Below are 55,777 nucleotides of genomic sequence, written 5' to 3'. Positions count from 1 at the left end.
GGTACTGCAGGGGGGACCCTGTGGGAGAGTAGGACGCCGCCGAACAAAATGTGAGGGAAACCCCCGTGCTTTTCAGCACGGGGGTTTTCTGCGTTCAAGAAGCCTCCGAAGAGGCTCCTCTCCCTCTGTTCCCTCCATCGCTCAGAGACGGCCCGCCGCCTTCAACGCCAGGTAGGCGTCCGCCACTGCCGGTGCCAGATCGTCCGGTGCCGCGTCCACGACCGTGACGCCGTGCCGGCGGAGCTGTTCCGCCGTGCGGGTGCGCTCCGCCCGGGCCCGAGCCGCCGCGGCGGCCTCGTATACCGCGTCTATGTCTCCGCGCGCCGTCGCCATACGGGCGACATGCGGATCGGCGACCGAGGCGAGCAGTACCGTGTGGCGCCGGGTGAGACGGGAGAGAACGGGCAGCAGCCCCTCCTCCACGGGCGCCGTTTCGAGGGTGGTCAGCAGGACGATCAAGGAGCGGCGCGGTGCCGTGCGGAGCGCGGTCGCCGTCAGCCCCCGGGCGTCCGTTTCGATGAGTTCCGGCTCCACCGTCGCCATGGCGTTGACCAGGGCCGGCAGGACCTCACGGGCGGCGCGGCCCTGGACCAGGGCGCGCACTCGACGGTCGTAGGCGAGCAGGTCCACCCGGTCACCGGCCCGCGAGGCCAGGGCGGCCAAGAGCAGTGCCGCGTCCATGGCGGCGTCCAGGCGTGGCGCGTCGCCGACCCGCCCGGCGGAAGTCCGTCCCGTGTCCAGGACCAGGAGGATGTGGCGGTCGCGTTCGGGCCGCCAGGTGCGCACGGCGACCGTGGACTGACGGGCCGTCGCGCGCCAGTCGATGGAGCGGGTGTCGTCGCCGGGCACGTAGTCGCGCAGACTGTCGAACTCCGTGCCCTCGCCGCGGGTCAACACGCTGGTCCGGCCGTCCAGTTCGCGGAGGCGGGCCAGCTTGGAGGGAAGGTGCTTGCGGCTGGCGAAGGGAGGCAGGACCCGCACCGTCCAGGGGACCTTGTGCGTGCCCTGGCGGGAGAAGAGTCCGAGGGGGCCGTAGGAGCGGATGGTGACGCGGTCGGCGTGACGGTCGCCCCGGCGGGTGGGCGTGAGACGGGTCGTGACCCGGCGGCGTTCCCCCCGAGGGACCATCAGACGGTGGCGGGAGGCGGCCACTTCGGTGCCCGGCTGCCAGCTGCTGGGCGGCCAGGCGTCACGGAGGTGGGCGCGCAGCGGCCGGCCGGACGGGTTGGTGACGGTGAGCGTCACGTCGGCCGCCTCGCCCAGGCGGACGGAGGTGTCGCCGGACCGGGCCAGGCGGAGTCGGCGCACGGGCGCCGCCAGTGCGAAGTCGCAGGCGCAGGCCAGGGCGAGTGAGCCGTTGACGGCGAGGACACCCGTCCAGTCGGGTGCCCAGATGCCGACCGGGAGGGTGCCGAGTGCCGCGAGGAGCGCGGCTCGTCCGGTGAGTGCCATCAGCGGGGCACGGGGACGTGGGTGAGGATGGCGTTGATGACCGAGTCCGCGGTCACGCCTTCCATCTCCGCCTCCGGGCGGAGCTGGACCCGGTGACGGAGCGTCGGGAGGGCCAGGGCCTTCACATCGTCGGGGGTGACATAGTCACGGCCCGTCAGCCAGGCCCAGGCGCGGGAAGTGGCGAGGAGCGCCGTCGCCCCACGGGGCGACACCCCGAGGGTGAGTGACGGAGATTCACGGGTGGCGCGGCAGATGTCCACCACGTAGGCGGTGATCTCGGGAGACACCGTCGTCTTGGCGACCGCGGCGCGTGCCGCCTCGAGGTCGGCGCCGTTCGCCACCGGGCGTACGCCGGCGGCGCGCAGATCGCGCGGGTTGAAGCCGGCCGCGTGGCGGGCGAGGACGTCGATCTCGTCCTGGCGGGACGGGAGAGGGATCGTCAGTTTGAGCAGGAAGCGGTCCAGTTGGGCCTCCGGGAGGGGGTAGGTGCCCTCGTACTCGACCGGGTTCTGGGTCGCGGCGACCAGGAAAGGATCGGGGAGCGGACGCGCGGTGCCGTCGACCGTGACCTGACGCTCCTCCATGGCTTCGAGGAGGGCCGACTGCGTCTTCGGCGGGGTTCGGTTGATCTCGTCCGCGAGCAGCAGGTTGGTGAAGACCGGTCCTGGCTGGAAGGAGAACTCGGCGGTGCGAGCGTCGTAGACGAGGGAGCCCGTGATGTCGCTCGGCATCAGGTCCGGTGTGAACTGCACGCGCTTGGTGTCGAGTTCGAGGGCCGCGGAAAGGGCGCGGACGAGCAGGGTCTTGGCGACCCCGGGGACTCCTTCGAGGAGGACATGGCCGCGGCACAGAAGGGCGACGACGAGGCCGGTGACTGCGGGGTCCTGGCCGACCACGGCTTTGGCGATCTCGGCGCGCAGGGCCTCCAGGGAGGCCCGGACGGTGTCCGCGTCCCCGGCTTTCCCGGCGTTGTCAGTGGTCGGGTCCATCATGGACGGCGTACCTCTCTTTCGAGGGCGTCGAGTTGGTCGGCGAGTGCGATCAGGGCCGCGTCGTCACCGGGCGGCGGGCCGAAGAGGAGGGGGTGCAGGGACTGTCCGTCGTTGTGCAGATGGGCGGACAGTGCGGGAAGCAGGGCCTCGGGCGCGTGCGCCTGGGCGAGGGGGACGCCTACGAGGGGGGCGAGGCGGGTGCGGGTGGTGGAGCGCAGAGCGGAGGCCGCGCGGTCGCGCGCACGCGCCTTGCGGTAGAGGCGGGCGCGTCCTTCGACGGTTTCGGAGGCGCGGATCGCGACGGGGAGTTTCTCGGGGACGAGCGGGCCCAGCCTGCGTGCCCGCCAGAGGGCGGCCACTCCTGCGGCGATGAAGAGCTGCAGTGTGCCCCACAGCCAGCCCGGGGGGAGCAGGTCGAAGAAGCTGCGGCTGCCCGATGCGGTGGCCGAGGTGTCGGAGAGCGAGGGGAGGTACCAGACCACATGGGAGCGGGAACCGAGGAGTTGGAGGGCGAGGGAGGCGTTGCCCTGCTCGTCGAGCTGCTGGTTGTAGAGGATGTCCGGCGCGCCGAGGACGACGGTGTCGCCGCTTCCGGACGCGGCCGGGAGCCGCAGCAGGGTGGGCAGGCCGTCGCTGGGGTAGCAGTGGTCGGCGTGGGATGCGACCGTGACGTAGCGGATCCCGCCCGTGTCGGCGGTGCCCGCGCGCCGGGCGGCGGGCAGTGCGCAGCCGGGTTCCAGCAGCGACTCGAAGCCGGGTGTGGGGTCCTCCGCCGAGACTCCCGGGAGGAGGCCCTCGAGGGAGGTCCGGGGCGCGATCAGTACCGTCCGGCCACCGGAGTGCTGTGTCGCCTGGCGAAGGCGGTCCTGTTGACGGCGCGTCAGCAGATCCGGTGCGGCGAGCAGAAGCGTGGTGTCGGGGGCGGCGGCGGTGCGTGCCTCGTCGAGGGTGGTGACGACCCGGGTGGAGACACCCCGTTCGGCGAGGAGCGCGGCGACGGCGTGGCTGCCGTAGGGGTCGGCCGAGCGCGGGTCGAGGCGGCCGTGATGAGCGCTGGAGCGGACCACGGCGATCACGACGCCACCGACCAGGAGAAGCACGACGGCGAGCAGCACACCGCGCGACCGGGTCCACAGCTGGCGGGCGGTGGGCGAGGCGGAGGTGGTGGGGAGCGTGGCCTCGGAGGTCATCCGGCGGCTCCGTGGTGGGCGTGGGGGGCCGTGGGGGAGGCCGTGGTGGGGGCGCTGTCGCCGAGCTGGGGCTTGCTGCGCTCCAGGTCGTCGTCGAGGGCGGCGAGGCGCCGGTACGTTCCTTCGCCCGCGGCCCGGCCGCCGTATGTGACGTCGTCGAAGTCCCGGGCGGCGATGCGGAGTCCGTGCGCGTGGTCGGGGAGGGCGCGGCCGGCCTCGGTGGCGGCCTCGTCGGCGGTGCGGCCGGGGCGCGGGTCGAGCAGGGCGCGTTCCTCCAGGGAGCGGACGACGGCGCGCATGCGTTCCTGGACGGCCTGGCTCCAGTGGCCCTGGGCGGCATGCGCCTCGGCGGCGGCACGGTGCTCGGCGGCGCTCTTGGGGCGGTCCTCGAAGAGGGCGGCGGACGAGGTGGGCAGGCGGCGCGGGGTGCCCAGGCGCCACCACAGGGCCCCGACGAGCGCCACGACCGCCAGCACGATGACGAGCAGGCCCACAGAGCCGCCCGGCGCCGCGGCGGACGCGGTGTCCAGCAGTCCGTTGACCCAGTTCCAGAACGCGTTCAGGGCGCGCTGGAGCAGGCTGGGGTCGTTCTCGTGGTACATCCGCTTGGTCAGCTCACGCCGGGCCGCCTCGCGCGCCGGGTCGCGCGGGATCGTGACCGGTGGATGGTCGCCCGAGCGCCACAGCACCGGCGCGACGGCCAGGACTACCCCCGTCGGACTCACCCTCTCAGCTCCCCGGGGTGGCGCTGGTGTCGGCGCCGTAGCCCTGGACGCCGGCGGCACGGGCCAGGTCGAGATCGAGGGCCTCGCGGCGGATGCGCTGGTCGATGTAGAGCAGCACGGTCACGCCGGCACTGATCGGGAAGGTGAGCGTGCGGCCGATCACCGCGCCGACGCCGGCGATGACCAGGAATGTCCAGCCGGGGCCGGCACCGCCGCCGCCCATGAAGCTGCCGATGCCGTCACCGCTGAGGATCGCGGCGAGGATGGCGAAGGGGATCACGACGAGCGACCCCACCATGCTCGCGATGATCTGTGCGAGCACCTGAATGCTGGAGACCCGCCACCAGGAGCCACGCACCAGCTTGGCGGAGCGGCTCATCGACGTGCGGATGCTCTGCTTCTCGAGCATCAGCGCGGGCGAGGCGAGCGAGAAGCACATCATGATCCATATGGCGACCACCATGGCGCCGAGGCCGCCGAGGACGGCCAGCGTGACGCCCACGGCGGTCGCGCCGGCCACCGCGATGAGGATGCCGGGCACCGTGCCGACGGCGAGGATCGCGAGGGCCATGAGCGGCAGCAGGAGGGTCAGGCCGGCCAGCTTCGGCAGCTGCGGGCGGGCGTCGCGCCAGGCCTCCGTGATGGTCACCGGCCTGCCGAGCACAGCCCGGCTGGTGACGGTGGTGAGCAGGGCGGTCGCGATGATGGTGCCGATCAGGGTCACCAGGAAGACCGCGCCGGAGCTCAGCAGCACCTCGCCCATGGCGCGGCCGACCTCGCTCGCGGAGGAACGGGGGTCGCCGAGGGTGCCGCTGGTGGCCTGGTCGTCCAGGACGAGCTTCTGGAACAGGATGGTGACGATCTCCGTCAGGACGGAGACGCCGAGCGAGATACCGAGGACCGCGCGCCAGTGGGTGCGCATGGTGGAGACCGCGCCGTCGAGGATCTCGCCGACCCCGAGCGGGCGCAGCGGGATCACACCGGGCTTGGCCGCGGCGGGCGGCCCCCAGGGACCGCCCCGCCCTCCGGGACCGCCCCAGCCGCCGGCAGGGGCCCCGTAACCGCCGGGACCGCCGGCGGGAGCCCCGTAGCCGGGGCCGGCAGGCGGGGCCCCGCCCCAGGCCGCCCCGGGCGACGGCGGGGCCTGGCCCGGGACCTGAGAGTGCGGAGCGCTCCACTGCCCGGCCGGGGGCTGCTCCTTGGACCATTGCACCGGAGGCTGCGGCTGGTCGCCACGGCTCTGGTCCGAGGGCTGCTCCGCGGGCTGCGCGCCGGTGGCGTCCGGCTGCTCCCCGTCGGAGGGGGCGGATCCGGGCGATGCCCAGCCCGGAGTGTCGTTCATCGTCGCTCCTTCACGGTGCCCGCTCCGCGGTCGCGGCGGCGAGTTGGCAGACATCGTGCCACGCTGGCTCCGGCGAGGGACCGGGGGTGGTGTGGGCTGTACACCTTCAATTGTCGGCCGGATACGGGGCAGACTGACCGCATGGCTGATCAGTACGCGCGACCAGGCGAGGACAACCAGTCGACGGAGATACCCGTGATCCGTTGGGACGAGCCGCCGGAAGGGCCCGTCCTGGTCCTTCTCGACCAGCGGAGACTGCCGGCCGAGGAGGTCGAGCTCGTGTGCACGGATCCGTCCGCGCTGGTGGACGCGATCCGTACGCTCGCCGTGCGCGGCGCGCCGCTGCTCGGGATCGCCGGGGCGTACGGGGTGGCGCTCGCCGCCGCGCGCGGCTTCGACGTGGACGAGGCCGCCACCGCGCTGGCGGGGGCCCGGCCCACCGCGGTGAACCTCGGCGTCGGCGTGCGCAGGGCCCAGTCCGCCTACCGGACCGCGCTCGCCGGCGACGGGGATCTGCGGCGGGCCGCTGAGGCGACGCTCGCCGCGGCGCGCGCCCTGCACCAGGAGGACGCCGAGGCCAGCGCGCGAATGGCGCGGCACGGACTTGCCCTGCTGGACGAGTTGCTGCCGGGCGGCGGGCACCGGGTGCTCACCCACTGCAACTCGGGGACGCTGGTGTCCGGCGGCGAGGGCACGGCGTTCGCGGTGGCGCTCGCGGCGCACCGGGCGGGACGGTTGCGCAGGCTGTGGGTGGACGAGACGCGTCCGTTGCTGCAAGGTGCTCGTTTGACGGCGTACGAGGCGGCCCGCAACGGGATGGCGTACACCTTGCTCACGGACAACGCGGCCGGTTCCCTGTTCGCGGCGGGCGAGGTGGACGCCGTACTGGTCGGTGCGGACAGGATCGCGGCCGACGGTTCGGTGGCGAACAAGGTGGGGAGCTATCCGCTCGCTGTTCTGGCCCGGTACCACCATGTGCCGTTCATCGCGGTGGCGCCGGTGACGACGGTGGATCCGGGCACGCCCGACGGGGCGTCCATCGAGGTGGAGCAGCGGCCCGGACACGAGGTGACGGAGGTCATCGCCCCCCGGGTGCCGGTGGCGGGAGCGGAAGCGGGAGGCGGGATACCGGTGGCACCTCTGGGGACCCAGGCGTACAACCCGGCGTTCGACGTGACGCCGCCCGAGCTGGTGACGGCGATCGTCACCGAGGAGGGCGTCGTCTCCCCTGTGACGGCCGATGCACTCGCTGCGCTGTGTGACAGGTCACGCCAGGTAACAATTTAGATAATGGGATGATGTGGTCCATGAAGGGACGAGTCCTTGTCGTCGACGACGACACCGCACTGGCCGAGATGCTCGGCATTGTGCTGCGTGGTGAAGGTTTTGAGCCGTCTTTCGTAGCGGACGGCGACAAGGCGCTGGCCGCTTTCCGCGACGCCAAGCCCGACCTGGTGCTCCTCGACCTGATGCTGCCCGGGCGGGACGGCATCGAGGTGTGCCGCCTGATCAGGGCGGAGTCCGGCGTGCCGATCGTGATGCTGACCGCCAAGAGCGACACCGTCGATGTGGTGGTCGGCCTCGAGTCGGGTGCGGATGACTACATCGTCAAGCCGTTCAAGCCGAAGGAGCTGGTGGCCCGTATCCGGGCGCGGCTGCGCAGGTCCGAGGAGCCGGCCCCCGAGCAGCTCGCGATCGGTGACCTCGTCATCGACGTGGCCGGTCACTCGGTGAAGCGGGCCGGGCAGTCCATCGCGCTGACGCCGCTGGAGTTCGACCTGCTGGTTGCGCTGGCGCGCAAGCCGTGGCAGGTGTTCACCCGCGAGGTCCTGCTCGAGCAGGTCTGGGGGTACCGCCATGCGGCGGACACCCGCCTCGTCAATGTTCACGTCCAGCGGCTGCGCTCCAAGGTCGAGAAGGATCCGGAGCGACCGGAAATCGTGGTGACGGTCCGTGGCGTCGGTTACAAGGCAGGACCTAACTGACGTGCCGGGGGACAGTGCCGCTTCGGCCCCCGGCCGGCCGGGGGCCCACCCGGAGCGGCCTGTCGCACGGCGCACGGCGGGCTCCGGATGGGAACGGTTCATGGAGGGCGGGCTGCTCCAGGGCGGAGTCCAGGGCAGCCCGATCCTCCGGCTCGTCATGCGCTGGGTGCGCCGTCCCCTGCTGCCCGTGATGCGGCTGTGGCGGCGCAACATCCAGCTCAAGATCGTCGTCACGACGCTGCTGATGTCCCTGGGCGTCGTGCTGCTGCTGGGCTTCGTCGTCATCGGACAGGTGCGCAACGGTCTGCTCGACGCCAAGGTGAAGGCGTCCCAGAGCCAGGCGGTCGGCGGCTTCACGGTCGCCGGGCAGAAGGCCGACAGCGCGGTCAGCGCCAGCGGCGGCGACGAAAACCCGGGCACCGGCACCTACCCGGTGCAGAACGTCAGCGGGTGGATGAGCGACCTCGTCGAGTCGCTCTCCAGCGGCGGCCAGGGCGCCTTCGACGTGGTCACGCTGAGCACCACCGCCGTGGACAGCGGCGACAACCGCGGACTCGGTCCGCGCGCGTCGGGTGACGTGGACCCCAGCCAGAGCGTGCCGGAGGCCCTGCGCCGGCGCGTCGGTGCCGGCATGGGCGTGGCCCAGAGCTACACCCGCATCGTCTACACCGACAGCGACCGCGATCCGCAGCCGGCGCTGATCATCGGCAAGCAGATCAACGACCCGAACGGACACCCGTACCAGCTGTACTACCTCTTCCCGCTCACCCAGGAGGAGAAGTCGCTCAGCCTGGTCAAGGGGACGCTGGCGACCGCCGGGTTGTTCGTCGTGGTACTTCTCGGGGCCATCGCCTGGCTCGTGGTGCGTCAGGTCGTCACCCCCGTGCGGATGGCGGCGGGCATCGCCGAACGGCTGTCCGCCGGGCGTCTTCAGGAACGTATGAAGGTCACCGGCGAGGACGACATCGCGCGCCTGGGCGAGGCCTTCAACAAGATGGCGCAGAACCTCCAGTTGAAGATCCAGCAGCTGGAGGACCTGTCGAGGATGCAGCGGCGGTTCGTGTCGGACGTGTCGCACGAGCTGCGTACGCCGCTGACGACCGTGCGGATGGCGGCCGATGTCATCCATGAGGCGCGCGTCGACTTCGACCCGGTGACCGGGCGGTCGGCGGAGCTGCTCGCGGACCAGCTGGACCGTTTCGAGTCGCTGCTCGCGGACCTGCTGGAGATCAGCCGCTTCGACGCGGGCGCGGCGGCCCTGGAGGCCGAGCCGATCGACCTGCGCGAGGTCGTGCGACGGGTGGTCAGCGGGGCGGAGCCGCTCGCCGAGCGCAAGGGGACGCAGATACGGGTCGTCGGTGACCAGCAGCCCGTGGTCGCGGAGGCCGACGCCCGGCGGGTGGAGCGGGTGCTGCGCAATCTCGTCGTCAACGCGGTCGAGCACGGCGAGGGCAAGGACGTCATCGTCAAGCTCGCCGCGGCGGGCGGCGCGGTCGCCATCGCGGTGCGGGACTACGGCGTGGGACTCAAGCCGGGCGAGGCGACCCGGGTGTTCAGCCGGTTCTGGCGGGCGGACCCGGCACGCGCGCGTACCACGGGTGGTACGGGTCTGGGGCTGTCGATCGCCCTGGAGGACGCCCGGCTGCACGGCGGCTGGCTTCAGGCGTGGGGCGAGCCGGGAGGCGGTTCGCAGTTCCGGCTGACGCTGCCGCGGACCGCGGACGAGCCGCTGCGGGGCTCCCCGATACCGCTGGAGCCGATGGACTCGCGGCGCAACCGCGGGCTGAGCGAGGCGGGGCTGCCCCAGGGCGGCTCGGGCAAGCTCGCCACGGTGCCCGCACAGTCCACGGGCGAGCGGGCCTCGATCCCGCCGAGACTGGCCGCCGTGACGCCCACGGCCGACCCGACCGCGCTGCCGGGCAACGGCGCGCGGGTGGTGCCGCGGCCCACCGGGGCGGTTCGGCACCGGGAGGACAGCACACAGGACCCGTCGCGGGGCGACGGACCGCACGAGTGAGTGAGCAAGGGGAGGCAGTTCGTGGGCGCTGAGGGGGGCGTGCGGTGGCGTGCGCCGCGCACCGGCGTAGTCGTCGGCTGCGGTGCCGTCCTGCTGGCCGGGTGTGCCTCGATGCCGGACAGCGGGGATCTGCGCGGGGTCGAGTCGACGCCCCGGCAGGACGCCCAGGTCCGGGTGTTCGCGATGCCGCCGCGGGAGGACGCCGGGCCCGCTGAGATCGTGCAGGGTTTCCTGGAGGCGCTGACCAGTGACGACCCGCAGTACGAGACGGCCCGTGAGTATCTGACCGCCGGCGCGTCGCGCACATGGCGCCCGGACCAGTCCACCACGGTACTGTCCGACGGGCCGAACCCCGTGTCCGAGCACAGCAGGATCCGGGAGGCGGACGACGACTACTCGTACACGCTGACGGGCAGCAGGTTCGCCGTCGTGGACGCCCAGCACGCGTACACGCCGGACTCGGGGACCTACAGCAGGACGGTGCACCTCACGCTGGAGAAGAAGACCGGCCAGTGGCGCATCGACTCGCTGCCGCAGGGCGTGGTCATGGGCAGGTCCGACTTCCAGCGCAACTATGTGTCGGTCAACAAGTACTACTACGCCTCGAACGTGCCCGCCGCGGAGGGCGGACAGCTGAGCACCGTCGCCGACCCGGTGTACGTACGCAGCAAGGTGGACGCCGTCACGTCCACGGTCCGTGCGCTGCTGAAGGGCCCCACGCGCTGGCTGGACCCGGTCGCGACCTCGAGCTTCCCCTCGGGGACGGCGCTCGGGAAGGACGTCACCTCGCTGTCGCCCGACGACCAGAACAAGCTGACGGTGCCGCTCAACGACAGGGCCGACCGGGTCGGGCGGACCCAGTGCTCGCGCATGGCGGCGCAGCTGCTGTTCACGCTCCAGGACCTGACACCGACGGGTGTGAACCAGGTCGAGCTGGAGCGCTCCGACGGCAGGAAGCTGTGCGAGCTGAACGAGACCCAGGCCGAGATCATCGCCTCGCACGGCACGGGCGATCGGCCCGAGTACGAGTACTTCATCGACGGCAGGCAGCGGCTGGTCCGGCTGCCGAGCGGGAGCGGTTCCAACCAGTTCGACCCGGTGCCGGGGGCCCTGGGCGAGGGGGACAGAAAGCTGCGCGCGGCCGCCGTCTCGCGCGACGAGGAGCGGGCGGCCGGGGTCTCGGCCGACGGCCGGTACCTGTACGTGGACTCGCTGGTGTCGGGCGTCCCCCTCGGGAACCCCGTGCTGACCAGCCAGGGCCTGTCGGAGGACGACCGGCTGACGACGCCGAGCTGGGACGGCGGGGGCGACCTGTGGGTGGCCGACCGCGATCCGCAGCACCCTCGGCTCGTGGTGCTGGGGAAGGGCGCCGGCCGGCCGATCGTGGTGAGCACGCCGGGACTCGACGGACGCATCGAGGCGGTGCGGGTGGCGGCCGACGGGGTGCGGATCGCGCTGATCGTGAAGAAGGACGGCAAGACCTCCCTCCAGATCGGGCGGGTCGAGCGGGAGCACGGGACCGACGGCCGGCCTTCCGCGTCGATCCTCGAACTGCGGTCCGTCACCCCGCAGTTGGAGGAGGTCACGGCCATGTCCTGGGCCGGGGACAGCCGGCTCGTGGTGGTAGGACGCGAGTCGGGCGGGGTGCAGCAGATGCGCTACGTGCAGGTCGACGGCTCCGTGCCGTCGGGCAACGCGCCGCCCTCGCTGACCGGGGTCAAGCAGATCGCGGCGTCCGAGGACGAGCGGCTGCCGCTGGTGGCCTACTCGGAGGACGGGATCGTGCGGCTGTCGGCCGGCGCGCAGTGGCAGAAGGTGGTCAAGGCGGGGACGGCTCCGGTCTATCCGGGGTGAACCGCCGAGCCACTGCCGGTACGGGGGAGCCACGGCCGACAGGGGCCCCGGTTGTCCACAGGGAGATTTCCACAGGCCTGGCAGGCCTCATGCCGCCTTGGCACAGTGGTGGCCATGCGGGGGTGGTGGCAGGACCTCACCGATCTGGTGCTGCCCGCCGAGTGCGGAGGCTGTGGGAGGCCGCGTACGGTGCTCTGCCCGGAGTGCCGAGCGGCGCTGCACGGGAGCGCACCGCGGCGGGTGCGACCGGTGCCGGAGCCGGCGGGACTGCCCGTGGTGCACGCGGCCGGTCCCTATGAGGGCGCGGTGCGCGCCATGCTGCTGGCCCACAAGGAGCGGGGCGTCCTGACGCTCGCCAGGCCGCTCGGTGAAGCGCTGGCGGGATCCGTACGGGCGGGGCTGGGCGAGGCGGGGGAGCGGGCCGGTGGCGCACGGCCGCCCGTGCTGCTGGTGCCCGTGCCCTCCTCGCGCCGGACGGTGCGGGCGAGGGGACACGACCCGGCGCGGCGGATCGCGCTGGCCGCGGCGGGGGAACTGCGCCGGACGGGGACGGCGGCCCGGGTGGCGGCCGTGCTGCGGCAGCGGCGGGCGGTGGCCGACCAGTCGGGGCTCGGTTCCCGGCAGCGGCTGGTCAACCTCGCCGGCGCGCTGGAGGTGGCTGACGGGGGCGTAGGGCTGCTGGCCGACGCGCCGGTGGTGCTCGTCGACGATCTGATGACGACGGGAGCGTCACTGGCGGAGGCGGCGCGCGCGGTACGGGCGGTGATCGGGCACCCTCGAATGAGGGACACGGAGGTGTATGCGCGCGTGGCAGGGGAAGCAAGGGGGGAACGAAGCGCACGGGAGGCGACGGGAGTGGCGGCCCGGGCGCGGTCGTCATCGACAAAGAGCGCCGGTCACGGCGCAGCGAACGGGATCCGCGCGGCCGTGATCGCTGCACCGCGGGATTCTTTCGAATTCAACCGGAACTGACTGAGAACTTGCATCGTCGCAGGTAATGAGCAGGTCATTTCACCGAAATGGAGGTACGCGGCAGTAGAGGGTGACGACATCCGTCCGGGCGAGATATGTTCGGTTGTGAGAGAAAGGCGCAGGCCATCCCTCGCTTATCCGAATGCGTGCTGCGGGCATTCTGCAATCACCCGCAGCCCTGGGATGGGAATCTCGCCCACGGGGGAGGAGGAGGTGGAAGTCACCGAGTCCGCGGCTCCGGAGTTCGCCGGAGCCTGGTGCACAAGGGAGATGCTCCGCCGGCAATGCGGAGCAATCCGGGAACGGAGTTCTGCGTGGACATCGTCGTCAAGGGCCGCAAGACCGAGGTGCCCGAGCGGTTCCGGAAGCACGTGGCCGAGAAGCTGAAGCTGGACAAGATCCAGAAGCTGGATGCCAAGGTGATCAGCCTGGACGTCGAGGTGTCCAAGGAGCCCAATCCCCGACAGGCCGACCGTTCCGACCGAGTGGAGATCACCCTCCGCTCCCGCGGTCCGGTGATCAGGGCGGAGGCGGCGGCCAGCGATCCGTATGCGGCACTCGACCTGGCGTCGGAGAAGCTCGAGGCGCGGCTGCGCAAGGAGCACGACAAGCGCCACACCCGCCGCGGAGTCCGCAGGCTCACGGCGGCCGAGGTGCCCGACCACGTCCCGGGCGCCGCGACCCTCAACGGCAACGGCATCGTCGTGTCGGAGGACGACACGGACGGCGTGCCGACCAAGAAGATCGGATCGCTCGAGGTAAAGGGTGAAGGCCCCCTCATCGTCCGTGAGAAGACACATGTCGCGTCCCCGATGTCGCTCGACCAGGCCCTCTACGAGATGGAGCTGGTCGGGCACGACTTCTATCTGTTCGTCGACTCCGAGACCAAGCAACCCAGCGTCGTCTACCGCCGGCACGCCTATGACTACGGCGTCATCCACCTGAGCTCCGATCAGATGGTGACTCAGACGCAGGCGGCCGAGGCGGGGGGAGTGGTCGGCGGCTGATTTCCGCCGGGTGATGGTTGTACCCGTGTGCCCCTGGGAGAGCCCGTGCGCCCCCAGGGGCACCGGTGTGCGGCTCTTTCTGGCCGCGCTCTGTCACCTGGCGGCCGTCCGGACATGGAATCATGGCCGCAACGGCTCAACCGGTGGGCCGTTACCTTGGGTTGGCGATGGCACAGGACCACAGGCCACAGCCTTCAGGGGGAGGAACGATGGCGGACAGCTTCCGACCGATGCATGACGAGGATGCTGACGACGGCGTCGTCGGCATGGGCCCGGAGGCGGGCTCCTCAGGCGGCGAGCCCATCCGCGTCCTCGTCGTGGACGACCACGCGCTCTTCCGCCGCGGCCTGGAGATCGTGCTGGCCGCGGAGGAGGACATCCAGGTCGTCGGCGAGGCGGGAGACGGCGCGGAGGCGGTCGACAAGGCGGCCGATCTGCTGCCCGACATCGTGCTCATGGACGTGCGCATGCCCAAGCGGGGCGGCATCGAGGCCTGCACCTCCATCAAGGAGGTGGCTCCCAGCGCCAAGATCATCATGTTGACGATCAGCGACGAGGAAGCCGATCTCTACGACGCGATCAAGGCGGGCGCGACCGGGTACCTCCTCAAGGAGATCTCCACGGACGAGGTCGCCACGGCCATTCGCGCGGTCGCCGACGGCCAGTCGCAGATCAGCCCTTCCATGGCCTCGAAACTCCTCACCGAGTTCAAGTCCATGATCCAGCGGACCGACGAGCGCCGGCTGGTCCCGGCGCCGCGGCTCACCGACCGCGAGCTGGAGGTCCTCAAGCTCGTCGCCACCGGAATGAACAACCGGGACATCGCCAAGGAACTGTTCATCTCCGAGAACACCGTCAAGAACCACGTGCGCAACATCCTGGAGAAGCTCCAGCTGCACTCCAGGATGGAGGCCGTGGTCTACGCGATGCGGGAGAAGATCCTCGAGATCCGCTAGCCGCAGGGACCAGCGGGCGGGACACCCCGGCAGCGGGCTGCCGGGAGTCACTCCCGGGCGTGGTTCAGTCCAGGGCGCGGGCCAGCTCGCGGATCAGCGGCTCACGCAGGGCCGGAGCGTCCACCCGCTCCACGCGTACGTTGGTGCAGTCGACCCATGACGCCGCCTCCAGCAGGGCCTGGGCCACTGCCGGGACCGCCCGGGGATCCTCCAGCGTGACCTGCTTCGCGACCAGGGTGCCGCCTTCGCGCGCCGGGTCCACCCGGCCGACCAGCCGGCCGCCGGCGAGCACCGGCATCGCGAAGTAGCCGTGGACCCGCTTCGGCTTGGGGACGTAGGCCTCCAGGCGGTGCGTGAAGCCGAAGATGCGCTCCGTGCGCGCTCGCTCCCAGATCAGGGAGTCGAAGGGCGACAGCAGCGTCGTACGGTGGCGGCCGCGGGGCGGGGTCGCGAGCGCCGCCGGATCCGCCCATGCCGGTCTCCCCCAGCCCTCGACCGCCACCGGGACCAGTCCCGAATCCGCGATCACCGCATCGACCTGCTCGCCCTTGAGGCGGTGGTAGTCCGCGATGTCCGCGCGCGTGCCGACGCCGAGGGACCGGCCGGCGAGACGCACCAGCCGGCGCAGGCACTCGGCATCGTCCAGCTCGTCGTGGAGCAGGGCCTGGGGGACGGCGCGCTCGGCGAGGTCGTACACACGCTTCCAGCCGCGGCGCTCGACACACACCACCTCTCCGTACATCAGCGCGCGCTCCACCGCGACCTTCGTGCCGGACCAGTCCCACCACTCGCTGGTCCTCTTCGCACCGCCCAGATCCGTGGCGGTGAGCGGGCCCTCGGCGCGCAGCTGCTTGATGACCTGGTCGTAGACACCGTCCGGCAGCTCGTGGTTCCAGTGCGGGCGGGAGCGGTAGGCGCGGCGGCGGAAGGCGAAGTGGGGCCACTCCTCGATGGGGAGGATGCAGGCGGCGTGCGACCAGTACTCGAAGGCGTGGGGGTGGGGCACGGCCGGGCCGGCCGGCGACGGCGTCCAGTACCCCGCGTCGACCGATCTGCGGCCTATCGCGCCGAGGCGGGCATAGGCGATCAGCTCGTGGGAGCGGGCGAGGACCGAGATGGTGTCGAGCTGGACCGCGCCGAGGTGGCGCAGGACCCCGCGGACGCCGGCCCTGCGGTCGGGGGCCCCGAGGAAGCCCTGGGCCCGCAGGGCGATACGGCGGGCTTCGTCGGCGGTCAGTTCGGCGGCGGGACGCGGAAGGCTCGGCATGCTGACACCGTAGGGCCTGCCACTGACAACGCCGGATGGGCCGGGAACCGGCCTCGCGTCCCCGCCCGCGCCTACGCCGGCCGGGACGGTGCCGGCAGATACGGCGCCGACGACGGCAGGCCCAGGTCGCAGGGCAGCAGCGAGCCCACCCAGCAGTCCCGGCGGACCCCCTTGTTGTTGATCGCGGAGCGCAGGACGCCCTCGATGGTGAAACCCGCGCGTTCCGCGACCGCGCGTGAACCGGCGTTGCCCACCTCGGCCCGCCACTCCAGGCGGTCGATCGACAGCCGGGTGAAGGCCCAGCGCGCCGCGGTGAGCGTGGCCTCCGTGATGTAGCCGTTGCCCCGGTGTTCCTTCGCCGTCCAGAAGCCCACCTCGGCGACGCCCAGGGAGCGCATCGTCAGACCGAGCATGCTCACCAGCTCCCCGGAGTGCAGAAAGACGCCGAAGGTGAACATCGAGCCGTCGGCCCAGCCGTCGGGAGCCATCTGGCCGACGAACCCCTCCGCGTGCTCACGCAGATACGGCGAGGGGATCGTGGTCCAGCGCTGGATCTCGGGGTCCTGGGCGGCCGCGAACACCGCGTCGGCGTCCTGCGGGTCCACGGCGCGCAACAGCAGACGGTCGGTGGTCAGAGTGACGGGGTCCATCGCCCGATTCTCCTAGGGTCCCCGCCCGGTCGTCACGCCATTTCCCGCCGCCCCGCCCGCGCCCCGCCGGACGGGGGCGCGTCCGCCACGCCGTCGCGTCTCCTCCTCCGCCATGCCGTGAGGGTCCGGTTACTTTTCGTGGCACGGACGCGGCACCTTCCGTCGCGCCCGTCCGTTGTCCTAGTGGCTGTCGGAGACAGACCTCCCGGCGTGGCGGGGTCCTCGCTTACGATGGCCGTTGCTCAAGCTGTCATAGACAACCGACCGTCCCAGGCCCGACCGGCAAGGAGACAAACCCCCGTGTCCGTCCTCTCGAAGATCATGCGTGCAGGCGAAGGCAAGATCCTGCGCAAGCTGCACCGCATCGCGGACCAGGTCAACTCCATCGAAGAGGACTTCGTCGACCTCTCCGACGCCGAGCTGCGGGCCCTCACCGATGAGTACAAGCAGCGGTACGCCGACGGCGAGAGTCTCGACGACCTGCTGCCCGAGGCGTTCGCCACCGTGCGCGAGGCCGCCAAGCGCGTCCTCGGCCAGCGGCACTACGACGTGCAGCTGATGGGTGGCGCCGCGCTCCACCTCGGCTATGTCGCCGAGATGAAGACCGGTGAGGGCAAGACCCTGGTCGGCACGCTGCCCGCTTACCTCAACGCCCTCTCCGGGGACGGCGTCCACATCGTCACGGTCAACGACTACCTGGCCGAGCGTGACTCCGAGATGATGGGCCGCGTCCACCGGTTCCTGGGTCTGAGCGTCGGCTGCATCCTGGCGAACATGACCCCGGCCCAGCGGCGCGAGCAGTACGCGTGCGACATCACCTACGGCACGAACAACGAATTCGGCTTCGACTACCTCCGCGACAACATGGCGTGGTCGCAGGACGAGCTGGTCCAGCGCGGCCACAACTTCGCGGTCGTCGACGAGGTCGACTCCATCCTCATCGACGAGGCCCGTACGCCGCTGATCATCTCCGGCCCGGCCGACCAGGCCACCAAGTGGTACGGCGACTTCGCCAAGCTGGTCACGCGCCTCAAGCGCGGCGAGGCGGGCAACCCGCTGAAGGGCATCGAGGAGACCGGCGACTACGACGTCGACGAGAAGAAGCGCACGGTAGCCATCCACGAGTCCGGCGTCACCAAGGTCGAGGACTGGCTGGGCATCGACAACCTCTACGAGTCGGTGAACACTCCGCTGGTGGGCTACCTGAACAACGCCATCAAGGCCAAGGAGCTCTTCAAGCGCGACAAGGACTACGTCGTCATCGACGGCGAGGTCATGATCGTCGACGAGCACACCGGCCGTATCCTCGCCGGCCGTCGCTACAACGAGGGCATGCACCAGGCGATCGAGGCGAAGGAAGGGGTGGACATCAAGGACGAGAACCAGACCCTCGCCACGATCACCCTGCAGAACTTCTTCCGCCTCTACAAAAAGCTCTCCGGCATGACCGGTACGGCGATGACCGAGGCCGCCGAGTTCCACCAGATCTACAAGCTCGGCGTGGTCCCCATCCCGACCAACAGGCCGATGGTCCGCAAGGACCAGTCGGACCTGATCTACCGCACCGAGGTCGCGAAGTTCGAGGCGGTCGTCGACGACATCGCCGAGAAGCACGAGAAGGGCCAGCCGATCCTGGTCGGCACCACCTCGGTCGAGAAGTCCGAGTACCTCTCGCAGCAGCTCAGCAAGCGCGGCATCCAGCACGAGGTGCTGAACGCCAAGCACCACGAGCGCGAGGCGGCGATCGTCGCCCAGGCCGGCCGCAAGGGCGCCGTGACCGTGGCCACCAACATGGCCGGCCGTGGTACGGACATCAAGCTCGGCGGCAACCCCGAGGACCTCGCCGATGCCGAGCTGCGCCAGCGCGGGCTCGACCCCGAGGAGCACATCGAGGAGTGGGCGCAGGCCCTGCCCGCCGCCCTGGAGCGCGCCGAGCACGCGGTCAAGGCCGAGAAGGAAGAGGTCGAGGAGCTCGGCGGCCTGTATGTGCTGGGCACCGAGCGCCACGAGTCCCGCCGCATCGACAACCAGCTGCGCGGTCGTAGCGGCCGTCAGGGCGACCCCGGCGAGTCCCGCTTCTACCTCTCGCTGGGCGACGACCTGATGCGGCTGTTCAAGGCCCAGATGGTCGAGCGCGTGATGTCGATGGCCAACGTCCCGGACGATGTGCCGATCGAGAACAAGATGGTCACGCGCGCGATCGCGTCCGCCCAGTCGCAGGTCGAGACGCAGAACTTCGAGACCCGGAAGAACGTCCTCAAGTACGACGAGGTCCTCAACCGGCAGCGCGAGGTCATCTACGGGGAGCGGCGCCGCGTCCTGGAGGGCGAGGACCTGCACGAGCAGATCCAGCACTTCATGGACGACACGATCGACGCCTACGTCGCCGCCGAGACCGCCGACGGCTTCGCCGAGGAATGGGACCTGGACCGGCTGTGGGGCGCCTTCAAGCAGCTCTACCCGGTGAAGGTCACCATCGAGGAACTGGAGGAGGCCGCGGGCGACCGTGCCGGGCTGACCGCCGAGTTCATCGCCGAGTCCATCAAGGACGACATCCACGAGCAGTACCAGCAGCGTGAGGAGCAGCTCGGCTCCGAGATCATGCGTGAGCTGGAGCGCCGGGTCGTGCTGTCGGTCCTGGACCGCAAGTGGCGCGAGCACCTCTACGAGATGGACTACCTCCAGGAGGGCATCGGCCTGCGCGCGATGGCGCAGAAGGACCCGCTGGTCGAGTACCAGCGCGAGGGCTTCGACATGTTCACCGCCATGATGGAGGGCATCAAGGAGGAGTCCGTCGGCTATCTGTTCAACCTGGAGGTCCAGGTCGAGCAGCAGGTCGAGGAGGTCCCCGTCGAGGCCGCCCAGCCCTCCCTGGAGAAGGAGGAGGCGGTCGCGGCCCAGGCGGCCCGCCCGGAGATCCGCGCCAAGGGCCTGGAGGCCCCGCAGCGCCGCGAGCGGCTGCACTTCTCCGCGCCGACCGTGGACGGTGAGGGCGGCATCGTCGAGGGCGACTTCGCCGGCGAGGACGGCGAGCCCGTGCGCTCGGAGGCGGACGGCCTCACCCGGGCGGAGCGCCGCAAGCAGGCGAAGGGCGGACGCCGCCGCAAGAAGTGACGCCGCCGCCGGCGGTGGGGCCGCGCCCCACCGCCGGCGTGACGACGGACGTCGGCGCCATGCGCGTCGCCGCCGGCCGGCGGCAGCAGCGAGGCCATGAGGGGCCGGGCACCCGACTTGGGTTCCCGGCCCCTCATGTCGTCGCCGTCGGCCGTCGTGCGCCCGGCTGTCGGCCGTCGGGCTGTCGGTCGGGCGGGTCGGCTGTCAGCCGTGGGGCCGTCGGCTGCGAGCATCGGGCCGCCAGCCGCCAGCCGCCAGCCGCCAGCCGCCAGCCGCCAGCCGCCAGCCGCCAGCCGCCAGCCGCCAGCCGCCAGCCGCCAGCCGCCAGCCGCGTCAGCGGTCAGCCGCCAGCCGCGTCAGCGGTCAGCGGTTATGGGCCAGCGGTCAGCGGTCAGCGGTTTGGGGCCGGGGGCCAGCCGTCAGCCGTCAGCCGTCAGCCGTCAGCCGTCAGCCGTCAGCGGTCAGTCGTCGTCCCTCCGTGGTGGCCGGGGTCCGCCCAGCTCCACCGCCGTGCAGCGCCAGCGGTGGTCGGGGCCGCACTCCAGGCGGAACGCCATGGCGCGGAGCTGGTCGCCCGCGCCGATCCGGGCGAAGGCCTCGATGGCACCCGGGCGCGGCACGTAATAGCCGATGTCCCGGACCACCGGACGGGTGCCTCGGGCGCGCAGCGGGCCGTGTGCGGCGAGCCGGGCCAGGTCGTCGTACGCGCGGTCGGCGGTGTGGCGGAGCATGCTGTGCACCGGGCGCTGGCCGCTCAGCACCGACAGCAGACGGTCGGCGAAGAGATCCGTCGGGCGGGGCTGGGGGACGGTCGCCGCCCGGCCCGGAGCGCCGGGTGGGGCGATTCCCGGAGCACCCTGCGCCGGTGCGGTGGCCGGTCGGCGGGAGGCCGGTGCCGCGCTGCCGGTCCTGCCCGGGCCGGGGGCCGTACGGCGAGGTGTGCCGCCCGGGCGGCGGGTGTCGTGGCGGACCGGCGGGCGCCCGCCCCGCCGGGACTTCGTCGGGGGCGTTGTGCTGTTCCTGGTCATCACCTTGTTCATGCGGGATCCCCGTTTCGCGGGACCGGCGGATACCGGTCGGTAACTTCTCGGTGGGGATCCTCTACGAGACGGACGGGGCTCGCGACGGGGCCGACGCGGTGCGCGGGCGGCAGGAGGGTTCACCCATCAGGATGTGGCTGCGGGCGGGAGCCCATGGCGCGCCCGGGATGGACCGGGTGATTCACGGGTGTCCTGGTTGACGACGTGGAACGGTGCCGACGGGACCCGAAGGGGGACGCCCGCACGTATCCTGGGGTGACTCGCCGGAGGCGCGGAACGATCTTCGCGGTGTCCCTCCCGGGCCAGTCCGGCGCCCCTGACCGACTACGAAAGCGGCTCGTCATGCGCGTCTACGTCCCTTTGACCCTCTCCGGTCTCGCCGAGGCGTACAAGACGGGCGAGCTGGGCGCGGGACCGGTCGTCGCGTACGCCGTCACGCCCGCCCTGCGCGAGTGGTACCTCTCCGACGACATCGAGGAGCTGGAGTACGCGGCGCTGAGCCGGTCAGCGCTGGCCTCCCTGCGGCTGCTGGCGGCGGATCCGGGGGCGCCCAGGCGCCGGGTCGTCGTCGCGGTCGACGTGCCGGACGGCACGGCGGCGGCCGACCCTGATCGCGGTCTGGATCCGACCGCGCTCGGCGAGGTGCGGATCTCGGGGGCCGTGCCGCTGGCCAAGGTGGCCGCGGTGCACGTCGACGCGGCCGAGGCGGAGGCGGACGTGACCGAGGCGGCCCGAGCGCTCCCCGCGGCGGAGGACGGGGACGACGACGCGCAGTTCGTCGTGGACGGGGCCGAGGACCACGAACTGCTCTGGTACGCGACGCAGGAGATTCCGAATCTCCTTGGGATCGGCCGCTGACCTGGCCTTTTCCGGTTCTCTCGGTCGGGACGGCGGTGATTGTCCGTGGCACCGGGTACGTTTTCCGGCATGGGGACGCAGGGAAACGCGCACATTGTCTGGGACTGGAACGGGACGCTGTTCCACGACAATGACGCGATCATCGGGGCGACGAACGCGGCCTTCGCGGAGCTGGGCCTGGAGCCGATCACGCTGGAGCGGTACCGGGCGCTGTACTGCGTGCCGGTGCCGAAGTTCTACGAGCGGCTGATGGGGCGGCTGCCCACCGACACCGAGTGGGAGGTCATGGACGAGATCTTCCACCGCTACTACGCGGAGCACCGGATCCGGTGCGGGCTCACCGAGGGCGCGGTGGAGCTGCTCGCCGGATGGCGGTCGGCGGGCCGCAGCCAGTCCCTCCTGAGCATGTACGTCCACGAGGAACTCGTGCCGCTCGTGCGGGGATTCGGGATCGAGGCGCACTTCATCCGGGTCGAGGGGCGGATCGGTCCCTCCGGGGGCAGCAAGGCCGGGCACATGGTCCGCCATATACGGGCGCTCGGCGGCGTCGATCCCTCGCGCACGGTGGTGATCGGGGACGCCGCCGACGACGCGCTCGCCGCCCGGCACGTCGGAGCACAGGCCGTTCTGTACACCGGGGGCTCGCACGGCCGCGCCAGCCTGGAGGAGGCCGGTGTGCCCGTGGTCGACTCGCTGGAGGAGGCGGTCGCGGAGGCCGAGCGCCTGGCGGCATGAGAGGACGCGGCGCCCAGCCGATCCTCGTACCGCGGCGCCCGCCCGGGTCTCCGGGCCTCGCACCGCGGCGCCCGCCCGGGTCTCCGGGCCTCGCACCGCGCCACCCGCCGGGGCGCCGCGCCGGCACCGGCCCCGACTCAGCTCACCGGAGCCTTCGCCCGCAGGACCGTCAGGAACTCACGCATCCAGCCGGAGTGGTCCGGCCAGGCACGGGACGAGACGAGGGTGCCGTCGACGACCGCCTCGGCGTCCTGGAAGGTGGCACCGGCCGCCTGCATGTCCGGCTCCAGCGCCGGATAGGACGTGACGCGCCGCCCCCGCAGGGCGTCGACCGCGGCGGTGAGCAGGGGCCCGTGGCAGATCTGCGCGACCGGCTTGTCGGTGTCGAAGAACGACTTGACGATCTTGCGTAGTTCGGGATCGTTGCGGAGGTACTCCGGGGCACGCCCGCCGGGGATGACCAGGGCGACGTAGTCCCCGGGGTCGACATCGGAGAAGGCGAGGTCGGCGGGCCAGGTGTAGCCGGGCTTCTCGGTGTACGTGTCGAAACCGGGTTCGAAGTCGTGGACGACGAAACGGAGGGTCTTCTGGGTGGGTGCGGCGATATGGACCTCGTAGCCCTCCTCGCGAAGGCGCTGATAGGGGTACAGGACCTCCAGTGATTCCGCCGCGTCGCCGGTGACGATCAGGATCTTCTGCGTCATGTCCGCTGTGCTCCCCTCGTTCGTGCGGACGGCCCGTCCGTGCCTTCGGGCAACGTGCCTCAAGCCGGGGGCGCTGCCAAGGGGGCCCGTACGGTTCGTACCGCCATGCTCGCACCGCAGGCCCCGTGCGGCCGCTACCGAAAGCCCCCTATGGCCTGGATAGGGCTTGCGTCGGGGGCCCTGCACGGCGGCGCCCCCTTCGCCCCTGTGCAGAACGTCAAACTTAGCCCCCCTCTTTTGTACACATACGGCTCATGACGTGCCCCCCGTGAGGAGCGATAGCCTGGTGGCGTGATCAGCGCGATACCTCGCGGGGACGTCGTCGTCCCTGCCTTGCGCCCGGTGAGCACGGACGGTGTCCGTGACCGGGCGGCGGTCGCTGGTCTTCGCACGCGGGGCCGGTCGGGCAGGGCGCCGCAGGCGCCCGGCACGGCAACCGGGGCGCCGGGGACGCGAGGGGTGCGGAACGCGCCGAGAGCAGCGTCACAGTCGCCGAGGGTGCCGGAAATGGCCGATAACCCCCCGCCCATCTCTCCATGCGGCATAGCGTCGAACCAGACCGGACACCCCGCGTCACGGCGTTACGTCGGAGAAGAGACCGTACTTCCTTCTACGTCACGCAACGGCGCGCGACAGGAGCCAGAGGACAATGCAGACCAAGCTGGACGAAGCCAAGGCCGAGCTGCTCGAGAGGGCCGCCCGGGTAGCTGAGAACAGCCCGGTCGGGGGGCACCTACCGACTGGGACGACGGGCGCGGGAACCCCGGACCGGGACACCGTGCTCGCGTTCCTCCAGCGCTACTACCTGCACACCGCCCCGGAGGACCTGGCCGACCGTGACCCGGTCGACGTCCTGGGAGCCGCGTTCTCGCACTACAGACTGGCCGAAACGCGTCCACAGGGCACGGCGAACGTGCGGGTCCACACCCCCACCGTCGAGGAGAACGGCTGGACGTGCAGCCACTCCGTGGTGGAGGTCGTGACCGACGACATGCCGTTCCTGGTGGACTCCGTGACCAACGAGCTGTCCCGGCAGGGCCGGGGGATCCACGCCGTGATCCACCCGCAGTTCGTCGTCCGCCGTGACCTGACCGGCAAGCTGCTGGAGGTGCTGCCCGAGGCGCCCGGTGCCGAGCTGCCGCACGACGCGCATGTCGAGTCCTGGATCCATGTCGAGATCGACCGGGAGACCGACCGCGCCGACCTGAAGCAGATCACGGCCGATCTGCTGCGTGTCCTGTCCGACGTCCGCGAGGCCGTCGAGGACTGGGAGAAGATGCGCGAGTGCGCGCTGCGCGTCGCCGAGCAGCTCCAGAAGGAGCCCGTGCCCGGGGACCTGCCCGAGGCCGAACTCGAGGAGGCCGGCGAGCTGCTGCGCTGGCTGGCCGCCGACCACTTCACCTTCCTCGGCTACCGCGAGTACGAACTGCGCGAGGACGACTCGCTGGCCGCCGTGCCCGGCACCGGACTCGGCATACTGCGATCGGACCCGCACCACTCGGGTGACGAGAGCCACCCGGTGAGCCCCTCCTTCGAGCGGCTGCCCGCCGACGCCCGTGCCAAGGCCCGTGAGCACAAGCTGCTGATCCTCACCAAGGCCAACAGCCGCGCCACCGTGCACCGGCCGTCGTACCTCGACTACGTCGGTGTGAAGAAGTTCGACGAGAACGGCAACGTGGTCGGCGAGCGCCGCTTCCTCGGCCTGTTCTCCTCCGCCGCCTACACCGAGTCCGTGCGCCGCGTGCCCGTCGTCCGGCGCAAGGTCGACCAGGTCCTCAAGGGTGCCGGGTTCTCGCCCCACAGCCACGACGGCCGCGACCTGCTCCAGATCCTGGAGACCTACCCGCGCGACGAGCTGTTCCAGACGCCGGCCGACGAGCTGCGCTCCATCGTCACCTCCGTCCTCTACCTCCAGGAACGCCGCCGGCTGCGGCTCTACCTGCGCCAGGACGAGTACGGGCGCTACTACTCGGCCCTCGTCTACCTGCCCCGCGACCGCTACACCACGGGCGTCCGGCTGCGGATCATCGACATCCTCAAGGAGGAACTCGGCGGCATCAGCGTCGACTTCACGGCCTGGAACACCGAGTCGATCCTCTCCCGGCTGCACTTCGTCGTGCGCGTCCCCCAGGGCACCGAGCTGCCGCAGCTGTCCGACGCCGACAAGGAGCGCATCGAGGCGCGCCTGGTGGAGGCCGCCCGCTCCTGGGCCGACGGCTTCGCCGAGGCGCTGAACGCCGAGTGCGGTGAGGAGCACGCCGCCGAGCTGATGCGCCGCTACGCGGGCGCCTTCCCCGAGGGCTACAAGGCCGACCACAGCCCCCGGGCCGCGGTCGCCGACCTGGTCCACCTCGAGCAGCTCAGCACCGAGGAGGGCGGCCGGAACTTCGCGCTCAGCCTGTACGAGCCGGTGGGCGTCGGCCCCGGCGAGCGCCGCTTCAAGATCTACCGCAAGGGCGAGTCCGTCTCCCTGTCCGCCGTGCTGCCGGTGCTCCAGCGGCTTGGCGTCGAGGTCACCGACGAGCGCCCGTACGAGCTGCGCTGCGCGGACCGTACGACCGCGTGGATCTACGACTTCGGTCTGCGCCTGCCGAAGTCCCTGGTCGGCAACGGTGACCACCTCGGCGACGACGCCCGTGAGCGGTTCCAGGAGACCTTCGCCGCGACCTGGACCGGGCAGGCGGAGAACGACGGCTTCAACGCCCTGGTGCTGAGCGCCGGGCTCACATGGCGGCAGGCCATGGTGCTGCGCGCGTACGCCAAGTACCTGCGCCAGGCGGGTTCCACCTTCAGCCAGGACTACATGGAGGACACCCTCCGCAACAATGTCCACACCACCCGGCTGCTGGTGTCGCTGTTCGAGGCGCGGATGTCGCCGGAGCGGCAGCGGGCCGGCCTGGAGCTGACCGACGCCCTGCTGGAGGAGCTGGACGCCGCGCTCGACCAGGTCGCCTCCCTGGACGAGGACCGCATCCTGCGCTCCTTCCTCACCCTGATCAAGGCGACCCTGCGCACCAACTTCTTCCAGGACGGGCGCGACGGCAAGCCGCACGACTACATCTCCGTGAAGTTCGACCCGCAGGCCATCCCGGACCTGCCGGCGCCGCGCCCGGCGTACGAGATCTGGGTGTACTCGCCGAAGGTCGAGGGCGTGCACCTGCGCTTCGGCAAGGTCGCGCGCGGTGGTCTGCGCTGGTCCGACCGGCGTGAGGACTTCCGCACCGAGATCCTCGGTCTGGTCAAGGCGCAGATGGTGAAGAACACCGTCATCGTGCCGGTGGGCGCCAAGGGCGGTTTCGTCGCCAAGCAGCTGCCGGACCCGGCCGCGGACCGTGACGCCTGGCTCGCGGAGGGCATCCGCAGCTATCGCACCTTCATCTCGGCGCTGCTCGACATCACCGACAACCTGGTAGCCGGCGAGGTCGTGCCGCCCGCGGACGTGGTCCGGCACGACTCGGACGACACCTACCTCGTGGTCGCCGCCGACAAGGGCACGGCGACGTTCTCGGACATCGCCAACGAGGTCGCCGAGAGCTATGGCTTCTGGCTCGGTGACGCCTTCGCCTCCGGCGGCTCGGCGGGCTACGACCACAAGAAGATGGGCATCACCGCCCGAGGCGCCTGGGAGTCGGTCAAGCGGCACTTCCGGGAGCTGGGCGTCGACACCCAGACCGAGGACTTCACCGTGGTGGGCATCGGTGACATGTCCGGTGACGTGTTCGGCAACGGCATGCTGCTGTCCGAGCACATCCGCCTGGTCGCGGCCTTCGACCACCGGCACATCTTCATCGACCCGAACCCGGACGCGGCGACCTCGTACGCGGAGCGCCGCCGTCTGTTCGAGCTGCCGCGCTCGTCGTGGGCCGACTACAACACCGAACTGCTGTCGGCGGGCGGCGGTGTGTTCCCACGGTCGGCGAAGTCGATCCCGGTCAACGCGCACATCCGCGAGGCGCTCGGCATCGAGGGCTCGGTCACCAAGATGACCCCGGCCGACCTGATGAAGACGATCCTCGCGTCGCCGGTCGACCTGCTGTGGAACGGCGGCATCGGCACGTACGTCAAGTCCTCGGCGGAGTCGAACGCGGACGTCGGCGACAAGGCGAACGACGCCATCCGCGTGGACGGCAAGGACCTACGGGTCAAGGTCGTGGGCGAGGGCGGCAACCTGGGTCTGACCCAGCTCGGCCGGATCGAGTTCGCCCAGCAGGGCGGCAAGATCAACACGGATGCCATCGACAACAGCGCGGGCGTGGACACCTCCGACCACGAGGTGAACATCAAGATCCTGCTCAACGCCGTCGTGGCCAATGGTGACCTGACGGTCAAGCAGCGCAACCAGCTGCTCGCCGAGATGACCGACGAGGTCGGCGCCCTGGTGCTGCGCAACAACTACGCGCAGAACGTGGCGATCGCCAACGCCCTGTACCAGTCCAAGGACATGCTGCACGCACAGCAGCGGTTCCTGCGCCACCTGGTGCGCGAGGGCCACCTCGACCGGGCGCTGGAGTTCCTGCCCACCGACCGGCAGATCCGCGAGCGGCTGAACGCCGGACAGGGCCTGACCGGCCCGGAGACGGCCGTGCTGCTGGCGTACACCAAGATCACGGTGTCCCGGGAGCTGCTGGAGACTCCGCTGCCCGACGACCCGTATCTGCGCCGTCTGCTGCACGCCTACTTCCCGACGGCGCTGCGCGACCGGTTCCCCGAGCAGATCGACAGCCACGCGCTGCGCCGGGAGATCGTGACGACCCTGCTGGTCAACGACACGGTCAACACGGGTGGCACGAGCTTTCTGCACCGTCTGCGCGAGGAGACGGGCGCCTCGCTGGAGGAGATCGTCCGGGCGCAGACCGCGTCCCGCGCGATCTTCCACGCCGGCGCGGTGTGGGACGCGGTCGAGGACCTGGACAACAAGGTCGAGGCCGAGGTCCAGACCCGTATCCGGCTGCACTGCCGCCGGCTGGTCGAGCGCGGCACGCGCTGGCTGCTCAACAACCGGCCGCAGCCGCTGGAGCTCAGCGAGACCATCGCGTTCTTCGGTGAGCGCGTCGAGCAGGTGTGGAGCGGGCTGCCCAAGCTGCTGCGCGGCGCGGACCTCGAGTGGTGGCAGAAGATCTACGACGAGCTGACGGGCGCCGGCGTCCCGGACGAACTCGCCACGCGCGTGGCCGGGTTCTCCTCCGCCTTCCCGGCGCTCGACATCGTCTCGGTGGCCGACCGCACCGGCAAGGACCCGATGGACGTCGCCGAGGTCTACTACGACCTCGCCGACCGCCTCAACATCACGCAGCTGATGGACCGCATCATCGAACTGCCGCGCGCGGACCGGTGGCACTCGATGGCCCGGGCGGCGATCCGCGAGGATCTGTACGCGGCCCACGCGGGTCTGACGGCCGAGGTCCTGGCCGTGGGCAACGGCTCCTCCACGCCGGAGCAGCGGTTCGAGGCCTGGCAGGAGAAGAACGGGGCGATCCTGGGCCGGGCCCGGACGACCCTGGACGAGATCGCGGGCTCCGACTCGTTCGACCTCGCGAACCTCTCGGTGGCGATGCGCACGATGCGGACGCTGCTGCGGTCGCACAGCTAGCGGGACACGGCCGGTCCGGTAGGCACCGGACCGGCGCGGCCGGTGCGACGGCGGGGGTGCTCCCGGAAGGGGGCGCCCCCGTGGGCGTAGCCGTGGAGCATTCCCACCAGGGCCCGTCCCGTACCGCTTTCTTGCCAAGAGCTTGGGGAATTCAGGCGGTCACTTTACTCTCGCTCGCTAAACACGACATTTGGACTAGGTTCGGCGTGATCCGACGACTGTGGAGGACCCCTACCCGTGACTGTGAACCTCTCCGAGCAGCGGCCCCAGGTCGCTCGCCCGGTTGCCGAGACCGTCGTCCCCGCACCCGTCCCCGTACGTGTCCCGGCACTCGCCCGGGCCCGGCGGATCGCGGTCGAGGTGGCCAAGTTCGGGGTCGTCGGCGGCAGCGGTGTCGCGGTCAACTTCCTCGTGTTCAACGCCCTGTTGCACGGTCTGAAGTGGGCCCCCATGACGGCGACCGTGCTCGCCAGCGTCATCGCCATGGGCACCAACTACCTCGGCTTCCGCTTCTTCGCCTACCGTGACCGGGCCTCGCGCACCCGGCAGCAGATGGTGCTGTTCTTCGTCTTCAGCGGGATCGGTGTGGTGATGGAGAGCGTGCTGTTCTACGCGGGCTACCACGTCCTCGGCATGAGCGGGCCCTTCGGCTCCAACGTGGCGAAGGCGCTGTCGATCGTGCTGGCGTCGGCGTTCCGCTTCCTCGTGTACCGCACCTGGGTCTTCCAGCACGAGGCGAAGCAGGGCCACGGCGCACGATGAGCGTGACCGCGGAGGACACCGGCGGGGCACGGGGAGCCGGACGGCGGCCCGGGGGCCCAGGAGGACCGTTCGCGGCCCCCGGGACGCCGCGTGGCGCCGTGGGCATCACCCTGTGGGCGGCCATGGCGCTGTTCGTCGTCCTGATGCTGCTCGTGATCGTGCGGCTGCCGTGGGCGGGCGATCTCGGGATGCACGCGGCGACCGTGGAACGGCTGCGGCACCGGCTGCTGGATCCCGGCAATCCCCTGGTCGACGAGAACACACCGAGCCCGTACTACTCGCCGTGGACCGTCCTCCTCGGCGTGATCGCCCGCCTCACGGGACTGTCCGTGTGGGTCGTGCTGCGCATCGGCGCGCTGATCAGTCTGACGCTGCTGGTGACGGGCGTGTGGCGGTACGTCCGTGCGCTGACCGCCCACCGTCTCGCGCCGCCGCTCGCCCTGCTGTGCGTGGTGCTCCTGTGGGGCACCGAGGTGTTCAACTGGAGCGGCTTCCTCGGACTCAACTCCCTGGCGCTGACGGTGGCCTACCCCAGCGTGCTCGCGCTGGGGCTCGCCTTCCACTTCTGGGCCCTGCTGATACGGGCGCTGAAGGGCGAGCCCGCGGGGTGGACCGCCTTCCTCGGGCTCGGTGCGCTGTGGGCGGTGATCCTGCTCAGCCACCAGTTCACCGGTGTGGTGGCGACGCTGGGCGCGCTCGCGACGGTGGTCGGTGCGCGCGCCGGCCGCCGGGCCTGGCTGCGGCTCGGGGCGGGAGTCCTGCTCGGCGTGGTGATCCTCGCGCTCTGGCCCTACTACGACTTCTTCGCGCTGTTCCGGGTGGGCGGTCTGGAGGCGATCCACCGGCCGCTGTACCAGCATCTCTTCGCCCGGTTCTCCCTGGTGCTGGTCGGGGTGGCGGCGCTGGGCCTGAGGGCGCGACGTGACCTGCGGGACCCGCTGGTGGTGTTCTTCCTGCTCGGCGCGCTGATGTTCGCGGCAGGCGGGCTCACCGGGCACTACTCCTGGGGCCGGACACTGCCGGCCGTGCTGATCCCGGCGCAGATCGCGGCGGCCGTGGAGGTGGCCGGCGCGGCGCGCGGCACCCTGCGGAACGTGGGGGCGTGGGTGCTGGCGGCGGCCCTCGGGATCGGCGCGTGGACACAGGCGCAGACCGTCGGATACGTGGTGGGGCGCGGCGCCCTGCCCGCGGCGGTCGCCGCGAAGTACCGGACGCCGTGGGTGGGGTACCACTGGATCACGCCGTGGGTGCGGTACGGGGACGTGGTGATGACGCCGACGTTCACCGCGCGGCAGATTCCGGCGTACGGGGCGTACACCGTGGCACCCGGGTATCCCGACTTCTTCCTGCCGGACGAGGCCAGGCGGGAGACCGCGGTGCGGACGTACTTCGCGAAGGGCTCGTCGCGCGGCGCTCGGCTCGGCGCCCTGCGATCGTACGGCGTGCGGTGGGTGGTGCAGCGGCCGTCGGACGGCGGACTGCGGCCCGGGGACGCGGCGCTGCGGCGCGTGGCCTCGGGACCGGGCGGCCAGGTCCTGTACCAGGTGGTGCGCTGACGGACCCGAAGGAGCGAAGGTGTGGGGCGGACTGCTCGGTCCGCCCCACCGTCGTTATCGCAGGACGCTGCGGACCAGCCGTGCCGCCTCGCGCACCCGCGGTCCCGCCACCCGGCGGACCACCGGGCCCACCCGGGCGGTGAGTCCCACCGGGCGCCAGCGGATCTGGAGGCGGCCCGCCCCACGGCCCTCGGGCTCCACCGTCATCTCGTGCGGCAGCGTGCCCACCTGGGTCGCCGTCAGGGCCGGGAAGGACAGCGGGGCCAGCAGGACGCCCGAGTTGGACAGGCCCTGCTGGTTCAGCCGCAGCATCGGGTGGCGGACGCCGTCGAAGCCCTGCACGGGCAGCTGCGCCGCCCCGAGGTCCACGCGGACCTGCCCCTCGAAGACGCCGGGGCGGACCGGGTCCAGACGGAATGCCGTCACCAGCTGGCGCCGGCCGGGTGTGACCACGATGCTCGCCCGCTGCGGTCCCACGGGCAGCCGCAGACCGGGGTCGTAGGTCCGGACCGACAGATCCACCGAGGCGCCCGGTCCCGGCGTCACGGACGTGATCTCGTGGCGGAACTGCGCGCTGGAGAAGGGACGGTACTCCAGCTCGAGATCGGTGATGTCGAGTTCCCGGCGCGCCCAGGACGAGGACGGGAGCACCGCGCCCCAGTAGGTGGCGCCCGAGGCGTCCGTCACCGTCTCCCGGGGGGCGACCCCGTGGCCCAGTCCCCGTGCCGCCGACTGGGCCTCCTCCAGTCGACGGTCGCGCACGAGCTGGATCACCACCCGCTCCAGGCGCGGCAGCCGCGCGTACGCGGCGGGAGCCAGCGTCTCCAGATACGGCGTCACCAGGTCCGCGAAACCGGCCAGCCACTCCTCGTCGCGGTACGGCAGGTCACCCGCGTACATCCGGAAGTCGTGCTTGAGGAACTTGTAGTCCTTGTCCGCCCGGAGTGCCTCATGGCCGCTCTCGGTCAGGAACGCGTCGATCAGCGTCTGCACATGGATGCGGTCGCGGACGTTGGACAGCTTGTGCCGCTGGTTGGAGATCGACGCCGCCTCCGCCGCCACGTAGGGGGCTATGTACCAGCGGTAGACCGTCTGCGGGATGATCGTGAAGGCGCGTGCCAGGCAGTACGACTGCGCCGAGAACAGCTGGTCCTCGTAGTGGATGCCCTCGGGGAAGCGCAGCTCGTGCCGGTCCAGGAACTCCCGCCGGTACATCTTGCTCGTCGACAGGTGCTCGAAGAGCAGGCCGGGTTCGGACTCGATGCCCTCGACCGTGCGCCGCTCGGCGACCAGGTGCGGCATCCAGGCCGAGCGCTGACCGGTGTCGACGCGGACGCGCTCCACCGCGCCCATGGCGAAGTCGATGTCACGCTCGCGGTGTGCGTTCAGCAGCAACTCGACGGCGTTGTCGGCCAGTTCGTCGTCGCTGTCCAGGAACATCAGGAACGGCGCCCGGGCGATGTCGATGGCCCGGTTGCGCGGGGCGCTGCAGCCGCCGCTGTTCTCGGGCAGGCGCAGATAGCGCACCCGCTCGTCCTGGGCCTCGAGGCGGCGGGCCACCGACGGGGTCTCGTCCGTCGAGTGGTCGTCGCTGATGATCACCTCGATGTTCGTGTACGTCTGCCGCAGCAGCGAGGCCACGGCGCGCGGCAGGCGCTCCGCGTCGTTGTAGACGATGACCGTGATCGTCACATCGGGGGTACGGGTCGTCGTCACGCCGTCGCCTCCTCGGGGGTCGGGGCCGGGGTCCGTTCGTCCACCGGGACCACGGGCGGCAGCGACTCCTCGCTCTCGCCCAGGAAGACCCGGCGCACCACGCGCTCGGCCGCCCGGCCGTCGTCGAACTCGCAGAACCTGCGCCGGAAGGCGGCCAGCGCCTTGTGTGCGGCCTCGTCCCGCCACGCGTCCGTCTCGAAGACGGCCGCCAGCTCCTCCTGGGTGCGGGCCACCTGGCCCGGCGCCTCGGCCATCAGGTCGAAGTAGACGCCGCGGGTCTTCGCGTACGTCTCCCAGTCGTCGGCGTAGATCACGATCGGACGGTTCAGGTTGGCGTAGTCGAACATTATCGACGAGTAGTCCGTGACCAGGGCGTCCGCCGCCAGGGAGAGGTCCTCGACCGGGTCGTACGACGAGACGTCGATCACCCGGCCCGAGCGGCGCAGACCGGCCAGCGGGGAGGCCGCGCCGCCGTAGAAGTAGTGGCCGCGGACCAGCAGGACCGTGTCCTCGCCCAGCCGGTCGGCGAGGGAGGCGAGGTCCAGGCGCGGCGTCCAGCCCGCCTCGTAGTCGCGGTGCGTGGGGGCGTACAGGATGGCCCGGCGGCCCGGGGCTATGCCCAGGCGCTCGCGTATCGCGCGGACGTCCTCGGCCGTGGCCGAGTAGAAGACGTCGTTGCGGGGATAGCCGTAGTCCAGCGAGGTGTAGCGCGAGGGGTAGGCGCGCTCCCACATCCGGGTGGAGTGGCTGTTCGCGGAGACGCTGTAGTCCCACTTGTCTATGCGGGCCAGCAGGGCGTCGAAGTCCAGCCCCTTGGAGGCGGCAGGGAAGTCCACCTGGTCCAGGCCCATGCGCTTGAGCGGGGTGCCGTGGTGGGTCTGCACATGGACGGCGTCCGGGCGCTTCACCACCGCGTTGGGGAAGTTGACGTTGTTTACCAGGTACCCGGCCCTCGCCATCACGTCCCAGTAGCGGCGCGTGCCGGGGATGATGTGGTCGGTGCCCGGCGGCAGCAGCGCCGCCTTGCTCCGGGAGACCACCCACACCGGGCGGATGTGGGGGGCGAGTTCGGCGAGCTTCGCGGCTATGGCGGCCGGGTTGCAGGCCACGCCCCGGTCCCAGTACGCCGAGAACACGGCCAGGTGGGGGTCGACGGGCTCGCTCAGGGCGCGGCGGTAGCGGTGGTCGCGCAGTTTCGCGCCGACCTGCCGCTTGCCCGACACGACCACCGACCGCACCTCGCGGCGCTTCTGGTTGGCGGCCTGGAAGACGCGGTACTTCGTGTACGCGTTCTCCTCCAGGAAGGCGTGGCGGACCCCCTCGAAGCCGGCCGGGCGCTGGTGGTGCTCCGGCCGCCACCGCACGGCGGCCTGGGAGGCACGGGCGAAGAACTCCCGCGCCTCGGCCTCCGGCATCCCGCTGCGGCTGAACACGCGCAGCAGATCGCGGACCATCAGGTCGTACAGGACCGCCCGGGGCCCCTCGGGCGCACCGCGCCCGGCGAGCAGGCGGTGCAGCCGCTCGTACCGCTCCAGGGTCTGGTAGCGCCGTGCGGTGGTCACCGGCGGCAGGCTCTGTTCGCGCAGCTCCCGTACCTCGTAGGCCACCTCGTCGAGCGCGGCGACCTCCTGGGCGTGCAGGAGCGCGGCGAGGGCCGTGTAGGTCTCGTCGTCGCCGAACTCGGGATCGGCCAGGTCGTCACGGACGGCCCGGGAACGCCAGAAGTCCGCGCGGATCAGCCGGTTGCCCAGGATCGGGGCCAGCCAGAGCAGCTGCGGGAAGTCGGCGAGCGGGGCGGCGTGGCGGCCGGTGCGGGCCAGGAACCGGCCGTCCCCGCTGGCCGCGGCGGTGGTCTGCCAGGTGGAGCGGACGTGGTTGACGACCAGGACGTCCGCCGAGTCCGCCAGTTCGGCGGTGCGGTCGGCGAGCGCCCGCAGGGCGCCGGCGGGCAGCCCGTCCTTGGCGTGCACGAAGTGCAGCCAGCGGCCGGTGGCCCGGTCGGCGCCCGCCGCCCGGGCGGCGCCGTCGCTCGTGCCTTCCGGCAGCGGCAGCACCACCATCCTGGGGTCGTCGGCCGCGCGCTGCTCGGCCTGCTGTCTGGCCCAGTCGCCCACGGTCGCGATGATCACCTCGGCCCCGGCGAAGGGCTGCGCGGTGAGGGAGTCCAGGAGTTCTCCCAGATGACCTTGGGGATCGGGACCGTGGACGATGACGCTCAGCCCTGGTTGCACGTGGTCTCCTCGCTCTTCAGGCGCCCACGGCGGCCCTGCTGCTGGTGGAACAACATGTATAAGGCGTATACGAGTCAGGTAAGAGGCATGTACGAGACATGAACAACCGCTGTCGTGTGCGCCTCATTGAGGGAAGATGCTACTGGGCGGCCGCCGGTTCCTTCCGCCGGGGCTTCGGCGCCGGGACGTCCTTCTGCTGGTCGCCGCCGCCCGTGAACGCCTCGTAGGCCTCCAGGACCTCCTCGGTCGGGCCGTCCATGCGCAGCACGCCGCGCTCCAGCCACAGCACCCGGTCGCAGGTGTCACGGATCGACTTGTTGTTGTGGCTGACCAGGAAGACGGTACCCGCGTGCTGGCGCAGCTCGCGGATGCGCTCCTCGGACCGTTTCTGGAAGGAGCGGTCACCGGTGGCGAGGGCCTCGTCGATGAGGAGCACGTCGTGGTCCTTGGCGGCGGCGATGGAGAAGCGCAGCCGGGCGGCCATGCCGGAGGAGTAGGTCCGCATGGGCAGGGTGATGAAGTCGCCCTTCTCGTTGATGCCGGAGAAGTCGACGATCTCCTGGTAGCGCTCCTTGACCTGCTCCCGGGACATGCCCATGGCGAGGCCGCCGAGGTGGACGTTCCGCTCGCCGGTGAGGTCGTTCATCAGGGCCGCGTTCACGCCGAGGAGGGAGGGCTGGCCGTTGGTGTAGATCCTGCCGTTCTCTACGGGCAGCAGTCCGGCGACGGCCTTGAGCAGCGTCGACTTGCCGGAACCGTTGGTGCCGATCAGGCCGATCGCCTCGCCCTTGTACGCGGTGAAGGACACGTTCTTGACGGCGTGCACCCGGCGCACGCCCGCCGCCTTCTCCACCTGCTTGCGGCGCACGATGCGGTTGAGCGCGGCGGTCGCGGTGCCGCGGCCGGCCCCCGTGCCGTTGACGCGGTAGACGATGTCGACGCCGTCGCAGATGACGGTCGGGATGAGCTGGTCGCTGATCGGGTTAGCCACGGCCGTACGTCTCCTCAGCCTTCCAGAAGTAGATGAAGCCTCCGACACCGGCGACCAGGGCCCAGCCCGTCGCCACCGCCCACACATGCGGGGGCAGCTGGTGCGCGTGGAAGCTGTCGATCAGCGCGTAGCGCATGAGGTCGATGTAGACGGCGGCCGGATTGGTCTCCAGGGCGCTCGTCACCACATGGGGCAGGTGGTCCTTCTTGGTGAGCTTGTCGATGCTCCACATGACGCCCGACACGTACATCCAGGTCCGCAGGATGAACGGCATCAGCTGCGCGATGTCCGGTGTCTTGGCGCCCATTCGGGCCATGATCATCGACACGCCGGCGTTGAACATGAACTGCAGCACCAGCGCCGGGATCGCCAGCAGCCAGGAGGCGGCGACCGGCACGCCGAAGCAGAGCAGGATGACGACCAGGGCGGCCATCGAGAACAGCAGCTGCTGGAGCTGCTGGAGGCAGAAGGAGATGGGCAGCGCGGCGCGCGGGAAGTGCAGGGCGCGGACGAGCCCCAGGTTCCCGGAGATAGCGCGGGTGCCCGCCATGATCGAGCTCTGCGTGAACGTCCAGATGAACACGCCCGTGACCAGGAACGGGATGTAGTCCGGGACGCCGTGCTTGGTGCCCAGCAGGACACCGAAGATGAAGTAGTAGACCGCCGCGTTCAGCAGCGGCGTCATGACCTGCCAGACCTGGCCCAGCTTCGCCTCGCTGTACTGCGAGGTGAGCTTGGCCGTGGCGAAGGCCGTGATGAAGTGGCGGCGCGCCCACAGCTGGCGGACGTACTCGGGCAGGGAGGGACGGGCACCGCTGACCGAGAGGCCGTACCGGGCGGCCAGCTGCGCCGGGGTCTCGGCCGCTTCGGCTGCCGTGGGGGGCGGTGTGTGGAGGACCTGGCTCACATCCGCTGCTTTCGCTCGGGGGTCGGTTGCGCGAACCGGTCCGCAGTCTTCCGCCGCCTTGCCCCGTTTGGTACCACTGCCCGGCTTTTCTCACTTTTCTTGCCGGGGTCTTGCTCTGCCCTTAGGGCTCTTTTGCTTGTCTTGGGGGTTTGGACTACTGCTCTTTGCGTCGGGACGGGACCGTATCGTCGCAACGTGAGAGTAAGCCGTTTCGACGTCGGAACGCAACCGTTTCGTCGTCACGCCCTATGCTGGTCCGCATGACCACGAACGCCGACACTCCCCAGGTGAACCGGCGCCGCAGGGCGCCCGCGGGTGCGGCCGTGCTGCGCGAGGACGTGACGGAGGCCATCCGCCTGGCCGTCTTCGAGGAGCTCGCGGCCGTCGGCTACGCCCGGATGTCCATCGAGGGCATCGCGCGCCGGGCCGGTGTCGGCAAGACGGCGGTGTACCGCCGGTGGCGCTCCAAGCTGCACCTGGTCCTCGACCTGGTCTCGGCGGTCGCCGTCCAGGGCCTGCCGGCCCCCGACACCGGATCCCTGGAGGGAGACCTGCGTCTGCTGTACGAGGTGACGTCACGCGCCCTGCGCCATCCCGTGGCCGGGCAGATCATCCCGGACCTCCAGGCGGAGGCGGCCCGCAATCCCGAGATCGCGGACGCCATGCAGAAGGCGCTGCGGGAAGGCCAGCAGAGCGTGGCGAGCGGCATCGTCGCGTCGGCCGCCGCCCGCGGCGAGATCAGCGAGGGCATCGACCAGGATCTGGCCCTGGACCTGATCTCGGGACCGCTGTACTGGCGCGCGGTGGTGGTACGGGGCCCGAAGCTGCCGAAGGGCTATCTGGCGGGGCTGGCCCGGGCCACCGCGGGGGCGTTGAAGGCGCTGTGAGCGGGGGCCGCCCGTCACCTGGAAGTGCGGCGGCGCGGCGCGGTCCCAGGGGTCGCCGCTGGTGAGATCGCCCGCCGGGTGGGGCTCGGATGCCTCATCCGCTCTTTAGGGGCCCGGATGCCTCATCCGCTCTTCACCGGAGCGCAGCCGCGCAGCATGTACGCCACCAGCTCGTCCAGGCCGCCGGCGCGTACCTCCGGCGGCGGGAGCTGACCCGTGTCGTCTTCCCGCCGCTGCCGGACCGCACGAGCACGGCGGCGTGACGCGCGGGCGACGGCCCGACGTGGCCGCCCGCGCCGCGCGGGCCCTTGTCCGGCGCAGGCCCTACGCCCGCGCCGCCCCCGGATGCCGGCGGACCCAGCCCTCCCAGGCGGAGGTGATCATGTCCTCCACGTCGTGTTTCGCCGCCCAGCCGAGCTGCCCGGCGATGCGGTCGGCCGAGGCGACGACGCGGGCGGGGTCGCCGGGGCGCCGAGCGGTGACCGTCGGCGGGGTGTCGTAGCCCGTGATCGCGTTGATGCGGTCGACCATCTCGCGCACCGACACGCCTTCCCCGCGGCCGATGTTGAGGGTGAGGTCCGTGCCGGGGGTGGCCCGGAGCGCGCGGGCCGCCGCCACATGGGCCTCCGCGAGGTCGACCACATGGATGTAGTCGCGAATGCACGTGCCGTCGGGGGTCGCGTAGTCGTCGCCGAAGATGCGCGGTGCCGCGTTCTGCGTCAGCCGCTCGAAGACCATGGGGATGAGGTTGAAGACGCCGACGTCGGCCAGCTCGGGGGCCGCCGCGCCCGCCACGTTGAAGTAGCGCAGGGACGCCGTCGCCAGGCCCGTGGCGCGGTTCGTCGCGCGGACCAGCCACTCGCCGGCCAGCTTGGTCTCGCCGTACGGCGACATCGGGACGCACGGCGTGTCCTCCGTCACCAGATCGACGTCCGGCATGCCGTACACCGCGGCGGAGGAGGAGAACACGAAAGAGCGAACGCCGAACTCCGTCACCGCCTCCAGCAGGATCCTCAGACCCTCCACGTTCTCGCGGTAGTAGTGCAGCGGCAGCTCGACCGACTCGCCCACCTGCTTCTTCGCCGCCAGGTGCACCACCCCGCTCACCGCGTGCTCCGCCAGCGTGCGGCGCAGCAGTTCGCCGTCCAGCGTGGAGCCCACCACCAGCGGTACCCCGGCGGGCACGCGCTCGGCGATGCCCGTGGACAGGTCGTCGTACACCACGGCACGTTCGCCCGCCTCGGTCATCGCGCGGACGACGTGCGCCCCGATGTAACCGGCGCCGCCGGTGATCAGCCAAGTCATATGCGGCCGTCCCTCGTCAGTTTGGCTCAGCGTCTGTCTGCGGTCATGCCCAGTGAAGCAGGCGTTTGAGCCGGCGGCCCACGACCGATGTCACTCCTTGTACGCCCGGCGCCACCCGCAGGGCCAGTGCCCCGGAGTGTGTCGCGTACGGCTGCACCAGCAGCACCCCGTGCCGCAGGCTCGGCACCACGCGACGGCCCAGCAGACCGGGGCCGTCCAGGGCGTGGGCCGTGGTGTCGCGGCTCGTTCCGTCATCGAAGCGAAGCGTCAGGTTCAGGTCCCAGGTCCCGGCGCCGAGCGCCCCTAGGTCCACCGGTGCCTCGGCCGTCCAGCCGCCGTGCTCCCCCTCCCGCCGGAGGGCCGCCGTGGCGGTGAGGCCCACCCGGGTCTCGTCCTCCCGCCGTACGAACTCCACGTCCACCCGGTGCGGGCGCGCGTTCTCCACCCGCCCGTACAGCTCGTGCAGGCGCAGCCGCAGCCGGGCGCCACGCGCGCGTGGACGCAGATCCGCGTCGACGGCGACCGGAAGGTGCCGCATGGGGCGGTGCAGCAGGTACTCCAGCCGGACCTGCGGCAGATCCTCCGACCAGACGGGAGAGCCGTCCTCGGTCCGTGCGTAGGGCGGGGTCAGCCGGGCCGGGCGGGCCGCCAGCTCCTTGATCCGGTGCAGATCGCGGGGCTGCCCGGAGGCGAGCACCACCTGCGCCACGACCCGTCCCGGCACGGACGCCTGCGCGAGGTCGGCGGCGTCGAAGTCCGACAGGTACGCGCGCGTGAGCGTCCACCACTCGCCGCGGTACCCGGCTTCACGCAGCGGGAGTTCCCGCGCGTACATGCGCACCCCGCGGTCCAGGAAGGCGGCGCGCGCCGCCCGCGCGAGCCGCTTCTCGCCGGCGCCCAGCAGGATCTCGTACGCCTGCCGGTTGGCCTCCATGCGTGCCTTCCAGTTGTCGACGTCGGCGCGGTCGAGGGAGATCGACAGCCGCCGCGCCGAGCGGCGCACATGCCAGACGTAGACGGTGTCCGGCACCAGGGCGATGCTCGGTCCGGCGGCCAGCACGCGCGCGGTGAACACGAAGTCCTCGTAGGGGAACCGGCCCTCGGGGAAGCGGATGCCGTGCTCGCGCAGGAAGTCGGTGCGGTAGAGCTTGTTGACGCACAGCGTGTCGTGCGCCAGGCGGGGGCGCAGGGAGGGGTGGGAGACCAGCGCGGGCCGCTCGTACAGTTCCGGCTGCCAGGGGACCTCGCGGCCCGACGGCAGCTCGCGGCGCACGCACAGGCCCGCGGCGACGGGGGTCCCGTGCGCGACGGCCGCGATGAGCAGCGCGTCCACCGCGCCGGGCGGCAGCACGTCGTCGCTGTCCAGGAACATCAGATACGGGGCGGTCGCCGCGTCGATCCCGTCGTTGCGCGGGGTGCCGCAGCCGCCGCTGTTGGTGGTCCTGCGCACCACTCTCACCCGCGGGTCCTCGGCCGCGAGGGCGTCCAGCAGTTCGGGGCTGCCGTCCGTCGAGCAGTCGTCGACCGCGATCACCTCGCGGACGATGCTGCCCTGGGCCAGGGCGGAACGCACCGCGTCGGTCACATGAGTGGCGTCGTCGTAACCGATGACGACGACGCTGACCTGTGCAGCGTGAGGGTGCATCGAATCCACGAGTCCGGAGCCTAGGGGCATCTGGTAATTATCTGTTAAGAGCCAATTAACCACCTGTGTGGAAGAGGGCGGGAATGCGGTCGGGGTTCCGCGGCGAGGTGTCCGATTCCGTCCGTTCCGGGGTGGAACGTCCCGAGCGCCACAGGCGGACGAAGGAGAGCACCGCCGCGGACACCAGCAGTCCGTTGCGTACGACCATGAGCACACAGCCCAGCCAGGTGCAGTTGATGACGTCCCCGTAGAGGGCGGGGTACTCCACCGTGCTGACCGCGCTCGCCGCCAGGACGAGGACGGCCACCGCGCGCTGTGTGGTGTGGCGTGAGGTCAGGCAGACCGCGGCCAGCCCGATCAGCCACACCATGTACTGGGGGCTGATGACCCGGCTCGTCACCGTGAACAGCAGCACGGCCGCGAGCGCCGCGTCGTAGGGGGTCGCGGGCGTCCAGCGGCGGGCCCGCACCCGCCACAGCAGCAGCAGGGCGAAGGCCACCGCGGTCAGCCCGAGCGAGCCCGCGGCGACCGCGTGCACATGCGGGCCGACGAACTCGACGGCTCCGTACTGGTAGCGGGTGCGCCCGGACCAGCCGGCCCGGCGCGCCAGCATGAGCGCGGTGCCGCCGAGCGACTCGATCTGCACGCCCCGGCCGCCCTGCTGGCGCAGGAAGTCGAGCGGGTTGCGGAACAGGGCCACGAGCAGGGCGAGCAGCGTGACCACCGTGACCACGGCCGCCGTCCATGCCTCGCGGGTGCCACGGCCGCGCGGGGCGCCGAGGAGCGCCAGCGCCGGCCACACCTTCACCAGGGCGCCCAGTGCCGCGAACGCGCCGCCCACGCGCGGCCGACGCGACAGTGTCAGCAGCGAGATGACCGCGAAGGCGGTGACCTGGACGTCGTAGCGGGCGAGCGGGACGTGCAGCAGCAGGGGCAGGCCCGCCGTCCACAGGGCCGCGCCGCGCAGGGAGCGGCCCGGGCGGGTGCCCGCGCGGGCGAGGGCGAGCGTGATCACAGCGTCCGTGAACAGGGTGAGGGTGACGAACGCCTGAAAGTACGTCAGGCCCGGCAGCAGCGCGGGCGACAGCAGCACCGCGCCCGCCCCCGGCGGGTACTGCCACAGGTGATCGCCCGACGGGAACGCCCCGTGTGAGAGGACGCGGTACCAGTGGAAGTACAGCGCCCACACCTCGCGCGCGACCCCGCCCCGGCCGAGCAGCGGGTACTGGTCGTGCGCCAGCAGCCACAGCATCAACGCCCGGGTGGTGAGCCAGCCGGTGGCGAGGAGAAGCAACCGATGTGTTGTGCGGCCCCTCTTCCACAACGGTGGGCGCGACGCCGGTGCGGACGGGGGTGCGGGGGGTTCCATGGCACTCTTCAAGGCACTCATCAAGCCCGGATGGTAAGCCGCCAAGATGACGCGCGAGTGCAGATACGCCGTCAATAAGCGGCAAAGGTTGGTTAATAGTACTAAGTCGACACATGTTGAATGCCTCCATGAGTCGGTCAGCGGTGAGGTGTACGGAGCGCGTGGCGGTCCTCATGCCCGTGGCGGTCATGGTCGCGCTCGGGCTGTGGGGACTGGACCGCGACGGCATGTGGCGCGACGAGGCGGCCACGTTCCAGGTCGCGCGCCGCTCGCCGGCGCAGATCTGGCGTTTGCTGCACCACGTGGACGCGGTGCACGGGCTGTACTACCTGCTGATGCACGCGGTCCTGGCTCTTCACCCCGGTGAGGTGCTGCTGCGGCTGCCCTCGGTCTGCGGGGCGGCCGCGACAGCGGGCCTGGTCTCCGCGCTGGGCACCCGGCTGTGCCGGCCACGGGTGGGGCTGTGGGCGGGGCTGCTGTACGCGGTCACGCCGATGGTCGGGCACTACGCGCAAGAAGGACGCAGTTACGCCCTGGTCGCGGCCGGGGTCGCGGGCGCGACGCTGCTGCTCCTGCGAGCGGTGCGGGACGGGAGGTGGTGGCCGTACGGGCTCGTCCTCGCCGTCACCTGTGTGCTGCACGAGTTCGCGGTGCTGGCGCTGGTCGCGCACGCCTGCACGCTGGCACTCGCGCGGGTGCCGGGCCGGGTGTGGCGCGGGTGGGCCCGTGCGGCCGGGGTCACGGCCGTGGTGCTGCTTCCCCTGGTGCTGGTGTCACGGGGGCAGTCGGCACAGGTGGCGTGGCTGACACCGCCTGACGGGCGGAGCGCGGAGCGGCTGCTGCGGGAGTTCGCGGGACCGTCGCGGGCGGTCCTGTGGCCCTGTCTGGTGCTGATGACGCTGGCGGTGCGCAAGCCCGGGACCTCGCGCGGGCTCTCGCCCGCCGTGGTGGCGCTGCCGTTGATGGTGGTACCGCCGGCGGTGCTGATGGCGGTGTCCCAGGTCAGTCCGCTGTACGACGACCGGTATGTGCTGTATTCGCTGGCCGGGGCGCCCCTGCTGGCCGCGGCCGGTGCCGAGCGGGCGGCCGGGATCCTTGGCCGGCTCGCCGCCGGGACGCGGGTCGCGCCGCGGAACGGCTGCCCGCACACCTCCGGAGCGATCGCGCGCGGACCCCTGCGCCCCGCGCCGCCACGACCGGTCCCGTACGGGACGGCGGTGGCGCTGCGGGAACGGTCACAGGTCTCCGCGTTCCGCGCCCGCCCGGTCCTGCGGCGACTCTCCGTGCCCCGTGCCCGCGCGGTTCCGGGGCGGCGCCCCGCGCCCGGCCCCCGCCCGGCCTCGCGGCGGCATGCCGGGGCCCTGGTCGGGGTGGTTCTCGTCTGCGGGGTGCTGGTCGTGCAGTTACCCCTGCTCAGGGCCGACCGGCGGGCTGCCCACCGGCCCGACGACCTGGCCGCCGTCTCCGCCGCCGTGGGCCGCACGGTGCGGCCCGGGGACCCGGTGCTGTTCCTGCCCTCGCTGGAGCGGCGCGCGGCGCTGGCCTATCCGGCGGGGTTCCGGGGGATCCGGGATGTGGCGCTGGACGTGCCCGCGGCCGTCGGCGGGACGCTGTACGGGCGGGAGGTCGGCCCCCGGGAGCTGCGGCGGCGGCTCGGCGGAGTGGGGTACGTCTGGGTGGTCGCCGAGGGGTATGCGCTGCGGCCCTCCTGGACGCCCTGGAACGCCACCGACCGCGCCAAACTCGCGGTGATGCGCGAGGAGTTCATCACCCGTGCGGAGTATGTGCACCGCGGGGTCACCCTTCGACTTTACGTGCGCCCTAGAAGCACTCGGGAGTCTCCTCCAGCGCCGCCGCGTCCAGGGTCCGGGTCAACGCGTCGAGGCGGGCCCGCAGGTCCGTGATCTCCGCCAGGTCGAAGCCCGTCGCCGCGGCGATCCGGCGGGGTACCAGCAGCGCGCGCTCCTTCAGTGCCATGCCGTCGTCCGTGAGGTGGACGTGCACGGACCGCTCGTCCTGGGTGCTGCGCTCGCGCCGGACCAGACCCGCCGCCTCCAGCCGCTTCAGCAGCGGCGACAGCGTCCCGGAGTCCAGCCGCAGATGCTCGCCGAGCCTCTTCACCGGCAGCTCCCCCCGCTCCCACAGCACCAGCATCACCAGGTACTGGGGGTAGGTGAGGCCCAGTTCCTTGAGGACGACGCGGTACACGCCGTTGAAGGCGCGGGACGCGGCGTGCAGGGAGAAGCAGATCTGTTGGTCGAGGCGCAGGTACTCCTCGCCCCCGGAGGCCTCGGGGGCCGCCGTGCTGGGTGTCGGCGTGATTGTCATGGCTCCAGGGTAGCGCCGGCCAACCATTTAGTTGTGCACAACTAAATTGTGTGCTCTAATGGTGTCCGCAAGGCGGTCCGGACGGAAGACGGACCGGCCGCCGAAAGACTTCGAAAGGGATGGTTTTCCATGGACGCGCTCTACACCGCCGTCGCCACCGCCACCCACGGCCGCGACGGTCGCGCCATCAGCTCCGACGGCAAGCTCGACCTCGGCCTGGCCATTCCGGTGGAGATGGGCGGCAGCGGCCAGGGCACCAACCCCGAGCAGCTGTTCGCCGCCGGGTACGCCGCGTGTTTCGCCAGCGCCCTCGGCCTCGTCGGCCGCCAGGCCAAGGTCGACGTGAGCGACGCGGCGGTGACCGGCGAGGTGAGCATCGGCAAGCAGGGCGAGGGCTTCGGCCTCGCGGTCACGCTGCGCATCGAGCTGCCGGACTCCGTGGACCAGGAGACCGGTCGCAAGCTGGTCGAGCAGGCCCACCAGGTCTGCCCCTACTCCAACGCGACCCGCGGCAACATCCCGGTCGAGCTGGTCGTCGAGTAACCGTCGGGTAGCCCGTCGGTGACCACAGTCCCGTGCCCGGCGCCGGTGAGAAGCTCTCCCGGTGCCGGGCACGTTCTCATGTCCTGGTCAGCGCATCCAGATCGCCCGCCGCCGGCCCCGGGATCGCCACCTGGACGTCCGCCTCGCCCAGCATCAGCATCCGCACCACCCGCCGGGCCGCCTGCCCGTCCTCGAACTCGCAGAACCGCGCCCGGAATCCGGCCCGCAGCCGTGCCGACTCCGCGTCCCGCCAGCATCCCGAGGCGAACAGCCAGGCCAGCTCCCGGTACGAGCGCGCGACATGACCCGGGGCGTCCGCCGTGATGTCGAAGTACGCGCCCCGGGCGGCCGTGAACGCGCCCCAGTCGTCGGCGTGCACGACGATCGGCCGGTCCAGGTTGGCGTAGTCGAACACAAGGGACGAGTAGTCCGAGACCAGCACATCCGAGGCGAGCATCACTTCCTCGACGTGCGGCTCGTCGGTGGCGTCGACGAGCACGCCGCGCCGGTGCAGCTCGGCCAGGCCCATCCCGCGGGCCGGACCCTCCGCCAGCGAGGGGTGCAGACGGACGACCAGGGTGTGGCCCGCGCCCAGGTCCTCGGCGAACCGGGCCGGATCGAAGCGGTCGCAGTGCCCACCCCGGACATGGTCCCGGCGGGTCGGCGCGTACAGCACGACCGTGTGGTCCTCGGGGATGCCGTGCCGGGACCGGAAGGCGGCCCCGTCGCCGGGCCGCGCGCCCACCAGGACGTCGTTGCGGGGGCTGCCGCTGCGCACCGAGGTGAAGTGGCTGGGGTAGGCGCGGTCCCAGACCAGCTCCGCGTGGCGGTTGGCGACCAGGCTGTAGTCCCACCGGTCGGCGCGGCGCAGCATCTGCGGCACGTCCGTCCCGTACCGGGCGCCCGGCTTGTCCCGCAGATCGGCGCCCATGTACTTCAGCGGGGTGCCCCGATGGGTGTGGATGTGGACGCTGCCGGGGCGCTTGACCAGGGTGCGGGGCCAGTTGACATTGTTGACGAAGTACTTCGCCCGCGCGGTGAGACGGTGGTACCCCAGGGAGTCCGGCAGCACGTACTCGATGTCCGGCGGCAGGTGCTCCGCCTGGTCCGCGCGCACCACCCACACGCCCCGGATGTGCGGGGCGAGCTCGCGGGCCGCGCGATGGATGGCGGCCGGGTCACCGAGGACGCCCCGGTGCGAGAACGCCGAGTAGAGGGCCAGCTCCGGGTCCGGGGGCCGTAGCGCGTGTGCCCGGGACCAGCCCCCCTTGACAAGCCCGGCCACCGCCGAGCGCGCCTGCTGCCGCCGCCGCCCGAGCGCTCCACCGAGCGCGGCGGCCCGCTGCCGGGCCCGGTAGCGGGCGTAACCGCCCTGGAGGACGCGCAGGTCCGCCGGCACCGGCTCCTCGGTGCGATACTCGCGGAACAGCTCGGCGGTACGGCGGAAGAACTCGCCCTTGGCGGACGCGGGCAGCCGGTCCGGTTTGGCGAGGATGTCCAGGCAGTGCTCGCCCATCTTGCGGTGCAGACAGGGGCGCCAGCGGGCCAGCTCGGGGTGGGCGTCGACGTACGCGAAGACCCGCTCGTACTGGTCGTGGATGTCGAAGTGCTTGCGGCTGGTGGTGGACAGGATGTTGCCCTGCCGGCGCTGGCGGTAGTTCAGGCAGATCCGGTCGAGGACCGCGATCCGGTGGGCGCTCAGCAGCGCGGGGAAGGTCCACGGCGTGTCCTCGTAGTAGCCCGGCGGGAAGGCGAGGTCGTGCGCGGTGACGTAGTCCCGGCGGTAGACCTTGTTCCAGACCACCATCAGCAGTTCGAGGATCTCGGGGCGTTCCGCGGCCGTGAAGGTCCCCTCGCCCGCCTCGGCGAGCACCCGGGCCAGTGCGTTGCGCCGGGTGCCGCCCCACCAGTAGGTGCGTGCGTAGTCGAACACGAGAACGTCGGGGCCATCGGGGCCGTCCGGGGCGCGGGTCTCCTCCAGCCGGTCGGCGATCGCGCGCAGCGCCCCCGGGGTGAGCGTGTCGTCGCTGTCGAGGAAGAGCAGATAGTCCCCGGTGGCGTACGGCATCCCGGCGTTGCGGGCCCGGCCCAGGCCGACGTTCTCAGGCAGGTGCAGCACCCGGACGCGCGGGTCGCGTTCGGCGTATTCGTCGAGGATCGCTCCGCAGCCGTCGGGCGAGTGGTCGTCGACCGCGATCACCTCGAAGTCCGTGTACGACTGGCCGAGCACCGAGTCCAGGCACTCGCCGAGGAAGCCCTGCACCTTGAAGACGGGGACGATGACGCTGAAGCGGGGCACTCGGGTCAGCTCCTCACCAGGCAGTGGGCCGGGGCCGGGACGCGCTCGGCGAGCGGGATCACGGGCGGGATCGACTCGGGCGGCTCGCCCAGCAGCACCCGGCGCACCACGCGTTCGGCGGCGCGCCCGTCGTCGAACTGGCAGAAGCGCTCACGGAAGGCGGCGCGCAGGGCGGCGGCGGAGGCGTCCGCGTACGCACCGTCGCGGAAGAGCGCCGTCAGCTCCTCGGGCGTACGCGCCACCCGGCCCGGCGGCGCCTCCAGCAGGTCGAAGTAGACGCCCCGGACTTCCCGGTAGACGTCCCAGTCGTCCGCGTACACGACGATCGGCCGGTCCAGATTGGCGTAGTCGAACATGATCGACGAGTAGTCCGTGATCAGGGCGTCGGCGGCCAGGCAGACGTCCTCGGAGGAGCGGTGCCGGGTGACGTCGATGACCCGGCCGGCACCCTGTGCCGTGCCCCGGTCGTAGAAGTAGTGGGCGCGCAGCAGCACCACGTACTCGTCGCCGATCGCCTCGCAGAACGCCTCCAGATCCAGGGGCGCCTCGAAGCCGGTCGAGTGGTCGCGGTGCGTGGGCGCGTACAGCAGGGCCGTCCTTCCCTCGGGGACGCCCAGCTCGCGGCGGACCCGGGCCACGTCGTCGGCGGTCGCCGTGTAGTAGACGTCGTTGCGCGGATAGCCGTACTCCAGGGTCTCGTACGAGCCCGGGAACGCCCGCTCCCACATCCGGGTGGAGTGCCGGTTGGAGGAGAGGTTGTAGTCCCAGCGGTCCACCCGGGTCAGCAGCTTGGTGAAGCTGCCGGAGGCGGCCGCCACCACGGGGTACGTCGACTGGTCGACGCCCATCCTCTTCAGCGGCGTGCCGTGCTGGGTCTGAAGGTGCACACTGCCGGGGCGCTTGACGACGCCGTCCGCGAAGTTGGCGTTGTTGATCAGGTACGTGGCGCGGGCGAGCACGTCCCAGTAGGCGCGGCTGCCGATCACCGCGTGGTCCACGTCCTTCGGCAGGCCCCCCACCGCGCCCGGCTCGACCAGGAACACCGAGCGGATGTGCGGGGCCAGTTCACGGGCCTTGGCGTGGATCGCGGCGGGGTTGCAGGCATAGCCACGGCCCCAGTACGCGCAGTACACGGCGAGGTCGGGGTCGAGCGGGCGGCGCAGACTCAGCGCGTACCGGGCGCGGGTGCGCACCGCCTGGGGCCGGGGCACCTGCCGTGCCGCCCGCGCCGTGCCCTGGCTGACGGCCCGCAGCGCGTGGAACGCGTCGTAGGCCCCGGCCGAGAGCAGCCGGTGCTGCACCCCGACGCTGCCCTCCGGAGGCCGGAACCCTGCCGGGCGGTGACGGCGGTACAGGGCGCCGGCGCGCCGGAAGAACGCCCGCCGCAGATGCGCGGGCAGTCGCTCCGGATGCGTGGCGGTCCGCAGCACGGCTGAGAAGAGCTGCTCGAACAGCGGCCGCAACCGGTCCTCGGGGAGGCCGAGTTCACCGGCCCGGTCGAGAACCAGCTCGACCTGGTCCAGCAGGTCGAGCTGGTGGGCGCCGGGGCTGTGCAGCCGACTGCCCTGCCGGCGCAGCAGATGCCGTACGCAGACCGAGCGCAGCACCGCCATGCGCTCGGCGGTGAGCGTGACCAGACCGCCCCAGCCGATGTCGGTGAAGTGGCTTGCCGGGAAGGTGAGCCGGTGCCCGGTGACGAATGCGCGACGGTACGCGGCACTCCAGGCGGGCACGGACACCCCGGTCAGCTCCGGCGCCAGGCCGGGCGCGAACGCCCCGTCGGGCGCCGGACCCAGCGCAGCCGTGGACGTCTCGGTGTCCCACCAGTGGACCCGTTCGTGGTCGAAGAAGAGGACGTCCACCTCACCGGTCGCCTCGAGACGCGCGTCGATCGCGGCCAGCGCGCCGGGCGTGAGGACGTCGTCGCCGTCGAGGAACAGCAGATATGTCCCGGTCGCCGCCGCCATCCCGGTCGTACGGGCCACGCCCAGGCCGCCGGCGGGCGGCGAGGTGAGCGGCACGACCTCGCTGTGCCGCTCGGCGTACGCGGCGGCGACCGAGCCCGCGGGGGAGTCCGGGGCGTCGCAGACCGGGATCAGCTCGAAGTCGCCGAAGGACTGGCCGAGGACGGAGTCCAGCGCCTGGGACAGACGGCCGGCGACACCGAAGGCGGGGACGATGATGCTGAAGCGGGGCATTCTGGTCTTTCTCTCGGGCCCCGGTCGCGGTGCCGGAGCCTGTGCGTCGTGGGCGTGCGGGTACGTCAGCGCCCGGGCCGTCCGGCGGGGCGCCAGGTGAACGGCCTTGCGGGGGTGGGTCTGCGCGGCATGCGGAACTCCGTCTGCTCAGGGGGTCACAGGCGTTCGGCGACCGGGACGGGACGCCCGGGCGCCGGAATGGCGGCCGGCGGTACGGCGGACAGCCCCGCGACGGCGGACGGGACCGGATGCCGGCCCGCCGGGGGGACGACCGAGGGCAACTCGGCGTTCTCCCCGAGCACGACCCGGCGCGCGACCCGCTCGGCGGCGCGCCCGTCGTCGCAGGGGCAGAAGCGCTCGCGGAACGCGGTCCGCAGCCGGGCCGAGCGCGAGCCGCACCAGTGGCCGGTCGCGAAGATGTCGATCAGCTCGTCCTCGCTGCGCGCTACCGCGCCCGGCGGGAAGGCGCGCACGTCGAAGCAGGTGCCGCGGGTCGCCTCGTACGCCTCCCAGTCGTCCGCGTACACCACGATCGGCCGGTCGAGGTTGGCGTAGTCGACCATCAGGGAGGAGAAGTCGGTGACCAGCGCGTCCGAGGCCAGGCAGACCGACTCCACGCTCGGATGGTCGCTGACGTCGATCAGGCGGCCGCCGGTGGCCCGCGTGAGCGGCTCGCCGTACGAGGGGTGCGCGCGGGTCAGCAGCACGAAGCGCGGGCCGAGCCTGCTCAGAAAGCGTTCGAGGTCAAGGCCGGGGCGCGGGCCGCGGTGGTATTCGCGGGGGGTGGGCGCGTACAGGATCGCCACCGCGTCCGCGGGGATGCCGAACGTCTCGCGCAGCCGGGTCACATCCGCCGAGGTCGCCCGTGCGAAGACGTCGTTGCGCGGGAGGCCGTACTCCAGCGTCGTGAAGCCGGACGGGAACACGCGCTCCCACACCAGGGTGGAGTGGCGGTTGCCGGACACGACGTAGTCCCACGTGTCGGCGGAGCGCAGCATCCGTACGACGTCGGTGTCGCGGGCGGCGGCCGGACGGTCCAGGAGGTCCAGGCCCATGCGCTTGAGCGGGGTGCCCTGCCGGGTCTGGACCAGGACCTGGCCGCGGCGCTTGACCAGGCGCGGGTCGAAGTCGCCGTTGTGCACGAGGTACCGGGAGCGGGCCAGCGCCGTCCAGTACGCGGCCGAGCCGGGTCGCAGCCGGCGGGTGGCCGCCGGGATCGTGTGATGGTGCTCGGGGCCGGCGACCCACGCGGTGCGGATCCGGGGGAACAGCCTTCGGAAGGCGGCCTCCAGGGCGGCCGGGTTGCAGCCGTACCTGCCTCCCGCGTCACTGGTGAAGACGGCCCGGTCGGCGCGCAGCGGAAGGCGCGACTGGATGCGGTAGTGCGCCCACAGCGCGACGTCGGCCGACGTGCGGACCGCCCCGGCGGCCAGGCGCCTGGCGCCGCGCGCCAGACGGGAGGCCAGGGACAGCAGCCGGAAGGTGCGGTGCGCGCCGAAGCGGACCAGCAGATGGCGCGGTCGCAGCGAGGCGCCCGGGACGCGGTGGCGGCGGCAGTGGTCGCGGGCCAGCCGCAGGAACTCGCCATGACTGCCCCGGGGCAGCCGGCGGCGCCGGACGAAGACCGTGGCCAGATGGTCGACCATGCGGCCGAACAGCGCGGGCCGCCAGCGGGCGAGCTCCGGATGCGCGTCCAGGTACGCGAACACCCGGTCGTACTGGTCGAACACATCGAAGTGCTTGCGGCTGGTGGAGCGGAGGATGCTGCCCTGGCGGCGCTGGCGGTAGTGGACGCAGACCCGGTCGAGGGTGGCGATCGTCTCCGCGGTCAGCAGCACCGGGAACGTCCAGGGCGTGTCCTCGTAGTAGCCCGGCGGGAAGGTGAAGCCCTCGCGCTCGACGAACTCCCGTCGGTACGCCTTGTTCCAGACCACCATCAGCAGCGAGAGCAGTTCGGGCCGGTCGTCGAGGCGGAAGGGCGCCGGACCCTGCTCGCAGAGCACACCGGAGAGCTGGTTGCGGACCGTCCTGCCCGTCCAGTAGGTACGGGCGTAGTCGAAGACGAGGACGTCCGGGTCGGAGGTCTCCTTCAGCCGGTCCGCGATGTCCTGGAGGGCGTCGGGGATCAGTGTGTCGTCGCCGTCCAGGAAGAGGACGTAGTCGCCGATCGCCTGCTCCAGCCCCGCGTTGCGGGCCCGCCCGAGCCCCACGTTCTCCGGCAGATGCAGCGGGCGGACGCGGGCGTCGCGGGCGGCGAACTCGTCGATGACGGCGCCGCAGGCGTCCGGCGAGCAGTCGTCCACGGCGATGACCTCGAGATCCGGGTACGACTGGTCCAGCACGGAGGTGAGGCACTCCTCCAGGTACGCCTGAACCTTGTACGCGGGAACGATGACACTGAACCTGGGCAAGGGGAATCCATGGGTCGGCACGGGCATACTGCCCGAAAACGGCCGATGGAGCGGTTTGGTTACGCCCGGCTGCGACATGAGGGGCAACGCCCAAGGAAACCCCAGGTGAACGACGTGGGGTGGACCGTGGCCCCGGCCCACCCCGAACCGTCGTGCGAACATGCCTACTTGACGGCACCGGCCATCACGCCCGACACGAACTGGCGCTGGAACGCGAAGAACACGGCCAGCGGGATCACCATCGAGATGAACGCGCCGGGCGCCAGGACGTCGATGTTGTTGCCGAACTGGCGTACCTGCGTCTGGAGCGCCACCGTGATGGGCTGGGTGCCCGACTTGGTGAACACCAGGGCGACCAGCATGTCGTTCCACACCCACAGGAACTGGAAGATGCCGAGGCTCGCGATCGCCGGGCCGCCCAGCGGCAGCACGACCCGGGCGAACAGCCGCAACTCGCCCGCGCCGTCGAGGCGGGCCGCCTCCAGCAGCTCCCTGGGGATCTCCGCGAAGAAGTTCCGCAGCAGGAACACCGCGAAGGGGAGGCCGAAGCCGGTGTGGAAGAGGATCACCCCGAAGACCGTCCCGAACAGGCCGATCCTGCCGAAGAGTTCCGCGATCGGGATCAGCGCCACCTGGACGGGCACGACCAGCAGGCCGACCACGCCGAGGAACCACCAGTCGCGGCCCGGGAACTCCATCCAGGCGAAGGCGTAGCCCGCCAGGGAGCCGATCACCACCACCAGGACGGTCGCCGGCACGGTGATGAGGACCGTGTTCAGCAGGGAGTTGGTGATGTCGCCGTTCTCCAGCAGCTTCTGGTAGCTCTCGACGGTCAGTTGCGAGGGCTTGCTGAAGACCGTCCACCAGCCGGACGCACTCATGTCCGACGGTGAGCGCAGCGAGGACAGCAGCAGGCCGATCGTCGGCACCAGCCAGAACAGGCCGACGAGGATCAGGAACACACGGACCAGACCGCCGCTGAGACCTTCCGTGAGCCGCGCGCCGAGGGAGCGTCGCGCCCGGACGACGGGGACGGGCGCCGCCTCGGGCAGACGCCGGGCCTGGGTCGTCATCGCCTGACCTCCCGCCGCAACCGTCGTACGTTGAACAGCATCACCGGGATCACGAGCAGCAGCAGGAACACCGCGATCGCGCTCGCGATGCCCGGCTGGTCCTCCGAGAAGCCCTTGCGGTACAGCTCCAGCGCCAGGACGTCCGCGTCGTCCTGGGACGAGCCCGGCGGGATGATGAAGACCAAGTCGAAGATCTTCAGCACATTGATCATCAGCGTGACCGTGACCACCGCGAGCACCGGCGCCAGCAGCGGCACGGTGACCCGCCGGAACACCTGCCACTCGCCCGCGCCGTCCACCCGCGCCGCCTCCAGCAGCTCCCGGGGCACGCCCGCGAGTCCCGCCGCGATCAGCACCATCGCGAAGCCGGCCCACATCCACACGTATGCGCCGATGATGGCCGGCGTGACCAGCGACGGCCCCAGCCAGTCCACCCCGTTGTACGGCTCCTTGAAGTTGTCCGCCGGCAGCCGCAGCCGGGCGCCGTCGGCCCGGGCGGGCAGCGTGAACGTGCCGTCGGCGGCGGCCTTCGTCGCGGCCACCACCGTGCCGTCCTTGACCGCCTCGATCCGCATTCCGGCGTAGCCCAGCTCCGAGGGGTCGACCGCGCCGAGCCTGCCGACGCCCTTGCCGCGCGTGAAGTCCTGCCAGGTGGTGCCGGTGATGCTGCCCGGCCGGGGCTTGGCCGGTACGGCCCTCTTCGCGCCGCTCGGCATCTGGTCGGGGGCGACTCCGACCAGGGGCAGCGCGACCGGCTGCCCGGTGTGGACGGCGGTCCGCGTGATGAAGCCGCCGCCCTGTGGCTGGAGCGGGGACTCGCGGCCGGGGTGCGCCTTCGGGAACGCGGACGACTGCGCGAAGGTGTCGTGGACCCCGACCCACACCGCGTTCGCGACGCCCTTGCCCGGGTCCTGGTCGTACACCAGCCGGAAGATGATCCCCGCGGCGAGCATCGAGATCGCCATCGGCATGAAGACGACCAGCTTGAACGCCGTGCCCCAGCGCACCCGTTCGGTGAGCACCGCGAAGACGAGGCCCAGCGCGGTCGAGACGGTCGGCGCGAACACCACCCAGATGATGTTGTTCTTCAGGGCGGTGCGGATGCCGTCGTCCGTGAACAGGGCCTTGTAGTTGTCGAATCCGGCGAAGCCGTCGCCCGAGGCGTTGGAGAAACTGCGGACGACCGAGTACCCGATCGGGTAGACCACGAGCGCGCCGAGCAGCACCAGGGCGGGCAGCAGGAAAAGGGCCGCCACGGCCTTGCGGGTGCCGGTCACGCTCTTGCGCGGACGGGGGGCGGAGGGCCTCGCCGGGACTTCGGCGACGCCCTCCGCGGCTGCCGGCGTCACCGCCGGATCAGCTCCCGCTTCCGTACGCCGCCGCCGCGTCCTTCTCCAGCTTCGCCTGGGTGCCCGCGACGTCCGCCGGGTTCTTCAGGAAGTCCTGGAGGTCCTTCCACTCGCCCTTGCCGGGCGTGCCGCCGAAGGCCTGCGGGGCCTGGTCGGACATGTCGAAGCGGAAGTCGTCGCCTGCCGCGATCAGCGCCTTGGCCATCTTCTGCTGCACCGCGTTCGGGTACGCGGACAGCGGGACGCCCTTGTTCGGCGAGAGGTAGCCGCCGAGCCGGGCCTGGATGGCCGCCGCGTCCGGTGAGGCCAGGAAGGTGACCAGGGCCTGCGCCGCCGGGGAGTCCTTCAGGACGACCGCCGCGTCACCGCCGGAGACCACGGGTGCCTGGGCCCCCACCGCCGGGAACGGGAACACCTTGGCGTCCGTGCCCACCTTGGCCTTGGTCTCGCCGATGTTGACCTGCGCGAAGTCGCCCTCGAAGACCATGCCCGCCTTCGGCTGGGTGCCTCCGGTGAAGGTCTGGGTGACGGAGGCGGGGAACTCGGTCTGGAGCGCGCCGTCGGGGCCGCCCGCGATGTAGTCCTTCTTGCCCCAGATCTGCGCCAGCGTGGTCAGCGCGTCCTTTACGGACGGGTCCGTCCACTTGATCTTGTGCTGGGCGAGCTGGTCGTACTTGTCCGGGCCCGCCTGGGAGAGATAGACGTTCTCGAACCAGTCCGTGAGGGTCCATCCGTCGGCGCCGCCGATGGAGAACGGGGTGACCCCGGAGTCGTAGACGCCCTGGGCCGCCTTCAGCAGGTCCGCCCAGCGGGCCGGCTCCTTGGCCCCCGCGTTCTGGAAGACCGGTGCGTTGTACCAGATGAGGGACTTGTTGGCGGCCTTGTAGTAGGCCGCGTACTGGGTGCCGTCGACCTTGCCGATGTCCTGCCAGCCCCGGGAGTAGTTCTTCGCGATCTGCGCCTTGGCCTCGGCGCCCAGGGGCTTGGCCCACTTCTTCCGGACGGCCTGTTTGATGGCGCCGGGCTGCGGGAGCAGGGCGACGTCCGGCGGCTGGCCGCCGGCGATCTTCGAGCCGAGGAAGTTGATGATCGGGTCCTGGGCGGGCACGAAGGTGACCTTGGCGCCGGTCCGTTTCTCGAACTCGGCGAGGACCTTCTTGAAGTTGGCCTGTTCGCCTCCGGTCCAGACGGCGGCGACCTCCAGGCTCCGGCCGTTCAGCTTGGGGAGGGTGACGGTGGCCGCGCCGGCCGTACCGCCGCTGTTCTTGTCGCCGCCGTTCTTCTTGTCGTCGCTTCCGCCGCACGCGGTGAGCGAGAGCGCCAGCGCTCCCACGACGACGGCGGCTGCGGTCCTGGCGGCCCGGTGTGTCCGGATGGTGCTGCTCGTACTGCGCATCACTGCCCCGTTCTTCGTTCCTCGTCGAACGTCGAGCGCTGTCCCGTGCGCTCTGGTGTACGCGGGGACGATCGGGGCGGCAAGAGCGCCTGCGCTGTCAACAGGGCGATCGTGACCGCCTCGTGACGTACGGTCAGTGCTCCTTCCGGGCTGTTGACGTCTGGCCCTCCGGGGTGAGGGCCCACAGCCCTCCGGGCTGGTGACGTCTGGCCCTCCGGGGCGTGGGCCTACAGCTCTGCGGGGCGTGGGCGTGCAGCTCTCCGGCCGTGGGGCCTGCGGTGCTCCGGCCGTGGGCCTGCGGTGCTCCGGGGTGTGGGCCTGCGGTGCTCCGGGCCGTGGGGCCTGCGGTGCTCCGGCCGTG

Annotated in this window: 39 protein-coding genes; 16 read left to right on the top strand and 23 right to left on the bottom strand. The window is 71.5% G+C overall.

The features are described 5' to 3' along the window. Positions 1 to 141 precede the first annotated feature (141 nt). The 5 genes from ACIP94_RS06350 to ACIP94_RS06330 are packed head-to-tail and all read right to left on the bottom strand — an operon-like array spanning position 142 to position 5,701. On the bottom strand, positions 142 to 1,452 hold the full coding sequence (locus ACIP94_RS06350) for a DUF58 domain-containing protein (protein WP_402420255.1): 1,311 nt from the start codon (positions 1,450 to 1,452) through the stop codon (positions 142 to 144). Further along, on the bottom strand, positions 1,452 to 2,441 hold the full coding sequence (locus ACIP94_RS06345) for an AAA family ATPase (protein ID WP_402420420.1): 990 nt from the start codon (positions 2,439 to 2,441) through the stop codon (positions 1,452 to 1,454). Before ACIP94_RS06345 ends, ACIP94_RS06350 begins: the two co-directional genes overlap by 1 nt. After that, positions 2,441 to 3,634 (bottom strand): DUF4350 domain-containing protein, encoded by a 1,194-nt coding sequence (locus ACIP94_RS06340; protein WP_402420252.1) that lies wholly within the window; start codon positions 3,632 to 3,634, stop codon positions 2,441 to 2,443. The genes ACIP94_RS06345 and ACIP94_RS06340 overlap by 1 nt, the downstream gene beginning before the upstream one ends. Beyond that, positions 3,631 to 4,359 (bottom strand): DUF4129 domain-containing protein, encoded by a 729-nt coding sequence (locus ACIP94_RS06335; RefSeq protein ID WP_402420249.1) that lies wholly within the window; start codon positions 4,357 to 4,359, stop codon positions 3,631 to 3,633. Before ACIP94_RS06335 ends, ACIP94_RS06340 begins: the two co-directional genes overlap by 4 nt. Positions 4,360 to 4,363: 4 nt before the next feature. Then, entirely contained in the window at positions 4,364 to 5,701 is a 1,338-nt protein-coding gene (locus tag ACIP94_RS06330) for a hypothetical protein (protein ID WP_402420247.1), read from the bottom strand. Positions 5,702 to 5,842: 141 nt separating this feature from the next. On the opposite strand from ACIP94_RS06330, the gene mtnA reads away from it, so the two are divergent. From mtnA to ACIP94_RS06295, 7 genes are all read left to right on the top strand, one after another. Continuing rightward, the gene (mtnA, locus tag ACIP94_RS06325; RefSeq protein WP_402420244.1) at positions 5,843 to 6,988 is read left to right on the top strand and encodes an S-methyl-5-thioribose-1-phosphate isomerase; all 1,146 of its coding nucleotides are present in this window, start codon (positions 5,843 to 5,845) and stop codon (positions 6,986 to 6,988) included. A gap of 8 nt (positions 6,989 to 6,996) precedes the next feature. Next, the gene (gene mtrA / locus ACIP94_RS06320; protein ID WP_402420241.1) at positions 6,997 to 7,686 is read left to right on the top strand and encodes a two-component system response regulator MtrA; all 690 of its coding nucleotides are present in this window, start codon (positions 6,997 to 6,999) and stop codon (positions 7,684 to 7,686) included. A gap of 1 nt (position 7,687) precedes the next feature. Then, a complete protein-coding gene (gene mtrB / locus ACIP94_RS06315) occupies positions 7,688 to 9,703 on the top strand; it encodes an MtrAB system histidine kinase MtrB (protein ID WP_402420238.1) in 2,016 nt (671 codons plus the stop codon). A gap of 21 nt (positions 9,704 to 9,724) precedes the next feature. Then, positions 9,725 to 11,557 carry an LpqB family beta-propeller domain-containing protein gene (locus ACIP94_RS06310; protein ID WP_402420236.1) on the top strand — a complete coding sequence of 611 codons (1,833 nt, stop codon included), beginning with the start codon at positions 9,725 to 9,727 and terminating at the stop codon, positions 11,555 to 11,557. 114 nt (positions 11,558 to 11,671) lie between these two features. Continuing rightward, positions 11,672 to 12,529 carry a ComF family protein gene (locus tag ACIP94_RS06305; protein WP_402420234.1) on the top strand — a complete coding sequence of 286 codons (858 nt, stop codon included), beginning with the start codon at positions 11,672 to 11,674 and terminating at the stop codon, positions 12,527 to 12,529. Between the two features lie 314 nt (positions 12,530 to 12,843). Continuing rightward, positions 12,844 to 13,536 (top strand): ribosome hibernation-promoting factor, HPF/YfiA family, encoded by a 693-nt coding sequence (gene hpf, locus ACIP94_RS06300; RefSeq protein ID WP_402420231.1) that lies wholly within the window; start codon positions 12,844 to 12,846, stop codon positions 13,534 to 13,536. A gap of 209 nt (positions 13,537 to 13,745) precedes the next feature. Further along, the gene (locus tag ACIP94_RS06295; protein WP_402420228.1) at positions 13,746 to 14,492 is read left to right on the top strand and encodes a response regulator; all 747 of its coding nucleotides are present in this window, start codon (positions 13,746 to 13,748) and stop codon (positions 14,490 to 14,492) included. 64 nt (positions 14,493 to 14,556) lie between these two features. Here ACIP94_RS06295 and ACIP94_RS06290 read toward each other — a convergent pair whose 3' ends face one another. Together ACIP94_RS06290 and ACIP94_RS06285 are read right to left on the bottom strand one after the other, a co-directional pair. Beyond that, complete coding sequence (locus ACIP94_RS06290; RefSeq protein WP_402420225.1) at positions 14,557 to 15,759, bottom strand: winged helix-turn-helix domain-containing protein; 1,203 nt, start codon at positions 15,757 to 15,759, stop codon at positions 14,557 to 14,559. 71 nt (positions 15,760 to 15,830) lie between these two features. After that, entirely contained in the window at positions 15,831 to 16,409 is a 579-nt protein-coding gene (locus ACIP94_RS06285) for a GNAT family N-acetyltransferase (RefSeq protein ID WP_402420223.1), read from the bottom strand. A gap of 300 nt (positions 16,410 to 16,709) precedes the next feature. Between ACIP94_RS06285 and secA the strand changes: the two genes are divergently transcribed. After that, the gene (gene secA / locus ACIP94_RS06280; protein WP_402420221.1) at positions 16,710 to 19,523 is read left to right on the top strand and encodes a preprotein translocase subunit SecA; all 2,814 of its coding nucleotides are present in this window, start codon (positions 16,710 to 16,712) and stop codon (positions 19,521 to 19,523) included. Between the two features lie 461 nt (positions 19,524 to 19,984). Here secA and ACIP94_RS06275 read toward each other — a convergent pair whose 3' ends face one another. Continuing rightward, positions 19,985 to 20,563 (bottom strand): Rv3235 family protein, encoded by a 579-nt coding sequence (locus ACIP94_RS06275; protein WP_402420218.1) that lies wholly within the window; start codon positions 20,561 to 20,563, stop codon positions 19,985 to 19,987. Positions 20,564 to 20,905: 342 nt separating this feature from the next. Between ACIP94_RS06275 and ACIP94_RS06270 the strand changes: the two genes are divergently transcribed. Then, on the top strand, positions 20,906 to 21,421 hold the full coding sequence (locus ACIP94_RS06270) for a DUF6912 family protein (protein WP_402420215.1): 516 nt from the start codon (positions 20,906 to 20,908) through the stop codon (positions 21,419 to 21,421). 69 nt (positions 21,422 to 21,490) lie between these two features. Then, entirely contained in the window at positions 21,491 to 22,156 is a 666-nt protein-coding gene (locus tag ACIP94_RS06265) for an HAD family hydrolase (RefSeq protein ID WP_402420213.1), read from the top strand. A 137-nt stretch (positions 22,157 to 22,293) separates the two neighbouring features. Here ACIP94_RS06265 and ACIP94_RS06260 read toward each other — a convergent pair whose 3' ends face one another. After that, positions 22,294 to 22,860, bottom strand: a complete 567-nt coding sequence (locus tag ACIP94_RS06260; protein WP_402420211.1) for a DJ-1/PfpI family protein — start codon at positions 22,858 to 22,860, stop codon at positions 22,294 to 22,296. A 649-nt stretch (positions 22,861 to 23,509) separates the two neighbouring features. Between ACIP94_RS06260 and ACIP94_RS06255 the strand changes: the two genes are divergently transcribed. The 3 genes from ACIP94_RS06255 to ACIP94_RS06245 all read left to right on the top strand — a co-directional run bounded on the left by ACIP94_RS06255 (position 23,510) and on the right by ACIP94_RS06245 (position 30,768). Then, a complete protein-coding gene (locus ACIP94_RS06255) occupies positions 23,510 to 28,450 on the top strand; it encodes an NAD-glutamate dehydrogenase (RefSeq protein WP_402420209.1) in 4,941 nt (1,646 codons plus the stop codon). A 237-nt stretch (positions 28,451 to 28,687) separates the two neighbouring features. After that, positions 28,688 to 29,212 carry a GtrA family protein gene (locus ACIP94_RS06250; RefSeq protein WP_402420206.1) on the top strand — a complete coding sequence of 175 codons (525 nt, stop codon included), beginning with the start codon at positions 28,688 to 28,690 and terminating at the stop codon, positions 29,210 to 29,212. Positions 29,213 to 29,334: 122 nt separating this feature from the next. After that, the gene (locus ACIP94_RS06245) at positions 29,335 to 30,768 is read left to right on the top strand and encodes a hypothetical protein (RefSeq protein WP_402420417.1); all 1,434 of its coding nucleotides are present in this window, start codon (positions 29,335 to 29,337) and stop codon (positions 30,766 to 30,768) included. A 54-nt stretch (positions 30,769 to 30,822) separates the two neighbouring features. Here the strand turns inward: ACIP94_RS06245 and ACIP94_RS06240 are convergent, their stop codons facing one another. From ACIP94_RS06240 to ACIP94_RS06225, 4 genes are all read right to left on the bottom strand, one after another. Continuing rightward, positions 30,823 to 32,484, bottom strand: a complete 1,662-nt coding sequence (locus tag ACIP94_RS06240) for a glycosyltransferase family 2 protein (RefSeq protein WP_402420203.1) — start codon at positions 32,482 to 32,484, stop codon at positions 30,823 to 30,825. Further along, positions 32,481 to 34,715 carry a CDP-glycerol glycerophosphotransferase family protein gene (locus tag ACIP94_RS06235; RefSeq protein WP_402420200.1) on the bottom strand — a complete coding sequence of 745 codons (2,235 nt, stop codon included), beginning with the start codon at positions 34,713 to 34,715 and terminating at the stop codon, positions 32,481 to 32,483. Before ACIP94_RS06235 ends, ACIP94_RS06240 begins: the two co-directional genes overlap by 4 nt. Positions 34,716 to 34,854: 139 nt before the next feature. After that, positions 34,855 to 35,754 carry an ABC transporter ATP-binding protein gene (locus ACIP94_RS06230; protein ID WP_402420197.1) on the bottom strand — a complete coding sequence of 300 codons (900 nt, stop codon included), beginning with the start codon at positions 35,752 to 35,754 and terminating at the stop codon, positions 34,855 to 34,857. Continuing rightward, complete coding sequence (locus ACIP94_RS06225; RefSeq protein WP_402420195.1) at positions 35,699 to 36,613, bottom strand: ABC transporter permease; 915 nt, start codon at positions 36,611 to 36,613, stop codon at positions 35,699 to 35,701. The genes ACIP94_RS06230 and ACIP94_RS06225 overlap by 56 nt, the downstream gene beginning before the upstream one ends. A 260-nt stretch (positions 36,614 to 36,873) precedes the next feature. Here ACIP94_RS06225 and ACIP94_RS06220 point away from each other — a divergent pair, with 260 nt between their 5' ends. Further along, positions 36,874 to 37,500, top strand: coding sequence for a TetR/AcrR family transcriptional regulator (locus ACIP94_RS06220; protein ID WP_402420192.1), 627 nt, complete (start codon positions 36,874 to 36,876; stop codon positions 37,498 to 37,500). Between the two features lie 324 nt (positions 37,501 to 37,824). Here the strand turns inward: ACIP94_RS06220 and galE are convergent, their stop codons facing one another. From galE to ACIP94_RS06205, 3 genes are read right to left on the bottom strand one after another with little or no spacing between them, the layout of a single operon-like run. Next, entirely contained in the window at positions 37,825 to 38,805 is a 981-nt protein-coding gene (galE, locus tag ACIP94_RS06215) for a UDP-glucose 4-epimerase GalE (RefSeq protein WP_402420189.1), read from the bottom strand. 43 nt (positions 38,806 to 38,848) lie between these two features. Then, complete coding sequence (locus ACIP94_RS06210) at positions 38,849 to 40,480, bottom strand: glycosyltransferase family 2 protein (RefSeq protein ID WP_402420186.1); 1,632 nt, start codon at positions 40,478 to 40,480, stop codon at positions 38,849 to 38,851. A 25-nt stretch (positions 40,481 to 40,505) separates the two neighbouring features. After that, on the bottom strand, positions 40,506 to 41,702 hold the full coding sequence (locus tag ACIP94_RS06205) for a glycosyltransferase 87 family protein (protein WP_402420414.1): 1,197 nt from the start codon (positions 41,700 to 41,702) through the stop codon (positions 40,506 to 40,508). Between the two features lie 245 nt (positions 41,703 to 41,947). On the opposite strand from ACIP94_RS06205, the gene ACIP94_RS06200 reads away from it, so the two are divergent. Beyond that, entirely contained in the window at positions 41,948 to 43,723 is a 1,776-nt protein-coding gene (locus tag ACIP94_RS06200) for a hypothetical protein (RefSeq protein WP_402420183.1), read from the top strand. Here ACIP94_RS06200 and ACIP94_RS06195 read toward each other — a convergent pair. After that, positions 43,641 to 44,147, bottom strand: coding sequence for a MarR family winged helix-turn-helix transcriptional regulator (locus tag ACIP94_RS06195; RefSeq protein ID WP_402420181.1), 507 nt, complete (start codon positions 44,145 to 44,147; stop codon positions 43,641 to 43,643). The two genes, ACIP94_RS06200 and ACIP94_RS06195, sit on opposite strands and share 83 nt — an antisense overlap. 129 nt (positions 44,148 to 44,276) lie before the next feature. Here ACIP94_RS06195 and ACIP94_RS06190 point away from each other — a divergent pair, with 129 nt between their 5' ends. Beyond that, positions 44,277 to 44,690: an organic hydroperoxide resistance protein gene (locus tag ACIP94_RS06190; protein WP_402420178.1), complete on the top strand. Its 414-nt coding sequence runs from the start codon at positions 44,277 to 44,279 to the stop codon at positions 44,688 to 44,690. Between the two features lie 76 nt (positions 44,691 to 44,766). Here ACIP94_RS06190 and ACIP94_RS06185 read toward each other — a convergent pair whose 3' ends face one another. The 6 genes from ACIP94_RS06185 to ACIP94_RS06160 all read right to left on the bottom strand — a co-directional run bounded on the left by ACIP94_RS06185 (position 44,767) and on the right by ACIP94_RS06160 (position 55,416). Continuing rightward, positions 44,767 to 46,989, bottom strand: a complete 2,223-nt coding sequence (locus ACIP94_RS06185; protein ID WP_402420175.1) for a CDP-glycerol glycerophosphotransferase family protein — start codon at positions 46,987 to 46,989, stop codon at positions 44,767 to 44,769. A gap of 5 nt (positions 46,990 to 46,994) precedes the next feature. Then, positions 46,995 to 49,187 (bottom strand): CDP-glycerol glycerophosphotransferase family protein, encoded by a 2,193-nt coding sequence (locus ACIP94_RS06180; RefSeq protein WP_402420173.1) that lies wholly within the window; start codon positions 49,185 to 49,187, stop codon positions 46,995 to 46,997. Positions 49,188 to 49,342: 155 nt separating this feature from the next. Beyond that, positions 49,343 to 51,598, bottom strand: coding sequence for a CDP-glycerol glycerophosphotransferase family protein (locus tag ACIP94_RS06175; RefSeq protein WP_402420170.1), 2,256 nt, complete (start codon positions 51,596 to 51,598; stop codon positions 49,343 to 49,345). A gap of 164 nt (positions 51,599 to 51,762) precedes the next feature. After that, the gene (locus tag ACIP94_RS06170; RefSeq protein ID WP_402420168.1) at positions 51,763 to 52,671 is read right to left on the bottom strand and encodes a carbohydrate ABC transporter permease; all 909 of its coding nucleotides are present in this window, start codon (positions 52,669 to 52,671) and stop codon (positions 51,763 to 51,765) included. Continuing rightward, positions 52,668 to 53,948 carry a carbohydrate ABC transporter permease gene (locus tag ACIP94_RS06165; protein ID WP_402420411.1) on the bottom strand — a complete coding sequence of 427 codons (1,281 nt, stop codon included), beginning with the start codon at positions 53,946 to 53,948 and terminating at the stop codon, positions 52,668 to 52,670. Before ACIP94_RS06165 ends, ACIP94_RS06170 begins: the two co-directional genes overlap by 4 nt. 79 nt (positions 53,949 to 54,027) lie before the next feature. Continuing rightward, complete coding sequence (locus ACIP94_RS06160; RefSeq protein WP_402420165.1) at positions 54,028 to 55,416, bottom strand: ABC transporter substrate-binding protein; 1,389 nt, start codon at positions 55,414 to 55,416, stop codon at positions 54,028 to 54,030. Positions 55,417 to 55,777: the final 361 nt, after the last annotated feature.

The sequence above is a fragment of the Streptomyces sp. NPDC093261 genome (assembly GCF_044753645.1).
Taxonomy (GTDB): Bacteria; Actinomycetota; Actinomycetes; order Streptomycetales; family Streptomycetaceae; genus Streptomyces.
Note: the sequence above shows the minus strand (reverse complement) of the source record. Positions and strands in the feature narration are given on the sequence as shown.

Bases quoted from the DNA above. Each gene is read 5' to 3' on its own strand.
- ACIP94_RS06350 (WP_402420255.1), bottom strand. From the start codon at position 1,452: ATGGCACTCACCGGACGAGCCGCGCTCCTCGCGGCACTCGGCACCCTC.
- ACIP94_RS06345 (WP_402420420.1), bottom strand. From the start codon at position 2,441: ATGGACCCGACCACTGACAACGCCGGGAAAGCCGGGGACGCGGACACC.
- ACIP94_RS06340 (WP_402420252.1), bottom strand. From the start codon at position 3,634: ATGACCTCCGAGGCCACGCTCCCCACCACCTCCGCCTCGCCCACCGCC.
- ACIP94_RS06330 (WP_402420247.1), bottom strand. From the start codon at position 5,701: ATGAACGACACTCCGGGCTGGGCATCGCCCGGATCCGCCCCCTCCGAC.
- mtnA (WP_402420244.1), top strand. From the start codon at position 5,843: ATGGCTGATCAGTACGCGCGACCAGGCGAGGACAACCAGTCGACGGAG.
- mtrA (WP_402420241.1), top strand. From the start codon at position 6,997: ATGATGTGGTCCATGAAGGGACGAGTCCTTGTCGTCGACGACGACACC.
- ACIP94_RS06305 (WP_402420234.1), top strand. From the start codon at position 11,672: ATGCGGGGGTGGTGGCAGGACCTCACCGATCTGGTGCTGCCCGCCGAG.
- ACIP94_RS06295 (WP_402420228.1), top strand. From the start codon at position 13,746: ATGGCGGACAGCTTCCGACCGATGCATGACGAGGATGCTGACGACGGC.
- ACIP94_RS06290 (WP_402420225.1), bottom strand. From the start codon at position 15,759: ATGCCGAGCCTTCCGCGTCCCGCCGCCGAACTGACCGCCGACGAAGCC.
- ACIP94_RS06285 (WP_402420223.1), bottom strand. From the start codon at position 16,409: ATGGACCCCGTCACTCTGACCACCGACCGTCTGCTGTTGCGCGCCGTG.
- ACIP94_RS06275 (WP_402420218.1), bottom strand. From the start codon at position 20,563: ATGAACAAGGTGATGACCAGGAACAGCACAACGCCCCCGACGAAGTCC.
- ACIP94_RS06270 (WP_402420215.1), top strand. From the start codon at position 20,906: ATGCGCGTCTACGTCCCTTTGACCCTCTCCGGTCTCGCCGAGGCGTAC.
- ACIP94_RS06265 (WP_402420213.1), top strand. From the start codon at position 21,491: ATGGGGACGCAGGGAAACGCGCACATTGTCTGGGACTGGAACGGGACG.
- ACIP94_RS06260 (WP_402420211.1), bottom strand. From the start codon at position 22,860: ATGACGCAGAAGATCCTGATCGTCACCGGCGACGCGGCGGAATCACTG.
- ACIP94_RS06255 (WP_402420209.1), top strand. From the start codon at position 23,510: ATGCAGACCAAGCTGGACGAAGCCAAGGCCGAGCTGCTCGAGAGGGCC.
- ACIP94_RS06245 (WP_402420417.1), top strand. From the start codon at position 29,335: ATGGCGCTGTTCGTCGTCCTGATGCTGCTCGTGATCGTGCGGCTGCCG.
- ACIP94_RS06220 (WP_402420192.1), top strand. From the start codon at position 36,874: ATGACCACGAACGCCGACACTCCCCAGGTGAACCGGCGCCGCAGGGCG.
- galE (WP_402420189.1), bottom strand. From the start codon at position 38,805: ATGACTTGGCTGATCACCGGCGGCGCCGGTTACATCGGGGCGCACGTC.
- ACIP94_RS06210 (WP_402420186.1), bottom strand. From the start codon at position 40,480: ATGCCCCTAGGCTCCGGACTCGTGGATTCGATGCACCCTCACGCTGCA.
- ACIP94_RS06205 (WP_402420414.1), bottom strand. From the start codon at position 41,702: ATGCTGTGGCTGCTGGCGCACGACCAGTACCCGCTGCTCGGCCGGGGC.
- ACIP94_RS06200 (WP_402420183.1), top strand. From the start codon at position 41,948: ATGAGTCGGTCAGCGGTGAGGTGTACGGAGCGCGTGGCGGTCCTCATG.
- ACIP94_RS06195 (WP_402420181.1), bottom strand. From the start codon at position 44,147: ATGACAATCACGCCGACACCCAGCACGGCGGCCCCCGAGGCCTCCGGG.
- ACIP94_RS06190 (WP_402420178.1), top strand. From the start codon at position 44,277: ATGGACGCGCTCTACACCGCCGTCGCCACCGCCACCCACGGCCGCGAC.
- ACIP94_RS06180 (WP_402420173.1), bottom strand. From the start codon at position 49,187: ATGCCCCGCTTCAGCATCATCGTCCCCGCCTTCGGTGTCGCCGGCCGT.
- ACIP94_RS06170 (WP_402420168.1), bottom strand. From the start codon at position 52,671: ATGACGACCCAGGCCCGGCGTCTGCCCGAGGCGGCGCCCGTCCCCGTC.
- ACIP94_RS06160 (WP_402420165.1), bottom strand. From the start codon at position 55,416: ATGCGCAGTACGAGCAGCACCATCCGGACACACCGGGCCGCCAGGACC.